The 57,671-nt window shown below is 40.8% G+C and carries 57 protein-coding genes (1 of these 57 running past the window's edge); 21 read left to right on the top strand and 36 right to left on the bottom strand.

Annotation, left to right across the window (positions count from 1 at the left end):
* Positions 1-457, top strand: the 3' portion of a protein-coding gene (locus ACE1CC_RS31295; protein ID WP_413274345.1) for a response regulator transcription factor. It extends 191 nt beyond the left edge of the window; 457 of the gene's 648 nt are visible here — the last part of the coding sequence; its start codon lies beyond the left edge, outside the window; the stop codon is at positions 455-457.
* Between the two features lie 121 nt (positions 458-578).
* Here ACE1CC_RS31295 and cysW read toward each other — a convergent pair whose 3' ends face one another.
* The 6 genes from cysW to ACE1CC_RS31265 form a co-directional block, all read right to left on the bottom strand.
* Positions 579-1,406, bottom strand: a complete 828-nt coding sequence (gene cysW / locus ACE1CC_RS31290) for a sulfate ABC transporter permease subunit CysW (protein WP_413274344.1) — start codon at positions 1,404-1,406, stop codon at positions 579-581.
* Entirely contained in the window at positions 1,399-2,256 is an 858-nt protein-coding gene (gene cysT / locus ACE1CC_RS31285; RefSeq protein ID WP_459563941.1) for a sulfate ABC transporter permease subunit CysT, read from the bottom strand. Before cysT ends, cysW begins: the two co-directional genes overlap by 8 nt.
* A 95-nt stretch (positions 2,257-2,351) precedes the next feature.
* Positions 2,352-2,702, bottom strand: coding sequence for an NIL domain-containing protein (locus tag ACE1CC_RS31280; protein WP_413274343.1), 351 nt, complete (start codon positions 2,700-2,702; stop codon positions 2,352-2,354).
* 22 nt (positions 2,703-2,724) lie between these two features.
* Positions 2,725-3,015 (bottom strand): NIL domain-containing protein, encoded by a 291-nt coding sequence (locus ACE1CC_RS31275; protein ID WP_413274342.1) that lies wholly within the window; start codon positions 3,013-3,015, stop codon positions 2,725-2,727.
* Positions 3,012-4,178 carry a sulfate ABC transporter substrate-binding protein gene (locus ACE1CC_RS31270; protein ID WP_413274341.1) on the bottom strand — a complete coding sequence of 389 codons (1,167 nt, stop codon included), beginning with the start codon at positions 4,176-4,178 and terminating at the stop codon, positions 3,012-3,014. Before ACE1CC_RS31270 ends, ACE1CC_RS31275 begins: the two co-directional genes overlap by 4 nt.
* A 353-nt stretch (positions 4,179-4,531) precedes the next feature.
* Positions 4,532-6,571 (bottom strand): amylo-alpha-1,6-glucosidase, encoded by a 2,040-nt coding sequence (locus tag ACE1CC_RS31265; protein WP_413274340.1) that lies wholly within the window; start codon positions 6,569-6,571, stop codon positions 4,532-4,534.
* Positions 6,572-6,766: 195 nt separating this feature from the next.
* Here ACE1CC_RS31265 and ACE1CC_RS31260 point away from each other — a divergent pair, with 195 nt between their 5' ends.
* The 3 genes from ACE1CC_RS31260 to ACE1CC_RS31250 all read left to right on the top strand — a co-directional run bounded on the left by ACE1CC_RS31260 (position 6,767) and on the right by ACE1CC_RS31250 (position 8,751).
* The gene (locus tag ACE1CC_RS31260) at positions 6,767-7,378 is read left to right on the top strand and encodes a peroxiredoxin (RefSeq protein WP_413274339.1); all 612 of its coding nucleotides are present in this window, start codon (positions 6,767-6,769) and stop codon (positions 7,376-7,378) included.
* Positions 7,379-7,578: 200 nt separating this feature from the next.
* Positions 7,579-8,112, top strand: a complete 534-nt coding sequence (locus ACE1CC_RS31255) for a peroxiredoxin family protein (RefSeq protein WP_413274338.1) — start codon at positions 7,579-7,581, stop codon at positions 8,110-8,112.
* 15 nt (positions 8,113-8,127) lie between these two features.
* A complete protein-coding gene (locus ACE1CC_RS31250; RefSeq protein WP_413274337.1) occupies positions 8,128-8,751 on the top strand; it encodes a LysE family translocator in 624 nt (207 codons plus the stop codon).
* Positions 8,752-8,827: 76 nt separating this feature from the next.
* Here ACE1CC_RS31250 and ACE1CC_RS31245 read toward each other — a convergent pair whose 3' ends face one another.
* The 3 genes from ACE1CC_RS31245 to ACE1CC_RS31235 all read right to left on the bottom strand — a co-directional run bounded on the left by ACE1CC_RS31245 (position 8,828) and on the right by ACE1CC_RS31235 (position 12,047).
* Positions 8,828-9,871, bottom strand: a complete 1,044-nt coding sequence (locus ACE1CC_RS31245; RefSeq protein ID WP_413274336.1) for a DnaJ C-terminal domain-containing protein — start codon at positions 9,869-9,871, stop codon at positions 8,828-8,830.
* A gap of 223 nt (positions 9,872-10,094) precedes the next feature.
* Complete coding sequence (locus ACE1CC_RS31240) at positions 10,095-10,592, bottom strand: AAA family ATPase (protein WP_413274335.1); 498 nt, start codon at positions 10,590-10,592, stop codon at positions 10,095-10,097.
* Between the two features lie 165 nt (positions 10,593-10,757).
* Positions 10,758-12,047: a glucose-1-phosphate adenylyltransferase gene (locus ACE1CC_RS31235; RefSeq protein WP_413274334.1), complete on the bottom strand. Its 1,290-nt coding sequence runs from the start codon at positions 12,045-12,047 to the stop codon at positions 10,758-10,760.
* Positions 12,048-12,256: 209 nt separating this feature from the next.
* On the opposite strand from ACE1CC_RS31235, the gene ACE1CC_RS31230 reads away from it, so the two are divergent.
* Positions 12,257-12,940: a Uma2 family endonuclease gene (locus tag ACE1CC_RS31230; RefSeq protein ID WP_413274333.1), complete on the top strand. Its 684-nt coding sequence runs from the start codon at positions 12,257-12,259 to the stop codon at positions 12,938-12,940.
* An 87-nt stretch (positions 12,941-13,027) separates the two neighbouring features.
* Here the strand turns inward: ACE1CC_RS31230 and ACE1CC_RS31225 are convergent, their stop codons facing one another.
* The 5 genes from ACE1CC_RS31225 to ACE1CC_RS31205 form a co-directional block, all read right to left on the bottom strand.
* Positions 13,028-13,273, bottom strand: a complete 246-nt coding sequence (locus ACE1CC_RS31225; protein ID WP_413274332.1) for a DUF6887 family protein — start codon at positions 13,271-13,273, stop codon at positions 13,028-13,030.
* Positions 13,257-13,454 carry a DUF6888 family protein gene (locus ACE1CC_RS31220; RefSeq protein WP_413274373.1) on the bottom strand — a complete coding sequence of 66 codons (198 nt, stop codon included), beginning with the start codon at positions 13,452-13,454 and terminating at the stop codon, positions 13,257-13,259. The genes ACE1CC_RS31225 and ACE1CC_RS31220 overlap by 17 nt, the downstream gene beginning before the upstream one ends.
* 105 nt (positions 13,455-13,559) lie before the next feature.
* Positions 13,560-13,805: a DUF6887 family protein gene (locus ACE1CC_RS31215; RefSeq protein ID WP_413274331.1), complete on the bottom strand. Its 246-nt coding sequence runs from the start codon at positions 13,803-13,805 to the stop codon at positions 13,560-13,562.
* Entirely contained in the window at positions 13,789-13,959 is a 171-nt protein-coding gene (locus ACE1CC_RS31210) for a DUF6888 family protein (RefSeq protein ID WP_413274330.1), read from the bottom strand. The genes ACE1CC_RS31215 and ACE1CC_RS31210 overlap by 17 nt, the downstream gene beginning before the upstream one ends.
* Entirely contained in the window at positions 13,959-14,102 is a 144-nt protein-coding gene (locus ACE1CC_RS31205) for a hypothetical protein (protein ID WP_413274329.1), read from the bottom strand. Before ACE1CC_RS31205 ends, ACE1CC_RS31210 begins: the two co-directional genes overlap by 1 nt.
* 400 nt (positions 14,103-14,502) lie before the next feature.
* Here ACE1CC_RS31205 and ACE1CC_RS31200 point away from each other — a divergent pair, with 400 nt between their 5' ends.
* The 7 genes from ACE1CC_RS31200 to ACE1CC_RS31170 all read left to right on the top strand — a co-directional run bounded on the left by ACE1CC_RS31200 (position 14,503) and on the right by ACE1CC_RS31170 (position 21,424).
* Positions 14,503-14,772 (top strand): hypothetical protein, encoded by a 270-nt coding sequence (locus ACE1CC_RS31200; RefSeq protein ID WP_413274328.1) that lies wholly within the window; start codon positions 14,503-14,505, stop codon positions 14,770-14,772.
* The gene (locus ACE1CC_RS31195) at positions 14,769-15,197 is read left to right on the top strand and encodes a type II toxin-antitoxin system VapC family toxin (RefSeq protein WP_413274327.1); all 429 of its coding nucleotides are present in this window, start codon (positions 14,769-14,771) and stop codon (positions 15,195-15,197) included. The genes ACE1CC_RS31200 and ACE1CC_RS31195 overlap by 4 nt, the downstream gene beginning before the upstream one ends.
* A gap of 57 nt (positions 15,198-15,254) precedes the next feature.
* Entirely contained in the window at positions 15,255-18,605 is a 3,351-nt protein-coding gene (locus ACE1CC_RS31190; RefSeq protein ID WP_413274326.1) for a CHAT domain-containing protein, read from the top strand.
* A 3-nt stretch (positions 18,606-18,608) separates the two neighbouring features.
* A complete protein-coding gene (locus ACE1CC_RS31185; RefSeq protein ID WP_413274325.1) occupies positions 18,609-18,974 on the top strand; it encodes a hypothetical protein in 366 nt (121 codons plus the stop codon).
* A gap of 17 nt (positions 18,975-18,991) precedes the next feature.
* Complete coding sequence (locus ACE1CC_RS31180; protein ID WP_413274324.1) at positions 18,992-19,438, top strand: DUF29 family protein; 447 nt, start codon at positions 18,992-18,994, stop codon at positions 19,436-19,438.
* A 7-nt stretch (positions 19,439-19,445) separates the two neighbouring features.
* A complete protein-coding gene (locus tag ACE1CC_RS31175) occupies positions 19,446-20,891 on the top strand; it encodes a hypothetical protein (protein ID WP_413274323.1) in 1,446 nt (481 codons plus the stop codon).
* Between the two features lie 107 nt (positions 20,892-20,998).
* Positions 20,999-21,424, top strand: coding sequence for a hypothetical protein (locus ACE1CC_RS31170; RefSeq protein WP_413274322.1), 426 nt, complete (start codon positions 20,999-21,001; stop codon positions 21,422-21,424).
* Between the two features lie 85 nt (positions 21,425-21,509).
* Here the strand turns inward: ACE1CC_RS31170 and ACE1CC_RS31165 are convergent, their stop codons facing one another.
* A complete protein-coding gene (locus tag ACE1CC_RS31165) occupies positions 21,510-25,133 on the bottom strand; it encodes a helicase-related protein (RefSeq protein WP_413274321.1) in 3,624 nt (1,207 codons plus the stop codon).
* Between the two features lie 12 nt (positions 25,134-25,145).
* Positions 25,146-28,136, bottom strand: coding sequence for a hypothetical protein (locus ACE1CC_RS31160; protein ID WP_413274320.1), 2,991 nt, complete (start codon positions 28,134-28,136; stop codon positions 25,146-25,148).
* A 272-nt stretch (positions 28,137-28,408) separates the two neighbouring features.
* Here ACE1CC_RS31160 and ACE1CC_RS31155 point away from each other — a divergent pair, with 272 nt between their 5' ends.
* Positions 28,409-29,878, top strand: a complete 1,470-nt coding sequence (locus ACE1CC_RS31155) for a glycoside hydrolase family 13 protein (RefSeq protein WP_413274319.1) — start codon at positions 28,409-28,411, stop codon at positions 29,876-29,878.
* A 174-nt stretch (positions 29,879-30,052) separates the two neighbouring features.
* Here ACE1CC_RS31155 and ACE1CC_RS31150 read toward each other — a convergent pair whose 3' ends face one another.
* The 5 genes from ACE1CC_RS31150 to ACE1CC_RS31130 all read right to left on the bottom strand — a co-directional run bounded on the left by ACE1CC_RS31150 (position 30,053) and on the right by ACE1CC_RS31130 (position 33,377).
* Entirely contained in the window at positions 30,053-30,457 is a 405-nt protein-coding gene (locus tag ACE1CC_RS31150) for a fasciclin domain-containing protein (RefSeq protein WP_413274318.1), read from the bottom strand.
* A 33-nt stretch (positions 30,458-30,490) separates the two neighbouring features.
* On the bottom strand, positions 30,491-30,907 hold the full coding sequence (locus ACE1CC_RS31145; RefSeq protein WP_413274317.1) for a fasciclin domain-containing protein: 417 nt from the start codon (positions 30,905-30,907) through the stop codon (positions 30,491-30,493).
* A 156-nt stretch (positions 30,908-31,063) separates the two neighbouring features.
* Positions 31,064-32,065: an ABC transporter ATP-binding protein gene (locus ACE1CC_RS31140; protein WP_413274316.1), complete on the bottom strand. Its 1,002-nt coding sequence runs from the start codon at positions 32,063-32,065 to the stop codon at positions 31,064-31,066.
* Positions 32,066-32,208: 143 nt separating this feature from the next.
* Positions 32,209-32,430 carry a hypothetical protein gene (locus tag ACE1CC_RS31135; protein WP_413274376.1) on the bottom strand — a complete coding sequence of 74 codons (222 nt, stop codon included), beginning with the start codon at positions 32,428-32,430 and terminating at the stop codon, positions 32,209-32,211.
* 2 nt (positions 32,431-32,432) lie between these two features.
* A complete protein-coding gene (locus ACE1CC_RS31130; protein WP_413274315.1) occupies positions 32,433-33,377 on the bottom strand; it encodes a phosphoribulokinase in 945 nt (314 codons plus the stop codon).
* A 63-nt stretch (positions 33,378-33,440) separates the two neighbouring features.
* Between ACE1CC_RS31130 and ACE1CC_RS31125 the strand changes: the two genes are divergently transcribed.
* Positions 33,441-34,403: a putative 2-dehydropantoate 2-reductase gene (locus ACE1CC_RS31125; protein WP_413274314.1), complete on the top strand. Its 963-nt coding sequence runs from the start codon at positions 33,441-33,443 to the stop codon at positions 34,401-34,403.
* A gap of 64 nt (positions 34,404-34,467) precedes the next feature.
* Positions 34,468-35,034: a Uma2 family endonuclease gene (locus tag ACE1CC_RS31120; protein WP_413274313.1), complete on the top strand. Its 567-nt coding sequence runs from the start codon at positions 34,468-34,470 to the stop codon at positions 35,032-35,034.
* Here ACE1CC_RS31120 and ACE1CC_RS31115 read toward each other — a convergent pair whose 3' ends face one another.
* Together ACE1CC_RS31115 and ACE1CC_RS31110 are read right to left on the bottom strand one after the other, a co-directional pair.
* On the bottom strand, positions 35,035-35,742 hold the full coding sequence (locus tag ACE1CC_RS31115; RefSeq protein WP_413274312.1) for a TraX family protein: 708 nt from the start codon (positions 35,740-35,742) through the stop codon (positions 35,035-35,037).
* A gap of 164 nt (positions 35,743-35,906) precedes the next feature.
* Positions 35,907-37,550 (bottom strand): YcjF family protein, encoded by a 1,644-nt coding sequence (locus ACE1CC_RS31110; RefSeq protein ID WP_413274311.1) that lies wholly within the window; start codon positions 37,548-37,550, stop codon positions 35,907-35,909.
* A 139-nt stretch (positions 37,551-37,689) separates the two neighbouring features.
* Between ACE1CC_RS31110 and ACE1CC_RS31105 the strand changes: the two genes are divergently transcribed.
* Positions 37,690-38,223 carry a Uma2 family endonuclease gene (locus ACE1CC_RS31105; RefSeq protein ID WP_413274310.1) on the top strand — a complete coding sequence of 178 codons (534 nt, stop codon included), beginning with the start codon at positions 37,690-37,692 and terminating at the stop codon, positions 38,221-38,223.
* Positions 38,224-38,246: 23 nt separating this feature from the next.
* Entirely contained in the window at positions 38,247-38,351 is a 105-nt protein-coding gene (locus tag ACE1CC_RS31100) for a DUF6887 family protein (protein ID WP_413274309.1), read from the top strand.
* A 141-nt stretch (positions 38,352-38,492) separates the two neighbouring features.
* On the opposite strand, the gene ACE1CC_RS31095 is transcribed toward ACE1CC_RS31100, so the two are convergent.
* The 12 genes from ACE1CC_RS31095 to petH form a co-directional block, all read right to left on the bottom strand.
* Complete coding sequence (locus ACE1CC_RS31095) at positions 38,493-39,221, bottom strand: hypothetical protein (protein ID WP_413274308.1); 729 nt, start codon at positions 39,219-39,221, stop codon at positions 38,493-38,495.
* Positions 39,222-39,236: 15 nt separating this feature from the next.
* The gene (locus ACE1CC_RS31090) at positions 39,237-41,225 is read right to left on the bottom strand and encodes an eCIS core domain-containing protein (RefSeq protein ID WP_413274307.1); all 1,989 of its coding nucleotides are present in this window, start codon (positions 41,223-41,225) and stop codon (positions 39,237-39,239) included.
* A gap of 332 nt (positions 41,226-41,557) precedes the next feature.
* Positions 41,558-42,661 (bottom strand): S-layer homology domain-containing protein, encoded by a 1,104-nt coding sequence (locus ACE1CC_RS31085; RefSeq protein WP_413274306.1) that lies wholly within the window; start codon positions 42,659-42,661, stop codon positions 41,558-41,560.
* A gap of 35 nt (positions 42,662-42,696) precedes the next feature.
* Positions 42,697-43,305 carry a (2Fe-2S) ferredoxin domain-containing protein gene (locus tag ACE1CC_RS31080; RefSeq protein ID WP_413274305.1) on the bottom strand — a complete coding sequence of 203 codons (609 nt, stop codon included), beginning with the start codon at positions 43,303-43,305 and terminating at the stop codon, positions 42,697-42,699.
* Positions 43,306-43,365: 60 nt separating this feature from the next.
* Positions 43,366-43,614 carry an Asr1405/Asl0597 family protein gene (locus tag ACE1CC_RS31075; RefSeq protein WP_413274304.1) on the bottom strand — a complete coding sequence of 83 codons (249 nt, stop codon included), beginning with the start codon at positions 43,612-43,614 and terminating at the stop codon, positions 43,366-43,368.
* 193 nt (positions 43,615-43,807) lie between these two features.
* Positions 43,808-45,139, bottom strand: a complete 1,332-nt coding sequence (locus ACE1CC_RS31070; RefSeq protein ID WP_413274303.1) for a homoserine dehydrogenase — start codon at positions 45,137-45,139, stop codon at positions 43,808-43,810.
* Positions 45,140-45,506: 367 nt separating this feature from the next.
* A complete protein-coding gene (locus tag ACE1CC_RS31065; protein WP_413274302.1) occupies positions 45,507-45,773 on the bottom strand; it encodes a type II toxin-antitoxin system VapC family toxin in 267 nt (88 codons plus the stop codon).
* Between the two features lie 39 nt (positions 45,774-45,812).
* The gene (locus tag ACE1CC_RS31060) at positions 45,813-45,950 is read right to left on the bottom strand and encodes a hypothetical protein (RefSeq protein ID WP_413274301.1); all 138 of its coding nucleotides are present in this window, start codon (positions 45,948-45,950) and stop codon (positions 45,813-45,815) included.
* Positions 45,950-46,168 (bottom strand): hypothetical protein, encoded by a 219-nt coding sequence (locus tag ACE1CC_RS31055; protein WP_413274300.1) that lies wholly within the window; start codon positions 46,166-46,168, stop codon positions 45,950-45,952. Before ACE1CC_RS31055 ends, ACE1CC_RS31060 begins: the two co-directional genes overlap by 1 nt.
* A gap of 47 nt (positions 46,169-46,215) precedes the next feature.
* Positions 46,216-47,214 (bottom strand): coiled-coil domain-containing protein, encoded by a 999-nt coding sequence (locus tag ACE1CC_RS31050; protein WP_413274299.1) that lies wholly within the window; start codon positions 47,212-47,214, stop codon positions 46,216-46,218.
* A 24-nt stretch (positions 47,215-47,238) separates the two neighbouring features.
* Positions 47,239-49,557 (bottom strand): hypothetical protein, encoded by a 2,319-nt coding sequence (locus ACE1CC_RS31045; RefSeq protein ID WP_413274298.1) that lies wholly within the window; start codon positions 49,555-49,557, stop codon positions 47,239-47,241.
* Between the two features lie 378 nt (positions 49,558-49,935).
* A complete protein-coding gene (gene petH, locus ACE1CC_RS31040) occupies positions 49,936-51,147 on the bottom strand; it encodes a ferredoxin--NADP reductase (protein ID WP_413274297.1) in 1,212 nt (403 codons plus the stop codon).
* Positions 51,148-51,697: 550 nt separating this feature from the next.
* On the opposite strand from petH, the gene ACE1CC_RS31035 reads away from it, so the two are divergent.
* Entirely contained in the window at positions 51,698-52,708 is a 1,011-nt protein-coding gene (locus ACE1CC_RS31035; protein ID WP_413274296.1) for a phosphoribulokinase, read from the top strand.
* Between the two features lie 253 nt (positions 52,709-52,961).
* Here ACE1CC_RS31035 and ACE1CC_RS31030 read toward each other — a convergent pair whose 3' ends face one another.
* The gene (locus ACE1CC_RS31030; protein WP_413274295.1) at positions 52,962-53,111 is read right to left on the bottom strand and encodes a hypothetical protein; all 150 of its coding nucleotides are present in this window, start codon (positions 53,109-53,111) and stop codon (positions 52,962-52,964) included.
* A 184-nt stretch (positions 53,112-53,295) separates the two neighbouring features.
* On the opposite strand from ACE1CC_RS31030, the gene ACE1CC_RS31025 reads away from it, so the two are divergent.
* The 3 genes from ACE1CC_RS31025 (at position 53,296) to ACE1CC_RS31015 (ending at position 57,530) form a co-directional block, all read left to right on the top strand.
* Positions 53,296-55,818: a CHASE2 domain-containing protein gene (locus tag ACE1CC_RS31025; protein ID WP_413274294.1), complete on the top strand. Its 2,523-nt coding sequence runs from the start codon at positions 53,296-53,298 to the stop codon at positions 55,816-55,818.
* Between the two features lie 178 nt (positions 55,819-55,996).
* Positions 55,997-57,124, top strand: a complete 1,128-nt coding sequence (gene bchI / locus ACE1CC_RS31020; RefSeq protein WP_413274293.1) for a magnesium chelatase ATPase subunit I — start codon at positions 55,997-55,999, stop codon at positions 57,122-57,124.
* 109 nt (positions 57,125-57,233) lie between these two features.
* Complete coding sequence (locus tag ACE1CC_RS31015; protein ID WP_413274292.1) at positions 57,234-57,530, top strand: hypothetical protein; 297 nt, start codon at positions 57,234-57,236, stop codon at positions 57,528-57,530.
* The last annotated feature ends 141 nt before the right edge of the window (positions 57,531-57,671 follow it).

Raw genomic sequence — 57,671 nt, 5'->3', positions numbered from 1 at the left:
GCCGGAAATGGACGGATATACCTTTGTCAAGCACGTAAGGGAAGATCCTTTAACCAATTGGATTCCGGTGTTGTTCCTTTCTGCTAAAGGTCAAAGCCAAGATAAAGTCAAAGGCTTAAACACAGGGGCAGATGTATATATGGTAAAACCATTTGAGCCAGAAGAACTAGTGGCTCAGGTGGAGTCTTCGCTGAAGCATACCGATCGACTACGCAACCGCGCAGTTAATGGAGATAGCAATCAGAGAATTACTGTTCCTTTTGATGTGCAGTTAACTCCCACAGAACTGAAGGTGGTACAGCACGTAGCGCGAGGTTTAGCTAATCGAGAAATAGCAGAGGAACTAAATGTCAGTCAACGTACAGTAGAGAGTCATGTGTCGAATATGCTGGGCAAAACTGGACTGCATAATCGCACAGAACTGGCACGTTGGTCAATTGAAAACAATATGGCTTGAGCAAATACTAGATGCTAATTGCTATTCGGGGGTGGTAATTTCAGATTAAATTTTTCAAATTGCAGAATCAAGCTAAAGTTATTACTGAGAATTTGAATTTTTCTAATCTGAAATTACCTGATTATTCTTCTACATCTTGAATCCGAGTTTTGCGCTCTAGGATTTCTTTTAGTAACAGGGTTACTACTGCTAAAAATGCTAGTAACACGGCTGCGGAAAAGGCGGCTTGTGTCTGGTATTGTTTATAAGCTTCTTCGACAAATAAGGGTAATGTTTGAGTTTTACCGACAATATTACCGGAAACAACTGAGACTGCACCAAATTCTCCCATAGCTCTGGCATTGGTTAAAATCAAGCCATAAAGTAAACCCCATCGAATACTAGGTAAGGTGACGCGCCAAAAGATTTGCCAGTCTTTTGCACCTAGTGTTCTGGCGGCTTCTTCTTGGTCTAAACCTACTTCTTCGAGGACGGGAATTACTTCTCTGGCGACGAATGGTAGGGTAACAAATGCTGTGGCGATAATCATTCCGGGAAGGGCGAAGATAATTTTGATGTCTGCTGCTTGTAGCCAAGGCCCAAACCAACCATTACGTCCGTAAAGCAAGACTATCATTAAACCTGCGACTACTGGTGAGATGGCAAAGGGGAGGTCAATGATACTTAATAGTAGGGTACGACCGGGGAAGTTTTTGTTGCGTGCGATCGCCCAAGCAGTACACAAGCCAAAAATCGCATTAACTGGTACTACGATTGCGGCAATTAAAATCGTTAACCAAACTGCATTTAAAAAGTCATGTTGGGTGAGGTTGTTAAAAAATGGGCCTACGCCATCTTTAAAAGCTTGGTAAAAGACATTAGCTGCGGGAATTAATATTAGTAAGCCTAAGTAGCTTAGGGCGATCGTAATTAAAACTGGTTTCACCCATTTAGCTTCTTTTTTATTCATAACGCCGCCCCCAAGCTTGCAAAATGTTAATTGCTAACAACATAATCAAAGAAATCAGCAACAAAACTGTGCCAATCACAGTTGCACCCGCATAATCAAATTGTTCCAATCTTTGGAAAACTAACACGGAAGCAATTAAATCTTTAAACGGAATACTCGAAGAAATAATTACAATTGAACCATATTCTCCAACTGCACGGGAAAAGCCCAAGGCGACTCCGGTTAAAATTGCCGGAATTAAAGGCGGTAAAATAACTTTCCAAAATGTTTGAGCATGGGAAGCACCTAAACTCCAAGCTGCTTCTTCTATTTCCTTTTCCATTTCTTGTAAAACTGGTTGCAATGTTCGCACGACAAAAGGTAAGGAAATAAATAACATTGCCACTCCAACACCAAGGCGAGTAAATGCTATTTTGATGCCGAAAGGTGCGAATAAAGAACCAATCCAACCATTCTCGCTGTAAACTGTGGCTAAAGTTAAGCCTGCGACGGCAGTGGGTAAGGCAAAAGGTAAGTCAATGGCGGCATCGATTAAGCGTTTTAAGGGAAAGTCATATCTAACTAAAACCCAGGCAATTAATACGCCAAATACGCCATTAATTAAGGCGGCAATTAAGGCAGTGGTAAAGGTGACATCATAAGCAGAAAGGGCTACGGGACTGGTAGCAATTCTCCAGAATTCCGCAGGGCCAACTGTGCTCGCTTTTAAAAACAAAGCTGCCATTGGTAACAATAACATTAGGGTAAGATACCCAAACATGATTCGCCAAGGCCAAGAGAGATTAAATAGCTGACTCAGGGGGTTTTTCCCCGCACGAGTCAGCCGTCCAGGAGTAGAAGATACAGCCATAGAATGAGATTTTCCTGCGAGTTTGTCTTTGTTGCTTTCTTAGCAATTTAATAAGCAAATTATCCCATTTTTGACTGGGATTTTTGCTATTTTTATCACCAAATTTCTTCTTCGGGATCGGTGGATTTACTCCAAATTTCGATATCCATTTCTGCCAAGTAAATCATGGCACTTTGAATTTGACGAGTTGAACCTTGTAAATCTAAATCAAACCAACCATCATTGCTGGCATTTGCTCCTAGTAAAGCTTGATTTAAATTTACTGTTAGTTTATGGTCAGAAATCAACCGAGAAATTACTGGTTCTTGATGATATTTTTGGGGAATTTTAATGCGAATCCTGGTTTGGGTTGGTCGATCGTCCGGGACAGTTTTAGATGTTTCTGCTACATCTTTGCTGGGATGAATTGGTTGAAATGTGGGTTCGATTTGGTTAGAGGTTGCCATTTGATTATCCTCGTAAATGAATTTACCAAGCATCACCATCGGGATTAGGTTTTCCCCAAATTTTCACTTGGAGTTTTTGTAAGTATGCGATCGCGCTTTCAATTTGCTCAGGTTTACCAATTAATTCTAAATCCAGCCAATACTCTTGATGTTTTCCTCCTAAAATCGCTTTAGTAATGTTGAAAATCAAGCCATGCTCTGAAGTTAACCGAGAAAGCACAGGTTCATTTTGGTAGGTTTGAGGAATTTGGATTTTTATCCTCACCTTAGTCACACTATCTAATTCTGAGAACCTGTGTTTCAGCTTGTTCATGATTTACCAATTTGCGCCTGTATTTTGTCAAATATCGCCCCATCATCAAAGAATTTTTTCTGAACTTCACCCCATCCGCCTAAATCTTGGACAGTAAACAGATTTTTTACAGTCGCATATTGCTTAGTAAATTCTTTGGCTACAGTAGAATTGACAGGTCGAAAACCAACTTTAGCAAACTCTCTTTGGGCTTCTGGTGTGTACAAAAACTGGACAAACGCTTCGGCAACTTCTCGCGTACCATGTTTATCTACGTTTTTGTCTACCACAGCTATAGGGTTATCAATTGAGATGTTCACATCAGGAACCACATAAGGTAATTTTTGACCATTTAATCCTGCCAAAATTACCTCGTTTTCGTAGTTAATTAACGCATCTGCTTGACCTTGTTTGAAGAATACGTCGCTAGCTTCTCTGGCATCTCTAGGCAATACAGGAACATTTTTGAAAACTTTGCTAGTGAAATCTAATGCTTTAGCATCATCACCTCCTGTTTCAGCAACAGCGCCCCATAATGCTAAGAAATTCCATCTAGCACCACCAGAAGTTTTGGGGTTGGCTGTAATTACTTGTACGCCGTCTTTTGCTAAATCTGACCAAGTTTTAATTCCTTTCGGATTACCTTCACGAGTTACTAAAGCGGCGACAGATTTTGTGAGAATTGCATTGTTTGGTGCTTCTTTTTGCCAGCCTGGTTGAATTAACCCTGCTTGCTCAATTTTCTGCGTATCAAGTTCTAAGGCTAATGCTACAACGTCAGCTTCTAAACCATCGATTACTGCACGACTTTGGGAACCAGAACCGCCATAACTTTGGGTAAAAGTAACATTTTGATTACGTTCTTGTTTCCATTTGGCAGTGAATTGGGGAATAATTTTTTCGTAAGCGGCGCGGGTTACGGCGTATGAAACTAAAGTTATTTGTGCGTCTTTAGTTTTAGCTCCAGGGGTAGAACTACCGGGAGTGTTTGTACTTTCGCCACCACAGGAGGCGATCGCCACACTTAAACTCACCCCCACTAAAAACAAACTCACAAATCTTTTCCACCCACCTCCCAGACTCTTCAAGTTCAGGCGCTTTTGCCACCACTGTCTTACCGCATCAGTTACATTCGCAACTCTCGGCAATCTCCTTCGTTTTGTGGCGCTATCCCACTTAATCATTCCCTTTTCCCTCTATAATCTACGGTTACTCGCTCGGAATAGTGTATTTAATTAGCACAATATATCATCATATAGAAGGAAAGGCAAAAATGCAATCAGTATTTTCAAGTTTTAACAATGGGAAGGCAGGGGCTCTCGGAGATGGGGAGATGGGGACAACTCAAAACTCCCCAAACTAACTCAAAACTCAAAAATCAAAACTTTCCCTCCTCCCCATTTGCTATACTCCGCACGGGCAAAAACTGTTCTTTTTGATTTGTAAGGGCGAAGCATTCCGGTCATAATTTGTTGGTTGAATCCAAAGATATGTGCCGGAATGCTTCGCCCCTACTCTATGACCGTGAACAGTATAATTAATGGGGAAAATAACGGAGAATTTCTGCGACAGACCAAGCTTGGGCAAATGCACCTTGGGGTGTGTGGGGAGGGTCGCCATCAAAGATTTCTGAAACTGAACCTAAACAAGCTTGATTTTGAAAATGGTCTAACATTGGTTGCCAATCAAAAGGTAATGGTTCATGCTCATAAAAGCGTTGCCAAGCATTAATAAAACAGCCAATTAACCAACTCCAAACTGTGCCTTGATGATAGGCGCTATCTCGGTGAATTGAATCTCCAGTATAGGAACCAATATAATCTGGATCGTCTGGTGCGAGACTGCGTAAACCGTAGGGTGTTAAGAGTTTGTCTTTGGCTATTTGTAATACTTGACGGGCTTGTTCTGGGGGAAATCCGCAATGATGTAAAGATAAAGCTAAGACTGCATTGGGGCGAATTTTGGGGTCGGGTTGGTCGTTTGGGGAAATTGTATCGTAGAAGTATTGTTGGTTAGGATTCCAGTATTTTTGCAGGGATTTTTTGACTTGTTCTGCTTGTTGGAAATAGCGATCGCGCTGACTGTGCAATTGCTCAACCTTGGCAGATGGATTAGTTGACAGTTTTTCTGCCCATTTGGTTGCCCAACATAAAGCCGAATACCACAAAGCATTAATTTCTACTGGTTTACCACAACGAGGAGTAATTGGTTTTCCACTAATTACTACATCCATCCAGGTAATCGCTACATTAGGCGCATCCCAAGTTAGTAAACCATCTGTGGCATCAATATGAATATTGAACATTGTCCCAGTAGAGAAAGCTTTATAAATTTGGCGAAAAACGAGATATTGGGTGACTAAAAAATCCCAATCTTCGGTTGCTTCTAAGTAAAGCCCTAATGTTTCAATCCACCACAAAGAAGCATCTATACTGTTATAAAATGGTTCGTTTCCTTGGTCAGGGAATGTGTTAGGGATTAAACCATATTTACAATAGGAACCGAAAGTTTCTAATAAGCCTTTGGCGATTTCAAACTGACCTGTTGTCAGTGCTAAACCGGGTAAGGCAATTAATGTGTCTCGACCCCAATCATTAAACCAAGGATAACCAGCAATTACAGTTGGCCCGGAAATTGAATTGCGATAAACAATAAATTGATCGGCGGCGCGAAGAAGTTGGTTGGGGATTGGGGACTGGAAAGAAGAGGTGGAGGGGTGGGGAGGTAGGGGGGTGGGGGGAGTAGAAGAGGTAGTTGGATTATTTTGCCCCATTTTCCCTAATCGAACCCATCTCCCCATCTCCCCTGCACCCCTGCTCTCCTGCTCCTCCGACCAGCCTAGTTTAGCTTCTAGGGTAAGACGATCGCCTGGTTGCAAGGTAACAGTTAATTCACCGGGACACCAGAGGTCTTCGCGATCGCCTAATCCGCGCAATTTCTCTTCGGGATAGTAATAATTCCAATACCAATAACCGACTATTTGATAAGTTCCTTTACTCCAAGTTAACTGCCAAGGTGTGCCTTGCCAGTCTTGATTAATTGCTTGGAAAAGGACAAGGTTTCCGTTAAGTTTTTGCGAGAATCTTAATTCTGCTGTTGCTGTTTGTTGATGGTGAAAATTGCGATCGGCAATTAACGGTTTTAACCTTAAAATTGCTGTTTCTTTCCCTTGATAAACATATTCAATCAAAGTTCTCTGCTCAAATTGATTGGGTAATAATTCTTCTCCTATTTTGGGAAAGTTATGAGGCATTTCTATTTGTCGAGTTAGTTGCCAATTTTCTTCTCGCCAAACCCAAGTGGGAATCGGTTCAATTGAGAACGATCGCAACAGTCGATAACCCAAAGGGGCAACTTTACCACCTGACCAGAAATTTGTGCCTAATTCCCAAGTTTTCCCGCCAATTTCTAGGGTTGCTTCTAAGTGAGATAGCAGCAACGTGCGTTCACTAGGCGGGTTTAATGCCGCAATTAACCAACCGTGATAAGTGCGGGTACGGGCATCGCACACTGTACCACAAGCAAAACTACCTAGCCCATTGGTCAATAACCATTCTCGCCGATCTAGACTTTCCATTGTTTACTCAAAATCGTTATGAGTATGATATAGTTGTTACAGTTCGTAAATAAACAGTAGTTGCCCCAAGGGTAAGACGAGGCGGGTTTAACGAAAATGTTCGTCAACCGAAAAAACTTCAGGTAAACCCCGTCTTTACTACATTACCTACAAGAAGAGCACAAGTTGAAGCATAATTTGTAAGGAGAAAAGTTCATGCCCCTAAGTTACGCATCAGAAGGATGTCTGCGTGTTGGTCAAACTGCGCCTGACTTTACTGCAACAGCTGTAGTCGATCAAGAATTCAAGACAATCAAGCTGTCAGACTATCGTGGTAAGTATGTAGTGTTGTTCTTCTATCCGTTGGACTTTACTTTTGTTTGCCCAACTGAGATTACAGCATTTAGCGATCGAGAAGAAGAATTCAAATCCATCAACACAGAAATTCTGGGCGTTTCGGTAGACAGCGAATTTTCCCACTTAGCTTGGATTCAGACCGATCGCAAATCTGGTGGTTTAGGCGATCTGACTTATCCTTTAGTTTCCGACATCAAAAAAGACATCAGCGCTGCTTACAACGTCCTCGATCCAGAAGCAGGCGTAGCTTTGCGCGGTCTGTTCATCATCGACAAAGACGGTGTAATTCAACACGCCACCATCAACAACCTGTCTTTTGGTCGCAGCGTTGACGAAACTTTGCGGACTCTCAAGGCAATTCAATACGTCCAAACTCACCCTGATGAAGTTTGTCCCGCTGGTTGGCAACCAGGTGAAAAAACCATGACTCCCGATCCTGTCAAGTCCAAAGTTTACTTTTCCGCTGTTTAATTTAGAGCAAATAGCTTTTTGTCCTGTGAGTCAGAAAAACTAAAACCTCGATTAATTTAAAGATTTTAGCTCTGACGCACAGGACGATTGTGCCAGCTACGTAAGTCCTAAAATTGTTAACCCCAACGCTGCAACTGCAATTGTCAGCTTGTAATGTTGGGGTTATATTAATTTGAAGGTAGTGAGTTTACAATTTAATTATGCTGACTTCGACTGATTTTAGCGGTTTAATAAATGAGCGTTTCTTCCGTAACTTTTTGCCCATTCCAGCGCATAATGAACTACGATTAGGTGTAGTTACTAAAGATTTTGAACTGCTAGATATCACCAATAGTCAGCCAGTAAAATTATCAATTTTTAGAGGTAAACAGCCTGTTATTTTAGATTTCACTCGAATTTTCACCGAAAAACAATACTGTCCGCTGTGCTATCCCCACATTTTGGCAATGAATGAAAATTACGAACTGTTTTCTAGCAAAGGGGTAGAAGTTTTAATGATTACCAGTACAGACAAACAACAAAGTGAAAAAGTTGTTACAGATTTGGGTTTAAAAATGCCGTTATTGAGCGATCCGAGTTGTTGGGTGTTTCGAGAATATCAGGTTGGTCAAGCGTTAGGTGCGCCTTTGCCAGCGCAATTTGTGTTAGATAAGCAAGGTAAGTTGGTTTACAAACATCTGTTTTCTTTTTTATCGCCTAATGCTTCAGTTGAGCAATTATTAGCAGCAATTTAAACAATTGGTACGGTTATGCAAACCAGTATGACATTAAGCAGCATTGTGGCACTATTCGGTGGGATGGTGGTTCTGGCTGCTATTCCCAGTGTGAGTGTTCTGGCTGTCTCGACAAGATCGGCTACATCTGGGTTTATTCATGGTGTTTTCACCACTCTCGGAATAGTACTGGGTGACATAATTTTCATAATCATAGCTATTTTGGGTTTGTCGTTTCTTGCGGAAACGATGGGTAGCTTCTTTGTACTCATAAAATACCTGGGTGGCGTGTATCTTATATTATTGGGAATCGCGCTATTTAAGTCAAAAGCAAAGAATATGGAGACAGAGGAGGTGGTTAAATCCTCTTTGCTGTCGAGTTTTTTGACTGGGTTGTTTATTACATTGGGCGATCAAAAGGCGACGTTATTTTATTTAGGCTTTTTTCCGGCTTTTGTCGATCTTTCTCAGGTTTCTTGGTTTGATACTGGTATTATTATTGCGATCGCCACTCTAGCCGTAGGCGGTGTAAAACTTGTTTATGCTTTCATGGCGAATAGAGCTAGATTGCTGATTAGTGGCAAAATAACCAAATTATTAAACATTATTGCTGGCTGTGTCATGATTGCTGTTGGAGTATTTTTAATCATAAAAACCTAATCCGGGTTCGTTGTGAGGACTTTAGTCCTTTTAGGTGAGAATATACGACTAAAGTCGCTACTACGAACTTACTTAATTACAATTTGATTTGTTTGAGGTTATTGCGGGGATTGAAAGTGCGATCGGCCCGAATTTTTTCATAATATTCCCGTTCAGTTTGACTAAGTTCCTTGGGTGGAACTATGGAGATTTTCACCATTAAATCGCTGCGTCCACCTTTAGGATTAGGCCAACCTTTTCCCTTGAGTCGCAGGGATTGACCGGAACGGATACCAGCGGGAACATTAACTGTAACCGAACCATCTGGAGTCGGTACTTCTATTTGTGCTCCTAAAACAGCTTCATCGGGAGTAATGGGCACTTCACAAACTAAATTATCGCCATCAAATTGGAAGAAATTGTGCGGTTGCAGTTCTACATTCAGGTACAAATCACCACGTTGTTGATTTAAAGAATTGAAAGAACCTTTACCTTTCAAACGAATTCGAGTGCCTTTTTTAGCACCTGCGGGAATTCGCGCATCTACTACTTCTGTACCTAAATCTAAACGCTTTTGTACGCCGTGAAATGCTTCGGAAAAAGTGAGACTGAGGTTAGCTTCTCTATCAGCAGCGCCTGCATTTGATGTTTGATTATCAAAGCCATCAAAGCCGCTAAAACCGCCGCCACCAAAGCCACTTGGCCCACCTGGGCTGGTGCGATAGCCGTAACCGCGATTAGTGGAACGTCTAGCACCAGTACCTGTTCCTGTTCCTGTTCCTGTGTTGTAGCGACCTAATAATTCGTTAATGAATTCGTCAAAACTACCGTACTGACTGAAGTCAAAGCCGTTAAAATCGACTCCGGGTGCGCCTGCGCCACCAGCACCAGACCATGCTTGGTCAGCTTGTTTCCAGTATTGACCGAATTGGTCGTATTTTTTGCGTTTATCGGGGTCGGAAAGGACTTCGTAGGCTTCGGTAACTTCTTTGAAACTGGCTTCGGCTTGTTTGTTGCCAGGGTTCATGTCTGGGTGATATTTACGTGCTAGGCGACGATAAACTTTTTTGATTTCGTCGGCGCTAGCGGTTTTAGTCACTCCCAGGACGGCATAATAGTCTTTAAAGTCAGTAGTAGCCATTTAGTTTGTCTCCTATAAAGTAAATATTAGTGGTAATTTTGTCTTGATTTATTATGTGCTGAAGATGATTTTTTGCGGGAGAGTTTTTTAATTTTAGACTTTCCGGTTAAGTATTGTTCGAGCATTCAGTGATAATAAAAAATGGTCAGGAATAGGTGTATACATCGACTCATTTTCATTGTGCATTTAAATAGATTATGACTGCAAGTTCGGTTTGGTACGGTTATTCCACAATTATGAACTCGTCGAGATGGTAGCGAATTAGGCGATCGAATCCATCGACCAAAGCTGGGGGCGCATCGCGTAGTTGACGAGACATTCGGAAAATGACTTCTTCGGGGACTCGACGCTGACGACGACGGTTACGGGAAAGGCAAAGCCAAATGGGGGTATCGAACCATAATCCGGTAATCTGAGTAAAGCCTGTTTCGCGACAAAGGGCGATCGCTTCTTTGCGTTGGCGACGGGCGGCATTGGTAGCATCGTAAATGGCAAGGGTGGCTTGTCCTTGGGCAATGGCTCTTGCGGCTTGTTGCAGCTGTCGTTCTAACTCTCGCCAAACGAGTAACCAAGGGCCCTGGATAGCTTCATCTCCAAACAGTTGACCCCGAATAGTGTCTGTTGAAATTAACAAACTTTGGGGTGTTTCCGCGATTAGCTTTTGGGCTAGGGTGGATTTACCGCTACCAGGAAGCCCGATCAAAAGAATTAGTTTAGTCATTGGTCAATTGTCAATTGTCATTGGTTATTTGTCATTAGACCTCTCCAAAAAAGAATATATAAGGCAGGCAGGATGCCTACCCCACAAGAGTTATTGGAGAGGTCTAAATGTTTAACCTCTTCACCAATGACCAATGACCAATGACCAATGACCAATGACTAATCACTAAATGATTGTGCCATCGGGAATAACGGCATTTTTCAAGACAACGACGATGCCGCTACGGATGTAGAATCCGAGGTTTTCGCGTTCGGCTTCTTGTACATTATCTTTGTTAATAATTTGAACATCACAACCGATGCGGGCATTTTTGTCAACGATCGCACGCCGAATTGTCGTATTTGCACCAATGCCTAATGGGACTTCACGGTGATCGCAACTAGTTGACCTTTCGCTAAAGGGTTGATAGAAGTCTGCCCCCATCAATAGGGAGTCTTCTACTAAACAACCTGCTTCTACACGGCTTCGCACTCCCAACACTGAATGATTGATCCGGCAATTTTTAATAATGCAGCCTTCTCCAATCATTGATTCTGTCACTTGGCAATCTAATAATTTTGTTGGTGGTAAGTAACGGGCGCGAGTGTAAATGGGGGCAGTTTCATCGTAGAAGCTAAAGGGCGGACGGGGTTGCCTTGTCAAAGCTAAATTAGCATCGTAGAAGGCTTCAATTGTTCCAATATCTTCCCAGTAACCGTCAAATAGGTAGGCTTGAATGTTGTGGTTTTTCGACGATGCGGGGATGATTTCTTTACCGAAGTCTGTACTATCCGGGTATGAGTTGAGCAGATCCAACAGGACATCTTTTTTGAAGACATAAATGCCCATAGAAGCAATGTAAGGCATTTTCTGGGCTTCTTCTCCTGTCAGTCCCAAAATGGTGGTGTCTACCTGCATTTGTTTGAGGGCTTCACCTTTGGGTTTTTCGCTAAAGTCAACTACCCTACCGTTATCGTTAATTTTCATTAACCCGAAGTCCGAGGCGCGTTTCTCGTCCATCGGCACAACGGAGATGGTGATATCGGCGTTGGTTTCTCGGTGACGTTGCACGAACAAACGATAGTCCATCCGGTAGAGGTGATCTCCCGAAAGGATTAAATATTCATCAATGTCCCACTCTTTGAACAGCCACATATATTGGCGAACTGCGTCAGCAGTACCTTGGAACCAGTTGGGGTTTTCGGGTGTTTGCTGGGCAGCTAGTACTTCCACAAACCCATCAGTGAAGCCAGCAAAGTTGTATGCGCGGGCAATATGACGGTTGAGTGATGCAGAGTTAAATTGAGTCAGGACGTAAATTTTGTAAAGTTCTGAGTTGATGCAGTTACTCACGGGAATATCAATCAGGCGATATTTCCCTGCTAAGGGTACTGCTGGCTTGGCGCGTAGTTTGGTTAGGGGGTAAAGGCGAGTACCTGCGCCACCACCGAGAATGATCGATAAAACTCTTTTCACAAAAAAACCTCTCACTGCCGAACGTTCCCAAGTCCAGTGTCCGACTGTGGGGAACAGTTGGCAAGAGGGAAAAGGAGGAACTGTCGATTTTTTGGTTCTACCCACAGGCGGAAAGGGGGCAGGGGGGCAGAAATATGTTCTATTTTAGTGATTGATATGTCGATCGCAATATTTATCGCACTTTTGCCAAAGATTAATTTGAGGTAATTATGTTGAAGTACAATCGGTTAGATTGCTTGCCATCTTCGGAAGAGTTACCCAGTTCGGATGATACGCCTGTGGATAATGAATTGCAAGTTTTGATTCCCAGTTTGTTGTCTGCGGTTTTGGCTTTGATTTGGCAAAATCGCGAGGATTGGTTTTTTGGGATTAATATGGGAGTTTATTATGATTTGGCTAAACCTGCGATCGTCCCTGATGGTTTTTTAAGTTTGGGGGTAGAACGTTTCGTTGGGGAACAGGGAAGGTTGTGCTATGTGCTTTGGGATGAAGATGGTGTAGTTCCTTCTTTGGTATTGGAAATTGTTTCTAAAACTTACAATGCTGAATACGAACAGAAAAAATTTGATTATGCCCAAATGGGTGTTTTGTATTACATTGTTTATGCGCCAACCCGCCAACGTCGCCGTCGTCAACGTTTAGAAGTTCACCGCTTAGTTAATGGTGAATATGTTTTACAATCTGGCGATATAATTTGGATGCCGGAAATTGGTTTGGGAATTGGTAGGGAAAGGGGAACTTATCAAGCTTTTACGCGGGAGTGGTTGTATTGGTATGACGAGAATGGGAATAGATATAAAACGCCGGAAGAAATAGCCAGAGAAAGTCAACAACAACTTCAGGATCTTTTAGCTAAGTTAGAGGAGAGGGGAATCGATCCGAATACGTTGTAAAGAGGTAGTTGTGGAGATGGCGATCGCACAATGAGTAAAACTGTGGGATTATTAGTGCGATGCGTAGCATTATCGCACTTTTTCTCTTCAACTATGACTATCTTTTTTCCTATTATTTTCTGCCTCCACTCGCTGACGAATTGCTTCTTCTGCTATGCGAATATTTTCTTCAATTGGCAAACCTTCTTCGGTAAACATACATGGGTAAATTGTTGCTTCTGAGTCGGGAGTGCGGCGACTAACTAGCGTATCTAAAGCTTCCAAATCGTCTCGATGTGCGAGAAGATATGCTCTTAGATCTTTTGTGGACATTTCTTTAAAGTTCGGTTTCATTTATAAACCTCCAATTGCCATCGCCAAATACAAGAATTTGCAGTTCTTCGCCTGCCATAATAAATACATATCCTTTTTCTGGTTCTGGGTTAAACCGAAAGATTTGGATATCTCGCTGTAAGTTAGAAAATGACTGGCAAAGGATTAAGCACATCAGTGCTTGTTTGGTTGTTGGGTAGATGGTTGTTTCCTCAATTGTGGCATAGAATTTAGACTACTACAAATTAGGTACGATCGCACAACTTAAAACATACCAAAAATTAGGCAGGTTTGCACTTTTTTCTCCTCAACTATGACTATCTTTCTTCCGATTATTTTCTGCTTCCACTCGCTGCCGAATTGCTTCTTTTCCTATGCGGATATTTTCTTCAATTGGCAAACCTTCTTCCGTAAACATACATGGGTAAATTGTTGCTTCTGAGTCAGGAGTGCGGCGACTAAACAAAGCATGAATTGCTTCATTATCATTGCGATGTGCGAGAATATATGCTTTTAGTTCTGCTTTACTCATATTTTCAAAGTTGGGTTTCATCTAAAAACCTCCAAGCTCCATTTTGGGGTACGATAATTTCAATCTCATCATTTGCGCCTGCCAAAATATATACTTCTCCTATTTCTACATTAAACCGAAATAGGTGGATATCTTGGTGCAAGTCGGATAATGATTGGCAAAGTATGAAGCACATCAGTGCTTGTCTGGTTGTTGGGTAAATAGCTGTTTCCTCAATTGTGGCATAGAATTTAGACTACTACAAATTAGGTACGATCGCACAACTGAAAACCTACCAAAAATTAGGTGCGATCGCGTAGCGATGCGTAGCATTATCATACTTTTTTATCCTCAATTATGACTATCTTTATTCCTATTATTTTCTGCTTCGGGGCGGGGGGGATGACCACCCCCCACAAAAAAATTAAAATTTTTTGGGGGGGGATACATCCCCCCAATTTTTTTAATTATTTTTATTCTTATTTTTTTTTGCTTGGGGGGGGGCTGGTTGCCCACCCAAAATTAATTTTGTAATTTTTGGGGGGGGGGATTCCTGCCCGCCTTTGTTTTACTTTATTTAGATCTACCTACTTACCAGACTCTCCTGTGCCAGCAGAGATCGTGTAAAATGTATTACGTATGTATTTTGTTCGATCGGGTATAGGCATCTTCTTATGAAAAAGACTGAGTATGAGTTTGCGGAAATTTGGTAGAACATAGACATTAATCGGAGGTTTTCATGCTGAGTATAGAAGTGGATCAAGAAACAGAAGCGTATTTAGTGGAAATTTTGGGAAGGGAAAAAACTACTAGCGATGAATTGATTAAACGCTTGGTTAAAGAACGTTGGTTGAGTTTGCAACCGCGCCAAACTATTGTCGAAAGATTGGGCGGACATCCCGAACATCTGTTAGAAGATGCGCCACCTGATTTATCAGAACGGGCAAATCGAAAAAAGGCAATTGCTAATTATTTACAGAAAAAATATCCTCAATTCGATCGGCAATGACTTATCATCCCGTAATTATTGTAGATAGCGGGATTCTAGTAGCTTACTACAGTGTAAAAGATCGCTATCATCAACAGGTGCGAGTCTTCTTTGAGAGATGTACAAGTAACCTAGTAACTACCACTGCTTGCGTTACTGAAGTGGTATGGCTTTTAAGTCCTAATTGGCGAATCCAAAATCGGTTTTTACAGGGAGTTGCCAGGGGAGTTTTTGAACCTATTCCATTGCTTTCTGAAGATTTTTCGCGGATTGCTGAACTTAATCAACAGTATGCAGATTTGCCGGGTGATTTTGCTGATTTGTCTCTAATTGCTATTTCTGAACGGCTGAATATTCCGGCTATTGCTACTTTGGATAGTGATTTTGATGTTTATCGACGTTATCGAAAGCAAGCTTTTGAACGGGTGTTTAGACCTGAAGATTGAAGCTGTTTTTATTTATCGTAAAACTGACATATATAAGGATATTGAAGGTGACAACTAATGGATGAAAATCGTATTCAAAATTATCTCAATTTGATTCAACAACTGCTGAGTTGTCCTAACGGTGAGGAACGGCAGATTTTACAGGATAATTCGGAATTGGTAGATTTGGGGTTTGTGCAAGTTTGCGAGGCAGTATCGGGACAGTTGGTAGAGTCAGGAAATCAAAATGAAGCAGATTTTTTGCGAAATCTTGCTAGTCAGTTAGGGGAATTATTGGGGATGAATGATGAGGAAGATGGCGATAATTCTGAAGATGAAAATCCCCGAAAGTATGTAGAGTTTATTCGAGAATTATGGCAGGCAGAAGCAAGCAATAGCGGTGTGGCGGTAGTTTACCCGATTCTAGACAGAGGAAATAATCTCCTCAATGACCGTTTTGCGGAAATTTTACAGCAAGTGGCTGCGAATTTTATTGCCGAACATCCAGAAGCAACTAGAGGGATTGTTGGCTTTATTGAAAATTTGAGTATTCATATTAGTGACTTTCCGCGTGGTAACAGAGCGAATAATATTGAAATTGCGATCGCTGGTTATCAAATAGTTTTAAGCTATTGGGAACTGGAAAGTGAAGACTGGGCGGGAACGCAAAATAATCTGGCAACTGCCTACTTATACAGAATCATCGGAGAGAGGGCAGAAAATCTCGAACGTGCGATCGAATATTACGCTGCCGCCCTCACCGTTCGCACCCGCGATGCTTTTCCCCAAGATTGGGCAATGGCGCAACATAATCTGGCAACTGCCTACTTATACAGAACCAGGGGAGAGAGGGCAGAAAATCTCGAACAAGCGATCGAATATTACACCGCCGCCCTCACCGTTCTCACCCGCGATGCTTTTCCCGAAAATTGGGCAGGTACGCAAAATAATCTGGCAAATGCCTACAGTGTCAGAATCAGGGGAGAGAGGGCAGAAAATCTGGAACGTGCGATCGCATCATACACCGCCGCCCTCACCGTTTACACCCGCGAAGCTTTTCCCAAAAATTGGGCAATGACGCAAAATAATCTGGCAACTGCCTACTTATACAGAATCAGGGGAGAGAGGGCAGAGAATCTCGAACAAGCGATCGAATATTGCACCGCCGCCCTCACCGTTCGCACCCGCGATGCTTTTCCCGAATATTGGGCAGGTACGCAAAATAATCTGGGACTTGCCTACTCAGACAGAATTAGGGGAGACAGGGCAGAGAATATCGAACAAGCGATCAAATTTTACACTGCCGCCCTCGAAGTTTACACTCGCGAAGCTTTTCCTCAAGATTGGGCAACGACGCAAAATAATCTGGGAAATGCTTACCTTGACAGAATCAGGGGAGAGAGGGCAGAGAATATCGAAAGTGCGATCGCATCATACACCGCCGCCCTCACCATTCGCACCCGCGAAGCTTTTCCCGAATATTGGGCAGATACGCAAAATAATCTGGGACTTGCCTACTATTCCAGAATCAGGGGAGAGAGGGCAGAGAATATCGAGAGGGCGATCGAATATTATGAAAATGCTTTAACTATTAGAACTCGTGAGGCTTTCCCGCAAAATTATACAGAAACTTTATTTAATTTAGGTAATCTTTATCAAAGCAACCAGCAATGGCAACTTGCTTATGATACATTTTCCCCAGCGATTGAGACAGTGGAATTTTTACGAGGTGAAATTCAATCTGGGGATGAAAGCAAACAGAAATTAGCCGAAGAATGGAATAAACTCTATCTGCGTATGGTAGAAGTTTGCATCCAAATGGAACGCTACACCGAAGCAGTGGAATATGCCGAACGTTCCAAAGCGCAAAACTTAATCGAGTTGTTATCGGTGAAAGATTTGTATCCCAAAGGAGAAATCCCCCCGCAAGTGCGCCAAGAGTTGCAACAGTTAAGACTGAGAATTGCCCAAGAAAATCAACGGTTAAAACAAGCTGAATCAAAAAATTACGACTTAATCAACCAACTACGCCAAGATTTAGCCGCAAAATATCCCTATACCCCCCTGAATTTTGGTGAAATTAAGCAGTTAACCGATGAAAAAACAGCAATTATAGAATGGTACATTTTGGGCAGTAGCTTTTGTGTTTTCATCATCACGAAAGATCCCCCCCAACCCCCCTTAATAAGGGGGGAGCAAGAGGACTCAGAATTACTCTTAAAAATGGGAGATAATGAATTAGAACTTGCACAGTCATCTCTCAATGAAGAACAGCAAACCTCAGAACCCCCCTTGTTAAGGGGGGCAGGGGGGATCGCAGTTTGGCAATCATCACCACAAGATTTACAAAGACTGGCAAAATGGGCTGTTACCTATTTAACCAAATATTACGAAGACAGCAACAAATGGCGCGAACAGTTAGCTCAAGGTTTACGCATTTTAGCGAAAATTCTCCACATTGATGAAATACTCAAATCAATCCCCAAAACCTGCGATAAACTAATCCTGATTCCCCACCGCTACCTACACCTTTTCCCAATTCACGCTTTACCTGTCAGCAGGGAAAATTGGCAACGCTTTCACCCCAATCACCCAAATTGTCCCCCAAATCCCTATCTGATTGACTGCTTCGATGATGGAGTTCGGTATACTCCTAGTTGTCAACTACTCCACAAAGTCCAACAACAACCAGAGCGATTATTCGATAGCTTACTAGCTATTCAAACTCCTACTAAAGACTTGTATGACAAAGATTATGGAGTTGTTGAGGCAATCAAACAACAATTTAAGACTCCGGTAGTTATCAAAAAAAATCAAGCGAAAAAATCAGCCCTCCTAAAACTAAATGAATCGGGAAAAACAGATGCAAATCCCCAACTGCAAACAACCAACAGTTTATTTTTCTACTGTCATGGTTACTTCGATCCTACTTTACCCTTAAATTCCTACTTACAGTTAGCCGATGACAATCTCACCCTCGCTGATATTATCGCTCACTTTGACCTAAGAAATTGCCGACTTGTCACCATGTCCGCCTGCGAAACAGGTTTTACCGACTTCACCAATAATAGTGACGAATACATCGGTTTACCCAGTGGTTTCATGTTAGCAGGAAGTCATAATATTATTGGTAGTTTATGGAAAGTAATCGACCTCCCAACTTCCCTACTAATGACAAAATTCCACGAAGAACTTCAACAATCTAATAACATCGCTCTCGCCCTCAACAAGTCACAGAAATGGCTCCGAGATGTTACAATCAAAGGACTGCGAGATTGGCTCCCCAACTCTCAACTAGAAGATGTTTGGAAAGACGAACTAGCAGCCACTCTCAAAGAATGGGAAAATAATCCTATTGGCGTTAATTATCAGCCACTCAATTCGCCTTTTTATTGGTCAGCTTTTTGTGCCATTGGCAAAGGATTTTAAATTATGCCTTATCAAAAAAGAGTTAATTGTTTTATCGAAGTTATAAAAACTCAACCCGATCTTTTTACGGCGACAGACTGGATTGAGTTAGCAGAAATAGTCAATCAACTGTCAGAAGATAGTGCAGAAATTTGGCAAGCAATCTCCCATTGGATCGAAACTCATCCTGAGATTAAAGCAACCTATAAAACCAAATTAGAGACTACATCAACTCCCGCAACATCCCTGGATAAACATCTCGGTCCTGGTGGTTCCCAACCCAAAGAAAGTCCAGATCAACCCACTGGCGATCCTGCACTCCTAGAAAAATTGAAAAACGAAATTCATCTACACAAACCCCTCGATCTACCGAAACAATCACCCTCCTAATTTCCCTTTTTTAACCAATGGAAGAAATCTTAGAACTGAAACAGCTTTTACTCCAAGGCGATATCAAAGGCGCTCTAGTTATTGCCGAAGAAATTGCAGAAATGAGCAAAAAAGATATTATTAATAACATTTACAGTTTTGCGGTAGTTCTGCTATTGCACCTAATCAAACAAAAGGTAGAAAATCGGACAACTCGCTCTTGGGATACTTCAATTAGAAACTCAGTTAGAAACATCAGACGACTTAATAAACGTCTCAAATCTAATGGATTCTATCTGAATTTGGAAGAATTACAAGAAACTCTCGTAGAAGCCTATTCTGCTGCTCTTGATGATGCTGCTTTAGAAGTTTGTGAAGGAATTTATGAAGTGCGGGAATTAAAAACAATGGTCAAAGAAGATGAGATTATAGCTAGTGCTTTAGCTTTGATTACTTTTACTGAATCTACTGAAAACTCTCAATAAATTAGCTATGAAAAATGGTACAATTAGTCTTTACACTTTTCACCTCGCTCGTACTTTCAACGATCCACTCGATCGAGTTAGTGAAGAGAAAGCTAAAATTTTTGGGGAAGAACTCCAAACCAGATTAACTCAACAAATTAGCCTAAACAATGAACTAATAACTCGACTACTTCACGATACCTATTTTACCGATTTAACTTTCTCTTCACCAGACAAAATAGATTTGATACCGGACGAAATCGATCGATTTAATCCCAGTCAATTTTTACCTCAAAATATTCAAAATATTAATGCTGCGATCGGTGAAACTACTTCGATCGGTCAAACCATCTTTATTTATGTCAAAGTTGCCTATAAAATGGAGGCTAACCAAGCTTTAGCAGATAGTTATGTGAGAAATTTCTTAAAAGACACCCCATATAAAAATGACAAAATCACAGCATCTAATGAGAGCAATTTGTTAGGCATTCCTCTATTTGAATATTTTTGTCAGACTACTGCGATTTCAAATACCCAAGAGCCAGTCTGTCATATTCTAGTTTTGCTAAATTATCACGATCGAAATGGTCTAAAAAAATTAGGAGATTGCTATCAAGATATAGTTGAACTACTCTGTAGCTACCACAAAGTAAAATTTGTTTATCAACAAGCCCAACTTAGCTATCAAGCTGCTCTGAAAGTTTCTCAGGAAATAGAAAAGGAAATCGACAACTTTGTACTTTATGTTGCAGATAAAAATAAGAGCTTAAATAACCTTAGTGAAATGCTAGAAAAATTGCCATTGTTAGCCTTGAAGCATTCTAATTACTGCGGGGAATTAGAATTTTCTCTTACTACTATTGAAATCAATCACCAAATTTATAAAAACTACCTCCAAAAACTATTAAGTGAAGGTTCTCAACTAGATTCATGGCAAAAATTTAGCGACCATACAAGAGACATTTTTATCAAACAAATCCAGTTTTGGCTCAACTACATGAGTCCCCGTAAAGAACTAGGACAACAACTTACTGCATCCATCCAAGGTATAGTAGAAATCGAACAGGTAAAAAGCGATCGCGCTTTAGAACTTGCAGAAAAAGAACGCGATCGCCAACTACAACAAACGTTACAAGAGAATGAAAGAAAAGAAAAAGAAAAAGAACGCAACCTACAAACTACAATAGCAGTCGTCGCTGTCGGAATAGGATTTGCTGGAGTTGCTGCAACTGCGTCACCCTATTTAATTAAACAAGTTCCAGACCAAAAACTTACCCTAATTCCGGTTCACTTCCAACCATCTTTCGGTTTAAATCCACCACATAATTTAACACTTTCGGTGCTATTTAGCTTAGGCGCTGGTATAGTGGGAGTTGCGATCGCAGCCAGAACAATGCGATATATTCAGAAACATCAAAAAAGTCCAATTGCTCGGATTGTTAATTTCATTTTAGGCAATTCCCAGGCGCAATAAACTAGCCTGTAGGGTGCGTCAGATCGGAAAATTTGGGAGTAAATTACTAATTTTATTAGTCTGACGCACCCTACTTTATATCACTAAAGTTACTTATGGAGTTAACGATGACTGAATCAAAGATTAATTCTCGAAAGACTGAAATCACAAGGAATTACATTAGTCATCTATTAGAACAGTTAACGGTGGATTATCAAAACACTAAGCCAGAACGAAAACAAATTGCTGACCGATTTCCTGTTTCAGAAGAAGAATTTAGCGTTTGGGAAGAAATTGAATTATTAACGGTAGATATTCGAGGTTATGCTAGTCAAATTCAAGCGCGAGGCTGGATAGAGAAAGAACAGGAAGCAATTAATAGATTGCAAAATATAGGGGTTTTTGATGTACCTGCGATCGCAGAATTTTATTTTACAACCAAGGTTGATTACCAACAAATTAAAGCTTATCTTCGGATGTTGGATTACTTGCGGTTAGTGATGATTGAATATTTGCGATCGCGTAGCGTGCCGTTAGGCGGATCGCGCTGTTAAAATAGCTTATGCAAAGATTGATATCTGGCTATTTATCCCGATAGAATAAAAATTTTGCAGATTATAAAGTAGGGTAAAAGGTATTTTATTCTGCTTTAGATAAAATCAAATTCAACACATTTAACTCATTGGAAGTTAACAAATATTTATCGGTAAAAATCTTTTCTCTCATTTCTTCTAAACTGTAACTGCTAAAAACTACAAAGGGAAACTCTTTGTATTTGTAACCAATTGGTAAGGTTTTATCGGTTGGGTAAAGATGATGAATGTAGGTTGCTAAAATATCCCGAAATCTTTCGTCTTCTGCTTCTTCAGGTTCTTCGGCAAAATATTCACTCATTGCTTCGGCGCTAATAAAGCTAAATAATGGTAAGGCATAATATCGATCGAGGCGTTGACTATTTTGCTGGAAAAACTGCGTTCTGTCGCTGGAGTCGCGCACTTTATCTACTAATTCTATGGCGTTTTTGATTGCCGATCGCAGTCTTCCCGGATAATCTGAACTATGATGAATTGCTAACATTTTATTTATTAGTTCTTCGGTGGCGTGAGTTGCTATTTCCATTAACCGCATTTCATAAGTTTCTTCTAATTTTTTATCTGCGATAGGAACGACTAACAAGCTACCATTAATTAGTCCAGTTTCTAGGTTGCCAAGTTTGAGTAAACTATCAAATCCATTGTTAACTGAATCAGTGAATTTGCTAGAGAAAACTTCTCGTAATTGTAAATAGGAATAACTGTCAGAATTTTGAGAATCTGAGTTTCGGGGATTTAAGGTAAATTTTGCTCGACTTAGCAGCTGTTCTAAACTGGTATAAACTTCTTTTAAAACTTTGTGATTGGGATATCTATGATATTCATTTTTTAAGTCTTTGATTAGATTTGCTAGTTGTCCGCTAAATGTTTTACCTGCGGTAGATACGGATTTTCCACCTATAGGAATCATCAGGAATTTTTCTCTACCTATTTGTCCGTAACCTTGAATTCTAGTTAATACACAAGATTTGATAATTAGCAAGATATTTAATAAATTGATGGTGCTTTCTCTCAGGGAAAGTTGTTTGTCGTCGTTGTAGTAAATGGCGCGATCGCTTAAATAAAACATCAATTCTTTTTCTCGATCGTCCAAGGTTTTCTTAATTCCATCTTCGTAATAATCACCCCGTCCTCTGTAAATAACTTGGATGATTTCCATCAAGTTACTTTCCACCCGAAAATGGGGAATTTCTACTAAAATATGCTTCGCTTTAGGAAAGGATAAACCGCGACTGGCGGAGGAAGTCATAAAGATGATTTTGACTTGATTTTTGTGTTCGTGAATCGCTGTTTTATCATTATCAGAAAGGTTGGCGTGGATCTCTAAATAATCCTGGTTTTTGACAAACTCTCCCCGCTGTTGTTTAATTTTTTCGATTAATTCTTGTAATTTTCGTTTATCTTGAATGTATACAATAATTTGTCCAGCGTCGGGACGGTTCCAGAGTGTGTTAATATCTTGAACAATTTGATTTTGAACTCTTTTTTTTAGGTGATCTCTTGTCGCTGCAAAAGTGTCTTCGTCAAAGAGAAGTGATTCGACGAATAGTTTATAAGTAATAGTTAAACTGCTGGCGGGATAGGAGTTAGCGTTGATGGCGACTGCTGGCGATCGCTTAAACTCAAATTCCTGAAATGAAAGTGGTTGAATAGCTTGGGAAGATGCACGTCTAAAGAATATTTTATCTGGTTCCGGTGAGGTTTCGGATAAATGTTGTTTGATTACGTCGCGATCGACAATTGAAGCATCTGCTACAATAACTTTAGTATTAAATCCATGCTGGGAATCAGTCAATTTATAACGTTTCAAAATCTTGCTGATTTCATTTAAAAACTCAACGCCGCTATCATCTCCAGTGATTTCATCTATCATAATGAATAAATGTTTAATCCGCGCCGATATTTTTCTCATTTCTGCGGGAATAACTTTGTTTTCTCGCTGAATGTAAGCACTTTTGAAGATGTTGGTAAAATGTTCTAAGGTGTTTTTTCCGTTTTCAGTGATCCTTAAAGATTGAATGCAAGCTGTAGCGACAATATTATGAGAGATTTCGCTTTTAATTGTGGTATTTATTGCTTCGCAAAGACAAGATAAAACTCCTTTGCTGCGGCGATTTGTCGCTACAATTTCGTCTTCATTTTTTCTCTTAAGTGCTTTCTGGCGTGAGGTTTTCCGTTCAATTTCTAGACTAGAATCGAAGAAATAAACGCCATTTCCTGTAAAATCACCTTGGCGTTTCTCGGAGTTGTAATTGACGACACAACGCCAAGAGTTTTCTTCAATAAGTTGGGAATTAGTGTTAATACAAAAGGTTTCTTCATCTAACTTCCCTGTTACTGAGTCTTTGAATTTTTCAATAATGTCTAAGTTGACTTGTTTGCGGGGACTAACATAAAAGAAGAGAAAACCTTCGTTGACATGAGCTTTGAGAAAGTCTACAATTGCTGTAGTTTTACCAATTCCCGGATTACCAGTTAAAAATAGATAGGTTTTGTCAGAGTCTAGGGATTTTTTAATTAATTCGGCGTGTTCGTTTCGCAATTCTAATGTAGAACTAAAGTTATTAATTGTTTCAGTATGAGATATAATAGTTGTGGTGTCAGTGGGGATTTCTAATACTTGCTTGATAAAGGGTTTCCCGTTGGCGAAACTCCGACTTGCATTGAGTTGAATTAGATGTAAAATTTCCTTTCTTGCTTGGGTGATTTCTTGTTCTCTGAGTTCGTTTTGGTAAATCTCAGAACAGGTGTTTAAGACTTCTAAATTTTCGGGACGAAGTGACATGGCGCTGATTCCGCGATCGCTATATCCCACCACATTAAACACTACCGATGTGCGATCGTTGAGAATGTCTATTTCCCGGAGAAATTGATAAAAGCTTCCAGCATAAGAACCTGCTTGAATTAATTTAGCACTTTCTTTGTCTTGGCGTTTAAAAGCAGTAAAATATCGCCGCAAATCGGGGGGTAAACTCAAACCTAAATCATCGTTGTTTCCGGTGTCTATCCGCAGTTTAGCAAAAACACTTTTGGAACGTAAATAAGCAATTTCGCGCTGCAATAAACGCCGCTGATTCTGCATATCTTTATCTTCAAAGTCTAAGATATCTTTTGCTGATTTAACGGAAAATATCGATAAGTCTACGGAAAGAATCCGAAACTCTTGGCGATGACGCAATAACATCAAGGTGTCTGCTTTCAAAAATTCACCTTTTTGTTTGTAGCGACTCCAAAAAAGACGATTTTTTAACAGATCTGGTTTGTGAAACTGCGATAATAGATCGATATATTCTTGTTCTTCACTTTTCGGATAGGTTTTGATGCTGTTAGCATCGCCAAAACTGCATTGATAGTACAAGATTTCGAGGTTTGATTTTTGGCGATCGGTCCATCCGGTAGACTTAATATACTCGCCAAAAAAATTCAATCCCGAAAGAAAACCTTTCTGCAATAAATACAAACACCACTTTTCAATTCTTTGGATATCTTTGTCACTGATTGTGCGATCGTCACTAACGATCCGTTCTAGCATTTTGGGAAATTTAAAATGCTGCAAATCCCGCTGATACAAATCACCAAAGTTGTGCTTAATTTTGTGCTGTTCAATATAAGCAAGAATCCCGATATTAAATCCAACTTCAAACAATCGACCCAAATTTTCCGCAATCATTTTGCACTCCTCTTATACATTTAAAACTCTCCTAACTTCGGTCAAAAATGCCAAGGAATTAAAATCAACTTCGCCTCTAATATGGTTAAACACAGACAATTTATTAAATGATTCTTCACCCATGATATTTTCATAAGGATCGAGTTTTAAACTAAGATCGCTGGTTTTTTCAAATCGGGAAAAGTGAAATAGTGTCAGATATTGCAGTAAGTCATTTTTCCGAGTGCTATCATCATCAATTAAACCTTGTCTGATGTATTTGTCATCTAAGATTCCGGGGTAAATGTTGATTAGGGTAGAGTAGGAAATCACGCCATTGTAAAAACGTTCTTCCTCATTACCTACACTAAGTCCATTAAACAAATTGAAAAAGACGATCGCTTGCTGCGCCGAATCTTCTGCAACATTCAACAGTTGATTTGTATCTTGAATATATAAAGAAGTTGCTTTCAAATCTTTGAATTTGCGAACATAGTATTTATCGAAAAATACCGGATAAATTTTGATGTCGTCGCGGTTTCCTTTCAAGTTATTTATGAGTTTGGGTGACATGAAATATAGGCGATCGTCATCTTCAGTTTGAGTAATATTCAAATTACTGGTAAAAGGTGCTTGTGCAACATACAAAAAGTCTCGAAATCCTTGCTGATAAAGGTTGTTTACTGTGTCGAGGAGAATCGGGGGATCTTCATACAAACGCTGATAACTGTAGTTATCAGAAAAAGTTTTGATGATATACAGGCGAATAGAGTTATCATTTTTTTGGTGGGTGATGGCGATCGCTTCTCCTACCAAATTAGATATCCTATTTTTGCGGTTTTTGTTCCCTGTTCTCGCATCACTTTCCAAACTGGAAACAACAATAATCGCTAGTTTATCCAAAGTTGGAGTATCTGCGCTATTGTTGAAGCGAAACTTTCTTGGTAATACCGAATATAAAGATTTAAGTCCGTTTTTCACTTTGAAAGATTTCGGATCTCGCACCCGGAAACCTTGAGAACTACAACGGTGTTTCTCGTTCAGTAAATGACACAATGCTTTAGAAAGATGCGCCATAAACTTTTCCGAAGGTGCGGGATTATTGTGATCGCCTTCGTGCAATCTTACCATCGGAATAAACAACCGTTTACTTGCAGCATCTAGCAAAATTTTCAGAACAATATACGCTAGCAAAGAGACAGTAAAGCGATAAATAAAACCTTGGGTAGAATCAAAATTTTTCGGATCTAATCGTCGATTGTTGTAGCGAAACAGTAACAACTTTTTGTCTCGCATGAAATGTTCTTGATAGGTATTCATGCAGCTTTCAGGAACCCACATTACTGGCAAAGCATTCACACCTGTAATGTCATATTCCATCTGAAATTGTTGGCGTTCTTCTGTGGGAAAATAGCGGATATCTTCAATAGAAATACTTGCAGGTAGCTGACAGACGGCATTTTCGCCTACCTGTGCTTCCCCGATCGAAATATATCTCAAACATTCTTTGGGATTTCTTCTTACAACTTCTTTAAAGAAAATGCCATATAAAATTTGATTTTCGTCACTTTCGAGGATACCTCTTCTCACATTAATCTGAATCGGATAATTTCGAGTTGGCAAAATTGTTTGATACCCAATAAAGGTTCTCAAAAAATCCCGGAGTACCTTGATTTTTACTTTGGCATTATACTGAGTGAATCCGGTAATAATAAGTCGCAAAATGTTCTGTTTTGCTAGTTCATCAGAACCGCGTAATATAGGCATAACTCTGGCATCAAAGCTGGCGATCGGAGCGTATTCTAAATCAGTAGAAGGGTTGTAATCTGGTGCTTCGGGATTGCTGCGAGAAGCAAATATAAAAAAGTACAAAAGTGCGAGTTTTAAGATTTTTGTGCCGAAGTTGGGATTTGTTTGAAGTTCCTGTTTATGTTCGTCACTATTGGGATTAAGGAGATTAAGATTGTAATCAAATACTTCTTTGCCGTCAAGTGCTTGAACTGCATTACCAAACTTCATTTTGAAACCGAAAATAAATTGGCGTTCTCCGGCGTTTTTGTCGGTACTTTCTCCTAAGTTTCCGGTGACAATGGGAATGATCGGAAGGGAGTCTAATACTTCCGATCGCGAAAACAAATCCTTATAATTAATCCTCGCGCCTCCATAGTTTACCTCATAATAATCATCCGGTCTTTCTTGATTAATAAATTCTTCAATTAGTCGGAGACGACGAATCAAATCTCGCAGATAAATAAACCCAACGTGATCTTGATTATCAATCTGATCTCGGAGATATTCTAAATACCTAATTTTCGCTTCTTTTTTCAGTTTTCCCAGTGTTTCTGTGTCTACAACTCGCTGCAAACGGTTAAAGTCAGAAGTTTCTTCGGCAATCTGATCTTGAATCCTATCTTGTAGTTCTTCTCTATCAGCTTCGCTGTCAAAAGTAACTAGATCGTCGATGTGATTTAGCAATCCTTCTTGCAAATATTCGGGAAAGCGATCGATCTCCCGCACCTTAATCGTTAATTTATGAAATTTTAGCAGAGAAGCACTACCAGGACGATTGCTAGAAAGACAAAGTTTTTGCTTTTGTAAATTAGGAGAAGGTTGGTTAAAAGTATAAGTAAAACCCAACTTACCCGCATTCCCCTGGAAAGATTGCAACGGGGAAACTAAACTGTTAACAAATTCCTCGATCGATTGATTTTCTCTTAAATTAGATGCTAACTTTTGTTGTAAAATATCTCTAATTTCGCGGATTTTCTGCGGAAAACTTGCTTGAAATCCTGGAGAGAAATTAATAGTTGCGGCACGAACTCCGTTAGGGGATGCTAGCGGATTGGCGACTTGCAGAGTTGCGACTTGACTCGCTACTTCGTCAATGTCAATCAGTAGGCGATCGCCATTTCCCGACAATTGAAATATATTTTTCGTTCCTAATACTTGGGAGATTTTTTGCAATAAATCGCTATAATCTAGCGGAACTAACTCGTCGTCACCCTGATTTAATACGTTAACCATTGATGGTCTTCTTCTACACTTACTCTTATTTAACCATTAGCGATCGACCCCAGTCAATCACTTAAAATCGATGAATTACAGGACTTACGCAACTGGCACAATTAGTAGGGTGCGTCAGAAATTCAAACCTTGATGCTGTCGAGCAGATTTATGGTAGTAGAACACCCTACAACTTCTTGAACATTGATGAATGGTAAAAATTTTCTATCAAAAGTAGTAATCAGACAAGTGCAAATAGCTGTAATTTAAAATAGAGAGCTAGCAGGTTAATTATGCAGATTACAACTCCAGATTGGGTTAAACACGCTGTTTTTTACCAAATTTTTCCAGATCGATTTGCTCGCAGCAAACAACCTCGCAAACGCCTATTAAAAAATGCCTCCTGGGAAGCGTGGGACGATATGCCAACACTCCAAGGATACAAAGGCGGCGATTTGTGGGGTGTGATGGAACAGTTGGATTACTTGCAAGATTTGGGAATTAATGCTGTATATTTTACCCCAATTTTTCAATCTGCCAGTAATCACCGATACCATACTCATGATTATTACCAAGTCGATCCAATGTTGGGGGGCAATCCCGCTTTTCAAGAATTATTAGATGCTGCCCACAAACGAAATATTAAAGTAGTTTTGGATGGAGTATTTAATCATTCTAGTCGAGGGTTTTTCTTCTTTAATGATGTGTTAGAAAATGGCCCCCATTCTCCTTGGGTGGATTGGTTTAAAATTGAACGTTGGCCTGTATCTCCTTATAATGGAGAGTATCCAGCAAATTATGTTGGTTGGGCAGGAAATCGCGCTTTACCAGTGTTTAATCATGACAATCCAGAGGTGCGAGAATACATCATGGAAATTGCCGAATTTTGGATTAAATTTGGCATTGATGGCTGGCGATTGGATGTACCTTTTGAAATAAAAACTCCGGGTTTTTGGCAAGAATTTCGCGATCGCGTGAAAGCCATCAACCCCGAAGCTTATATAGTTGGCGAAGTTTGGAGAGACTCCCGTGAATGGTTAGATGGTACACAATTTGACGGAGTAATGAATTACTTATTTGCTGCGCCAACTATTGCTTTTACTACTGGCGATCGCGTAGACATCACACAAGTAGAAGACCGTTCATACGATCCTTACCCACCTTTATTCGCCAAAGAATACGGCGAAAAAATTGAATATTTGCTGCAACTTTACCCTTGGGAAATTCAACTAACCCAACTTAATTTATTAGCCAGTCACGACACAGCCCGATTAATTTCCATCGCCCAAGGTGACAAAGCCAGTGTCGAACTAGCCACCGTTTTACTATTAACATTTCCCGGTGCGCCCAGCATTTATTACGGCGATGAAGTTGGTTTACCTGGAAAATTAGACCCCGACTCACGGCGCGGTTTTCCAATGGAAGCTCACTGGGATGTTTACGTACTCAAATATCACCAAAAACTCATTGCTTTACGGAATAAATATCCTGCACTTCGCACAGGTTCCTATCACATTTTATATGCAGAAGGAACAGTTTACGTATTTGCGAGAATTTTGGGAAATGAGGAATTAATTGTTGCCGTAAATGTAGGTACTTCTGATGCAAATACCAGCTTTGAAGTAACAGCTTTGCAATCTCAACCGAGTCAATTATTATATGGTGAAACTGAGATTTTTTGGAGTGAAGAAGCAGGGAAATCTAAGCAATTAAGCTTGAGTTTACCTGCGCGATCGGCTTCTATTTTAGGCCCAATTGACTAACCGTAAATTAATCGTAGGGTGCGTTAGGCGCGAGCCGTAACGCACCATCTCCGGTATTTTTTACCTTTTACAACTAACGCAGCCTACGAATAGTGGAATGGTGCGTTACGTTAGAACTAACGCACCCTACGAATAGAACTGGGATAAGAGCGAAGACAGCGCAACAACGTACCGTTAATATTGCGGAATTAAAACGGTATCAATTACATGAATGACACCGTTATCAGCTTCCACATCCGACTGAACGATCGCAGCATCACCCACCATCAAACTACCATTGTTATGAATTTTCAAATCTGAACCTTCAAACGTGGTAGTTTTATCTAGTTTCACCACATCTTCCGACATTACTTTGCCTGCAACTATATGATATGTGAGAATCTTGGTTAACTGCGGAATATCGCTCAACAATTTCTCGATAGTTCCGGTTGGCAATTTCTCAAAAGCTTCATCAGTTGGGGCAAAAATAGTAAAAGGGCCTGAACCCTGCAAAGTATCAGTTAAACCAGTAACTTTCACAGCTTCTACTAAAGTCTTGAAAGAGCCAGATTTAGCAGCTGTGTCTAAAATGTTTGCCATTTGTTTTACCTTTTTTTGATTTGATAATGCAACTTATTCAACAGCTACTAATGCTGGCATCAATACTGTATCAATTACATGAATAACGCCGTTGTCTGTGAGAATATCTTGTTTTAAAACATTGGCATCATTCACTTTTACGCCATCGGAAGAATCAATAGCTAATACTGACCCTTCAAAAGTAGGCGCTTCATTTATTTGGATGAGATCATCTGACCTAACATCTCCAGAAACAACATGATACAAGAGAATTCGCTTCAGTTTGGCAGTGTCCTCCATCAAAGAAGCTATAGTAGTAGCGGGAATTTTGGCAAATGCCTCATCAGTAGGAGCAAAAACTGTCTTGATTTCAGGATTTTTGAGTACATCTACTAATCCCGCTGCTTCCACTAAAGTTAGTAAAGTTTTGAAAGATTCAGCTTGAGTCGCAGTTTCTACAAGGTCAGCCATAATTTTTCCTTAGTTGTTAACTTTTCCTGTTTCAATTAATACAAACTGACAAGCTAAAGTTCATCTTTCAAGAGTCGCAGATATTCAAGAATCAGGTACGTTGTTGCGCTTTAGCGCTAAAATCTTGCGCTGAAGCGCAACAACGTACCTAATTATTTAACTGCTGGCAGTTATACCTCTTTTTTGCAATTGTTCCATAAAAAATTCCTCTAAAGTAGGACGCGCTAAGTTTAAGCTGATTATTTGAGCTTGCATGAGACGCAAACTGGCGAGAAAATCTTGTAAATCGCCTTTGAGATGACCTTGCCAAGCTTCATCTGTGCTACCTATTCCTTCCGATACAAATTCTAAATCTGGTAGCCATTTTTTTAAGATTTCTTGCTTACCGCCTTTGCCTTTAATGTAGTAGGTGTCGGCGGTTCCCAAAAGTTCATCCAAAGAGCCGATGCAAATCATTTCACCTTGGGCTAATATGGCGATGCGATCGCAAATCTTCTCCACATCCGACAGCACATGACTATTAAAAAATATGGTTTTCCCTGCCTGTTTTAAAGATAAAATAATCTCTCGAATTTGGTAGCGCCCCATCGGATCTAAACCCGACATTGGCTCATCTAAAAATACCACTTCTGGGTCATTAATTAACGCTTGCGCCATGCCAATTCGTTGCAACATTCCTTTAGAATATTGTCGCAGTTGCTTTTTTTTCGCTGCTGACTGGGCAAGTCCCACCATTTCTAAAAGTTGGGGAATGCGTACTCGCTGAATTTCTTGGGGAATTTGGAAAAGTCCCGCAATCATTTGCAAAAATTCCCAACCTGTTAAAAAATCATAATAATAGGCATTTTCGGGTAGATAGCCAATGCGTTGCTTGACAGTGCGATCGCCCAAAGGTTTTCCTAATATTAACCCTCTGCCAGAAGTAGGACGGGCAATGCCAAGTAAAGTTTTTAACAGCGTAGTTTTCCCTGCGCCATTCTGCCCCAACAAACCAAAAGTTTCCCCTTCATAAACCGTCAGGGTACAACTTTTTAAGGACTCAATTTTCTGATTCAGCCAAAAGCCTGTGCGGTAAACTTTTCCTAATTCGTAGGTTTGCACAACTGGCTGGCGTGCAATTGTAATTGCTCCTAAGAGAGAATCAGTAGCAGAATTCATATTAGTTGAGTTATGGACGACAACTAAGACTAATTATTACCTATATTAAATAAATAACATCATTTAGCAGCAGGGAAACTCATGGATCGAGGGAAAATTGTGGCAATTATTACCGGGGTAATTTCTCTAATTCTAGCGATCGGCTATTTACTCTTAGTGCAACTGCTAGATTTTCGCGGCGAAATGATACCTGCACCCGTATCAATGTTCAATTTAGGAATTTGGTAGTAAATTGTGGGTAATGGATGGTTGATGATTTGTGCGATCGATTCATTACACATCTCCAAAAACTCTTGTGGGGCAGGCATCCTGCCAGCCGAAAGAGATTCTTTGTTGGAGATGTCTATTACCCACAACTTTGACATTTTTAAAAATGATGCACATGAGTCGCTTTCAGCGTATGAAAAGAAATTAATAACTGAGTCAAAGCGAGAGGATAACTTTGCAAAACCTCATCAGTTGTTCCTGTAATTTTGCCCAATTCTAAATTTCCTCCTAAACTGCAATGCGGGAATAAATCAGGCATTTCATGACACAAAACCTTTTCTAATTTACTCACTTGTTCAGCAGTTGCATGACTATCAATTTCTAGCACATCAACTGGTTTACCCATATCCCGATCTAATCCTAAACGAACAGCTGATTTAGCACCGCTGTCGGTGAGTTCGATAATTTTAATAAAATCAGGATGGGGGATCGTAGGTCTGAGTACCAAACGTACATTTAACCGGGAATTATCCTCTTCAATCTCTTCATTTGGCGGGTAAAAAGTTACAACCAAATCTGCCCATTTGCGCTGAGGACGGATAAAATTTTCCGAGTCAGGTTCGCGTTTTTCCAATTCTGCTAAAACTTGTTCTGGCGAGTAACCCCGCTTCATTGTATCCCGCTTAATCTTCCATTTAGCACGCAAAGATTCTGGCGGTGCTAAATAAACTTTTACATCAAAAGAATCTCGGCAACTACGAGTAGAATAACCCAGCAATCCTTCGACAATTACAAATTTATTTGGTTTAATATATTGTGGTGGTTCAAAAGTTCCTGTTTTGTGGCTGTACACTGGTTTGAGGATCGGTTGACCTGTTCGCAACAGCGATAAATGCTGCTGCATAATATCCAAATAATTGCAGTCAGGATGCAAAGCTGTAATACCTAATTCTGCTCGCTGAGTGCGATCGTAGCGGTGATAATCGTCAGTACAGATAATTGTAACATTATCTTCTCCCAAAACTTGGGCAATTCCTCTAGTTAAAGTTGTTTTTCCCGCTGCACTATCACCAACAATGCCAAGAATAATCGGACGATTGCTCATAGTTTTTGATATATTAAAACTTCTGAATAGGTTTAATTTTAGGAGGTAATGGAGATCGAATCAATGGCTGAGCAATTTATTTACAATTCTTTTCAACTTAGTTATGCCATCTTGGGAACAGGGGCGCTTGGTGGGTATTACGGTGCTTGTTTGCAAAAAGCTGGTTTAAATGTTCACTTTTTGTTACACAGCGATTACGAATATGTCAGTAAGCATGGTTTAGTAGTTGAATCAAAATATGGTGATTTCACTTTACCCAATGTTCAAGCTTACCAAGAAGCTAGCAAAATGCCACCTTGCGATGTAGTAATTATCGCATTGAAAACCACCCAAAATCATTTATTACCATCAATGTTACCTCATGTACTAAAAGATAATGGTGTGGTTTTAGTGTTACAAAACGGACTCGGTGTAGAAGATGAAGTTGCTAAAATTGTTGGTAGCGAAAGGGTAATGGGTGGGTTATGTTTTCTCTGTTCTAATAAAGTAGCCCCTGGACATATTCGCCACTTAGATTACGGTCAAATTAAAATCGGGGAATATGCTACTAATTATCAACCTGCTGGAATTACTAATAGAATGCAGCAAATTGGTGATGATTTTGAACGTGCAGGAATTAAGATGGAATTAGCAGAAGATTTGTTATTAGCACGTTGGCAAAAATTAGTTTGGAATATTCCTTACAATGGACTTTCTGTAGTTCTAGATGCCAGAACCGATGAATTAATGAGTAATCTTCATACTCGGAAATTAGTTGAAGAATTAATGTGGGAAGTGGTAGCGGGGGCGAAAAGTTGCGATCGCACAATTCCCCAAACTTTCGTAGAAACTATGCTAAACTACACCGACAAAATGAAACCTTACCGCACCAGCATGAAAATTGACTACGATGAAAAACGCCCTTTAGAAGTAGAAACCATGTTTGGAAATCCCTTAAATTTTGCCCAAGCAAGAGGCGCAAATTTACCCAAAATCACCATGCTTTACCAACAATTAAAATTTTTGGATAGCCGAAATTGTAGTTAACATCATGGTAAATTCATCGCAGCTAATCTAAAATAGTTACATCCCTCTTTCACAAGCTTTAGTTATGAGCCAAATTACAAATAAGCGAGTACGCTGGACTATAGCTGACTTAGAATTATTTCCAGATAACGGCAATCGCTATGAAATAATTGATGGAGAGTTGTTTGTGACAAAAGCACCAAATTGGAAACACCAAGAAACTAGTGGTAGATTCTTTGCCGTACTTGATAATTGGTCACAGTCTACTGGTTTGGGGCGAGTGGCGATCGCACCCGGTATAATATTTTCCGATGCTGATAATGTCATCCCCGATGTAGTTTGGGCTAGCAACGAAAGATTAGCTGCTTTATTAGATGAAGCCGGACATTTAACTGATGCGCCAGAATTAATTATAGAAGTACTTTCCCCAGGTACAGAAAATCAACGACGCGACAGAGAATTAAAACTAAAACTCTACTCAACAAGAGGAGTTCAAGAATATTGGATTGCTGATTGGCAAAAGCAAGAAATCCAAATTTATCGCCGGGAACAAACTACTTTAGAACTAGTTGCCACTTTGTTCGTTAATGATGACTTGAATTCCCCACTTTTACCAGGTTTTACTTGTTCCGTATCCCGAATATTTGCTTAATCAATTCATCTGTGAATTTAACCAAAATTTAATTAAAAGTAAAACTCCTAAATGTAGCGGATACAAAGGATAAAACCACTTATAAAACGGTTTACTCCTTCCCCCTTGTTCACCGTTATATAAAGCTAGTATTCCTACAGAAGCTATGCCAAACAACTCGACATAACTCCATTGATTAAGATAGATAAACAATAACCGATAGCCGATAAAAAAGAACCACCATTTGGCACTTTGTAAGTCAATAATTGACATCAAATAAATTATAATTAATCCCGAAATCCTCCCCTCAACCCGCAACAATTCTGCAACTACCATGAAAGCAATAACAATTAGAAACTTGAAAAACTTTGATTCAACTAATTTCGTGCAACGAATAGTTATTACTCCCAAAGCAAGTGTAAATAATATATTGAGTTCGCCATGTACAGAAAAAACTAAGTAGTAGAACTTCCCATAAATAGGTTGAGCAATAGCGCCCCATACTAATAGCCGAAAAATATATTTTTTGATATCAGATGTATATTTCTCTCCTTGCGCTGCTAACCATGCAAACAACGGAAAACTCAGCCTTCCTATGATAACAAAGATAGCCGCTTGGGGGAAAAACAATCTCCCCACATGATCGATAATCATTAGGGCAAAGGCTATCACTTTAATATCAAAGGAAGTGAGTTTTTTTAGATTTAAATTTACATCAGTTTCAGACATATATCGCAATCCTACATAATTTTTTAAACCGCAGAGACGCAGAGGACACAGAGAGAAGAGAGGAGGAGATGTAGGGTGCGTCAGAGCCTTAAATTTAGTATTCTTCGCCCAAAGCTTTAGTATCTGACGCACCCTACAAAGTTGAGTTAGTAGGATTGTTATAATTACCAATCTTCTCGCTTTGGCGATGAGTTAGTCCAATCATCTACATATTCGTAAGGAGGGATTTTCGGTTCTTCTACTTCTTCCTCTTCCGCTGCTGCTTCTTGATATTCTATTTCTGTTTCTGGTGGTGGATTTTGTGTTAAAGGTTGGACGACTTTCGCAATAGCATCTTGGACAAAAGCTTTGACAAATTCATCTTTTTTATTCAACTCAAATTGCCGTTGCACAACTTCCGAAATTCCTCCATCACCCCAATCTTGATTCTGACGAAAATACTCAATAAAACTCTTTCCGGCGATGCGGGTTAAATAAGCAGCACTTACACCTTGAATTGCTTTACCAACTAAATAAGTAGCAATATTTAATTGTAATGCTCTAGAAACTAATTCGATCGCACCTTTAACTATTCCCAAACTGGCGAGAGTTTTACCTAAAGAAAGCGCCAACTCTCTCCCCCGTTCCATATTCAAATCACAGCCATAAATCTTGCCAATTTCTACTACCATTTGGGCGTTTACTGCCGCAGCTGCTAACAAATCTACTACTGGCAAAGGTGTGACTGCAATTACTCCCGCGCTTATCCATTGATACCGTTCTACAACTTTATCAGCTTGACGGTGACGTTGAGCATCAATTATTTTTCTGGCTTCTTCTCCTAAACGTTGAGATTGTAATAAAATATTATCTGCCATTAAATCATCGCCTTCTGCCCGCAAAATGTTTGCTAAACGGCGAATTAATGGCATAACATCAGGTTCAGGTTGCATAATTTCCCCTGTTTCTAACTTGACTGTGCGGGGATTTGCTGACACAGTAATCACATCAGAAGTAGAAATAAAACTTCTGACTCTTTCCCGAAGTCGCGCCAAAATTCTTTCTTTATCTTCGTCGGTGTAAAGGTCGATTTTGTTCAAAATTAAAATATTGCGTTTACCAATTTCTGCCAAGGCTTTTAAGGGTACAAATTCTGATTGCAGCAGATCGTTTTCGACTACAAATAATAGTAAATCTGCCTCGGTTGCTAATTGACGGGCTAATTGTTCTCGTTCTGTTCCTGCAACTCCCGCTTCTAAAATTCCAGGGGTATCAGTAATTAAAATTTCCCGTTCTAAACCTTTTAATTTTAATTCGTAAGTTTCGCCAACTTCTGTGGTTCCCATTGGCGCACTAACTTTACCTACCATTCTGCCCATTAAGGCATTTATTAAGGAAGTTTTGCCCGATGAACCTGTACCAAAAATAACGACTTGTAGATTCCCTCTAGATAAATTAGTTTCAATTTCACGCGAACGAGAAAGTAAAGCTTGTCGGGAAACTTCATCTTCAATTTGTTTGACTTGCTTTTTGACGGCGCGGAGATTTTCTGCTGCTGCTTCGGTTTTTGCTTCGGGAATTTTAATTTGTGGTTTGCGGCGCTTTGGCTGATTTTGCGATCGCCAAAACATCACCCCATAATAAATAAAAACCGTAATCAGCAACGCCAGCAGCAATATCAGCAGCAACACTACCACATTAGCCAACAAAGGCGGCGCAGACCAAGCAATATTAATATAAAGCTGATAAATTGAGTTAACTAACCAAATCATCAGCCCCAAGACTACAGTAAGGGCAGCTACTAAAGCGAGAAGTTTAGGCAGTGACATGACAGAAACGGATATTTGCTTCTAAACACTAGCCTACACCGACAATGTTTATCTGTGTCTTTTAAAAAGGTAGAAAGAATTCCCGTAAATCGATCGATACAATAAAATCAATCAGTAATCCAAAGGCGAAAATATAAATATGTCGATCGCTACTGTAACAGAAACTTTCACTCTAGAAGATTTTCTCGCTAATCCACCCGATCGTCAAGAATGGGTAAACGGACAACTTGTGGAGACAACTGCGACAGTCAAACATAGCCGGATTCAGTCTAGGTTATCTTGTTATTGGGCAAATTACATCATTCAATCTTCACAAAGAGGAGAAACTTTAATTGCACTTCCTTGTCGAACTGTCAACCAAGGTCGTCGTCCCGATGTTTCCTATCTTACAGCGGAATTGCTAGCACAATTTGGCGAAGCTTCTGCCTTACCCCAAAGTCCACCGCTAATAGCTGAAATTGCAACTCCCACAGATTCAGCTGAAGATTTATTTGCCAAAGCTAACGAGTATTTAGAGTCAGGTTGTCAAGAAGTTTGGTTACTATTTCCTGAAAGTATTCGGGTTTTAATTATTACTCAAAATCAGACATTAGCGTTTAAATCCGGTGATGTAGTTAGTACTCAAATTGTGATGTTAGGATTTAGTGTTGCGATCGATGAATTGTTGAGGTGAAAGCAAAATGATAGCGGGTTTCTATGATGTCTAATTTTCAAGAGATGACGGTTGTTCAATTAAAAGAATTTCTTTCTGCCCATAGAAATGATGATGAAATGTTTAGTGCAGCTTTGGAGAACTTTTGAGTCGTAATCCCGATCGCCAACGTTATCCAGCCGATATGTCTACCGAAGAAATTGGGCAAGTTATTAGCGAAAAAATTGAGCAAATTAGAAAGAAATAAGCTCATATTCTGGTTTCATGCTTTTATGCTCGATTGGGCGATCTTACTTAGGGAAATGTTTCCATCCCTGATGTTCTAAATAGTTGATAGTAGTCTGTAAAAGCGCCATATTTGCCTGCTGCCAAGCGGTTACAGACGCTCCCTCCACCAGATGATTGGGTGAACGTGCATCATTTTCTGGATTAAAAAAACTAATCCCGATGCTTGCAAGAATCCCAATTTCGCCAGTCATTTCAACGGTAAGAGAAAAATGGCTGGCGGCATTAGCATCTTGAATATGTATCCAGATCGTTTCCTGCCCAGCAAATGGTGGGGCTGGGTGCCAGATATATGAACTGCGTATAATCCCATCCGGGTCAACAATACCCCACGAATCCGAAGCGGTTACACCCAATGGCAGTGCCAGCCGATTCCATCCCTTGTGGGAGGTTTGAATAGATTTTAAAGACCAAGGCTCCTCAGAATCAGTATGCTGCTCAAGCAGATGTTTAATGGTTTCGGTAGCTTTGTCGAAATTACTTGCTGATATATCTGAAGATACCTGAAAGCTTTCCGTTTCAGTGTCTGGATGCTCAAAAACGAAAGGGGAGATTTCCACCATCCAATATTCTGGTAGCCAGAGTTGGGTCAGGTATGAAAATCCCTGTATGGATTGTTGAAGTGTATCATCTAGTGTTGCATCCTCATCGCTCCAGTAAAATGTATCCAGACAATTATTATCTCTAAAAATAATATCAATCCCCTGGTCGTGAATATCAATCATGCGCTTCATTAACCGACCTCCTATTTAGGATCTTTGCCATTGGTTATAGTTATCACGAACTAGACGGTGCGATGTCCCATTTTCAACGATTAGATCGATCGCATGGGTTGTAGATGCACCAGCCCAGTTTTGCGTGTTTAAATTTTCCAGCAGTCTGTTGAGTTGATTTTCTGTCTTACGATTCAACGGCTGCCCATCACTTTGACGGGTGATAGTTGTGATTTTATCAAGGGTTGCTGGGTTAATTGTTGTATGTGTCATGGTGCCTTTCTTATTAGTTGTTGTCCCGCTGATGAGATTTTGATCAATGGAACAGTAGATGGTTGCATTGTAAGTATTGCCATCCGCTGGATTAACGTTAGCAAATTTTGCCAGTGCTGCTGTTACCTGTCCCGTAAAGTCCGTATAACTTTTAATAGGCTGACGTATCGTTTTTACCTCTGTTTGTGAAGTTCCATGCTGCAAATCGGCTGTCTGAGGGGTACCTGGAATTTGGGTTTCATCTACGTTGACGACTCCAGCAATATTTTGTGCAGATCTCAACTCATTGATTTTATCCACAACATTAAGTGCATTCTGATTCACGTTTACACTTGCCAGCCACTCTTTAAACCCTGGTAAATTTCCTGCGTCGTGGCGAGCTTTCATCTCCCTCAATATAACTGGAAAATCGACTCCTACAGGGATATTGCGATTTGCTTTCTCAGCGGCAACTGGTGGTGTACTTAGGAAGTTATGGAGAGACTGAAATTCTTGGGTATAAAGAGAAGCAGACCTTGCCTGGAGATTAACTCTATCATCTGCTTCAAAAATTACTCCTCCTGGATCTGGATCTGGATCTGGTCTTTTCAGGTAGTCTAATACTCGGAAAAAACTCAAAGAGTTAATGTCTACAGGAGAGTTATCTGATTTATAGCGTAGCATTTGGATCATCTTTGCCTGTATCGGTTGCACAGCCCCACCATTCTGCTGCACCACATGAGTCAACTCATGGGCAATCAACTCCTGCCCCCCGCGACTCCCAGGATTATATTCCCCCTGCCGAAAGAACACATCTTGCCCCGTCGTAAATGCCCTTGCTTGAACCGATCGATTCAACTGATCCGCCTGTGCATCCGTGTGAACCTTCACTCCACTAAAATCTGCCCCCATCGCCTGCCCCATTGACCTTTGCAGACCTGCCTCCAACGGCTGTCCCCCACCTCTAGCACTATTAATCGCAGTGTCCAAATCCGTCGAAGCTTCCCCTCCCCCAATCGCGTCCCCTTGCTTTTGGATTAACTTAGCTTGGATGTCTTCCTCTTTTGGTTCTTCCATCCGTTGCAGTGCGGAAATCTCTGGTTTTGCCTGCACTTCCTCTTCTTTATCTTCTTCCTGACGCTGTACCGACTGTCCTTGAGTTGACTGACCAGAAGCAGGTGCATTGATCTGTTCTACCACCTTCGCTGCTACCGAATCTGCCTCCTGTTCATATTTATCCCCAGGCTGCCCAATGGTCAACTTTGCCTGAATGGGTGACACTGGATGACTTTGGGGATTTGTTTCCTGAAACGTTCTCTGTACTAAATCCATCCCCTCGTTACTTGCTGTTTCTGACGACTCTTGCGGGGATTGCTGCTGTTCACCTTCTCGATCGCTCTTTTGCTCCAGCTTAGTTTGTATCGGTGCATTTCCCTTTGCATCAGCGCTATGAATCGGAATACCAATAAGGTTGAACCCGTTCCGCGAAGTCCTTTCCTGTCTCTGCACCAAGAGATCGTTCATTTTGGCTTGCAACACACCCAATCTTTCCTGTTCTTCAGGTGCGATCGTGCCACTCTTTTCCTTTAGCTGAAGTCCATTGGCTTCAAATTTGTTTTGATTGAAAGCTTCGTTCTCGATTTCCTCTTGGGTGGCAGGTTTTTGAGTTTCCGGTTGTGCTTGAATCGCAAAGGGGCGGGGAGCAAACTGAGAGCTTTGTTGCTGAGTTTGAGGATGACTGGCGGAGGATTTCTGGGTTCTCTGATGCAGCATATTAAACTTCGGTTGGCTGGTGGGTTACTATTCTGGCTCTTCGGTTGTTACTGTGCTTTCCCAAGTGAGCTAAAAAATGTTCTTTAGCTGTCTTTAGTGGATTTTTCTATATTAACCAATAAGTTTATCTCCACTAAGAGGATGTTTGAAAAGCAGGACTTACGCATTGGTAGTGGGTGTGGTGGAATGGTGCGTTACGTTAGTACTAACGCACCCTACACATAGAGGCTGACTTCCTAAATTTATAACCAAAATCCACTAAACCAGACTTAAAAATGTTTTTTAGCCGTCTTTAGTGGATTTTTTCCTATTAATCAATAACTTTAAATGAACTAAGGCTTCACCACATTCTTTCCATTAACATTCTGCGCTTTACCTTGCTTCACTCTTGCTTGATAAACTAAAGCAGCTATGTCTGCACGAGTGGCATTTCGATTTGGATTTAATACATTTGTATTGGGATAATTCACCACAATTCCTGCTTGGGTAGCCGCTGCAACTTTTCTCCTCGCATAGTTCGGAATTTGGGCGGCATCTTTATATTTTTGTTTTAAAATTTGATCGGCATTAGCGGGTTCTGGTAAATTCAAACCGCTAGCTAAAGCGACGATCGCTTGCACTCTCGGAATTTGTAATTTTGGTCGGAAACTTTGGTCTGGAAAACCTGCGATAAACTCGCTTCCACTTGCTTTTTTAATCGCTGGAGCCGCCCAAAAACTATTAGTAACATCTTTAAAGTTTATAGTTTCGCTAGTAATTTTCGTCCCCAAACCTTTCTCTAAAATTGCGGCGAACTCTGCACGAGTTACTGGTTGATCTGGGCGAAAATATCCAGCAGGAAAACCACTAATTACTCCTTGTCTTTGTAACCCTAAAATATAAGGAGCGGCCCAATAGTTACCGGGAATATCTACAAATTTAATCGGTTGTGGTGCTTTCGCTATTGGTTTTGCTGGTGTTGGTACGTCTGGTACAGCTTTCGGTTGCAGTGGAATAGCTGGAGTTCTTGGTGCAGCTGGTGTTTCCACTACTTGAGGTGCAGGTATCGGAACGATCGCAACTCCCCCTGGTACATCAGGTTGAACAACTTCAGGAACTACACCTAACCTATTTACATTTCTTCGTGGATCGACAACTACGACTCTGTTTTCAGTTGTCCCATCAGTGCCTTCTCTAACCGCTCTCCTTTCCCGATCGACTGCACGATTCGCCAACCAAGGTAAAATTAATCTTGGTGTCAACAAAGAACTTCTTGGGCTAGGAGAAACTTGAGCAGGCGTTGTACTTGTTAAACTCCAATTAATTGGCTTTCTACTTATACTCCAAAAGAAAATACTGCCGATCGATAGCAAGGCAACCAAAACTGCAACAAATTCATCAAACCCTAAAGGCTCTTTTTTCGCTGATTTAGGTTCTGGGCGCTGTGATTCTGTCATCTTGATTACCCTCTACACGGCAACTTTGATTTAAATTAAACCACAGTTGCGAAAACTGGAACCGCATCTTTAGATTGATTTTCGGTATCAAAATGTTTATCTAAAATTTCCGGCACAACACTTGCATCAATGCGACGATAAGGAGTTTTATCTGGCATCACAATATTTGGCCCTGCCTTACATTGTTTCATACAGCCTGTGCCTTTGACAATTACTTCTTGTTCCAAATTGCGATCGCGCAACCCTTCCGCTAACGCCTGAGTAACTTCCATCGCCCCCCGCTTGCAGCAATCAGACTTCTGACACACTAAAATACAAGCTGGCTTTTTCTTTGACTGGGAAACTTTTGCCTCTAACGACACTATTTGCGTTTGTACCCCCGCCTTCAGCCTAATTCTATAAGCTTTCAGCTTCACTGCCCCCGTCTGTGTATCCAGTTTCCGTTCTCCACAAACTTCGATCCAATCTCCAGGTAGTAAAACTTGTCCTAACCCAGCCCTTGCCTCTTTAGACAGTTTAATCCAAGATTCCCCCTCTACTGTCTCCAGTCGCAACAACTTAATCTGATAACCATCCTCCAGCACAAAGCCGACAAACCGTCCTTGGAGGCAAAACTCGGTTACTTGACAATTTTTCTTACCCATTTTTTCCCTTAACCTCTAATGTCAACAACAACACAATTGCCAAAAAATATCAGTTTTTAATTATGATTTTAGCTCCCAGCAACGGTTCAACTGCACGACTAACTCGCTGCGAGGTGCTGTCAATTGCTTGATGACGCACCACAATTGAATCGCCGCTAAGGGGCTATTTATTTCGACTTCTAAGCTGCCATTGCCATTACAACAGCAGGGAATCTCTAAACTTTGTAGTCGGCGGTAGACTTGCCATCGATCGCAACGGCACACCGCCACTACCTGTGAATCTGTGGGATTTATACTCGATTGCTCCATCCGAGCTTCCAACCTAAATGAAATAAATTCTCAATATTCAAACCTGATTCTACTTATACCCTGTTTCGGCCTTTTTGTCACCTAATTGACAGAAATTTTCAAATAATTTTTAAATTAGCTATTGGGAATAGGAAACAGGGAATAGGAAACAGGGAACAGAGAACAGGCTTGAGTTGGTAGCTTCACACAGCCTTTACAAAACTCTTAGTAAGCTGGCAATACTATCTACAGCATCAAGCGATCGAATTTCTGCCAAAGCTTGACGGAAATTGCCTTCGCGGACATCGTGAGTCACAACCACAATTTCGGCTAACTCTCCTTGAAAACCTGTTTGCACAACCGATTCCAAACTAACACCATGATTGCCGAAAGAAGTTCCCAGGTGTCCTATAACACCTGGGTTGTCATTTGTCAAGAAACGAGCGTAAAAACGGGTAACGAGTTCTTCCATCGGCGCAATTTGGCAATAATGCTGATGGGTGCAAGCTAAGAGAGGATGGAGGTTAGGGGTTGGGGGTTGGGGGTTGGGGGTTGGGGGTTGGGAAACTGTTTTCAGGATAGAGGCTATGTTTAGAATATCGGAAACTACGGCGCTAGCGGTTGGGCCTGCACCTGCACCTCTACCGTAGAACATGACTTGACCGATCGGATCGCCTTCGACGAAAATAGCATTGTAAACACCGCTGACACTAGCTAAAGGATGCTGTTTCGGCACTAAAGTCGGATGAACTCGCACTTGTAAAAGTTCTGGTTCTGATGGTGCAACAGTCATTTGTTTAGCAACAGCGAGTAACTTAATCACAAAACCCAACTTTTCGGCATAAGAAATATCTGCCGCACCAACTTTGGTAATTCCTTCGTGATAAACTTCATCCAGTTTGATGCGTCCGCCATAAGCCAAAGAAGCGAGAATAGCAATTTTATCAGCGGCATCAAATCCTTCTACATCAGCTGTAGGATCGGCTTCAGCGTAACCTAACTTTTGAGCATCGGCTAAAACATCAGCAAAATCAGCACCTTCATTTTGCATCCGGGTGAGGATGTAGTTAGTCGTACCGTTGACAATGCCTGTAATTGCTTGAATGCGGTTAACGCCTAAAGTTTGCTTTAAAGGTTGAATGATGGGGATACCGCCGCCGACTGCTGCTTCCAACATCACGTAAACGCCTTTTTCGTTAGCAGCATCGTAGATTTCTTCAGCGAAACGGGAAATTACGGCTTTGTTAGCGGTAACGACGTGCTTCCCGTGAGCAATAGCTTTGAGGATTAGCGATCGCGCAGGTTCCAGGCCACCCAAAAGTTCTACCACAATATCAACTTCTGGGTCTGTAGCGATCGCTTCCAAATCAGTAGTCAGAATGTCCTTAGATATTTGTACATCACGGGGTTTCGAGATGTCGCGCACTCCCACCCGATAGATTTCCAATTCTTGCACCAACGGGTGACGACCTTCTGGAGAGAGCAAAATTTCCGCCGTTCCCGTTCCCACCGTACCTAGTCCCAGTAAACCAATTTTAAAACTCACGCTTTCTAACCTGTTCTGACTAAACCTTTCCACAACCATTGTGACATTTGTCGCGTTAACCGAGACACTTTGAGAAAAAATTGTCTATAGCAATTCTCAATCAATCATCAAGTAACTTCTCTGTGTTTCTCCCCTTTGTGTCCTTCGTGTCCTTCGCGTCTAATTCGCTATCACGAATCGCTGCGCTAACGTGGTTCAAAAAAAATATTTTTCAACAATCAAATAGAACTACTAACGCAAGTTGCTAGTTATTTACATAAAGGTACGTTGTTGGGCTTTAGCCCTCTTATGCCACGTTTCCTAAGAGAGCTAAAGCCCAACAACGTACAAAGAATCAGACTAATCTTATAACTAGCAACTTGGGTTACTATATTCTTGGCTCACCGGGCGAAAAATCAGTAATAGGTTTAATAATTACACTGTTAGCTATTGCGGCATTTAGTTGGCGATCGTCCACAGTAATTAAAGGACAATTTAAGTTTAATGCTAAAGCGATATACAGAGAATCATAAATTGCTAATTGGTGAGCCAGACCAATTTCAAATGCGCGAGGTAGCAACTCTTTAATAGGTACAATTTGCAACGGTAAATCTAACAGATCAATAATAAATTGTTCAGCATCCTCCTGTGACAACCCTTGAAACCGGACTTTCTTCCAAAAAACATTAACAGATTATATCAAGCAAAATTCCGGGACATATAACTCATCACCTCGATCCATCTGAGCCAACAAAACTCCTACTTCTGCTGTGTAAGGCTCGGTAATAAAATACTGAATTAGTACACTAGTGTCAATTACATAAATTGTCATTAGCTGTCTCTATCTTCACGTAACATTTCCCAAGTTGATTTAGCTCCTGGTGGAGGTGTCCAACGATGGCGATCGATCGAGTCAAGAATCTCCTTTAAAGAGCGCTTTTTCACTGGTTTTTGGGTTGGCTGCCAGTGCTGCAACCGCTCATCTACTAAATCATAAACTAAAGTCTTAAATTCCTCGATCGTCAAATCAGAAACTCGTTTTTCCCCCATTTTCCCTAACTCCTTTTTTCTAGAGATAATTTACCAATTGAATTTCCTCATTCTAGCAATACAATTAGCTTGCCAACAACTACGCCAATCAAAATAGCAATCATCCCTAAAACCACCAAAATTCCCCAGATTCCGCGCTTGAGCAACTTACTTTGGCGTTGTTGCTCTTTCTCCATATTTTCTAACTTTAACTTCAGGAGTTCTTGTTGGCGAATAGTCTCTCCCAGAGATGCTAATTGATCTAAAACTTGCGCTTCTTGAACTTGCACTCCCTGGAGGACTTTTTCAACTTCTGACATTGCCTGTTCAACTAATTTTGATTGAATTTTAGCGATTAATTCCTGAGATTCTGCAAGTTGCTGTTTGGTGATTTTCTGTGTTTCTTCAATGCGGGATGCTTCATTTTGCAAAATTTGGCACTTTTCTTGAGCATTCTGATTAAAATGATCGGTGATTTGACTTAAGTGATCGCTAACATTATAATACTCTTGTCGCAACCTTTCTAAACCCTCCCTTCCGCCTACTTCTTTAATCACAGAAACCACATCTTCCCGCAATTCTCCTATTTCTAATTTAACCTGCCTAACTTCTTGCAATATAGCTTCATTTTTGATAGTTATTCCAGAGACATTTCCCCTAGCTGCTTCCACTTCCCGCCTAATTTCTTGCAGCTGAGTTTTAGATTCAACTAAATCCCTACGAGCATTTTGAATATCTTGATTTAAAGTTGCCAATATTTCAGGATCGCCTACTTCATCTACCGCAGACTTAACTTTCTCTTCCATCCGCTCTAAATCTTTGATTCGGATTTCTACATTAGCACCCAATTTCTGAATTCGCCTTACCTGTTTCTGAGCATCCCGAAGCAATTGTTCTACTTCTAACTTATTATCTAAAGCACTAGAAATTTCCCCCTGTACTTCTCTAACTTGGTTGAGAATTTCATCAGCTTTAGTCACACCTTCACTAGCTTTAGTGATTCCCTCAGTGATTTTTTGCCAGAGTTTTTCCAAATTTTTAATAGTATCCAAATCAGTTTCAGCCACAATAGCACCTCTGTATTTATTTAACTAAAGGTTGGGAAAAGGTCGATCGATAAAAGCCTGACACAATAAAGATAACAAAGAGCCTGACTTTTCTGCTATTTCGGGAAAAGGATAATCATTCTGCCAAGGTTTTCCTAATTTTATCCGCACTCTTGCTGCTTCATAAATCAGATTTTTATTTTCTAAATTTTGAGCAATACTAGTAAGTAAACGTTGATATTCTTCCGGGTTATTTTCTTGTAATTCAAACGCCAAATCAACCGCTTCCCAAGAACGGTGCATCGCCCTAAGCAGCAAACAACGTAGGGAAATATTATTATTCGGAATTTGCTCTAATTCTCTGGGCAAACTAGCAGAATGATTGCTCAATTCAGCAATAGCTTTTTGTTCCCATCGGGAAAGTTCTTCACCCGCAACACCAGCTAAGTCTAAAACTAAGTAAGTGTCAAAAAAAGGCTTGCCTTTGGCACAGCTTGCCAGTAATTCCTGTTTTTTATTTTCCGCATTATTGCGAATTTCACTGATATCATTATCACTGGCGATTTCGGCTATCCAAGTAGCAGCAGATTGAGCATCAATCCTTCGGCAACATTGAAAATAATCATCACCAATTCGTTCTAATTCTTGGCTAGTTGCAACTATTAATAAACGCGATCGAGGGCGAGTAAGTAGGGTATACCATTGTAAACTTTCTTGCAATGAAGGTTTACCAGTACCAGCGAAGATTCCAAAAGCTACACAAGCTTCAAATTCTCGCCCTTTTGCTTGTGCGGCGGGGAAAATTTCTAGGTTATTAAACTTGGGAAAAATGCGATCGCAACAAAGCACCTTCACCCGATTAGCTGACAACCGCAAAAAATACCTTTCTCTCCCCTCCTCTTGCACCGAAGAATTCAATAAATGTAAAAACTCTAAAGCTTGTTCTTGGGAAGAAAACTTAACTAAACTAACTGATTCCCCCAACTCAAAAGCATTATTTGGATCGGAAGTTTCGGGAATTTCTTGATGTCGATTGCGAAACGGTTCGGCAAATTTCAAAAATTGATTAGCAAACTCTAAAATGCGTCGAGAATTTCGGTAGTTGTACAAAAGTTTAACCGAATCACCCAGTTCTAAATGACCCCAAATATATAAATCTGTCGGTTTAATCTTTTGATTTAAATCTCCCAAAAACCAGAGATAAGTCGGATATCCCTGTTTTTCCCAAGCTTCCCGTACAGCTAGCAAAGCTTGCAACTCAGCTAAGAGAAAATCTTGCGCTTCATCAACAATCAAAATTGTAGGTTTATCAGTTAAAAGTGGTAATGGTGGTTTTCTTTTAAGCTCTCTAGCAGCATCCAAGCGACAAAGGCTATTACCTAATTTTTCTTTCCACTTGTTTGGTTTTATCCTCTCCTCAAGCTCTTTAATACGTTGTTGGTTGGCTTTATAAATTGGACTGCGATTTCTCAGGGTATTTTCCTGATTTAAAATGAAAGCTTGATACAATAAAACATCATCTGAATATGAGATAACTTCTCTAGAACTAATCAGTTGTGAATCTGGAATATGAGGATTGTCTAATCTCCATAAAACCTCTGATTCTTGCTCTGGTGTAGCGAGACGAGAATGCAATTTAGGATCTACCTTTGCCAAAAAATCGCGAAATGTTCCCAGCCAAAAACCTTCGGGATTTAGCTCTAATATCTGCTTAATTTCCGCAAATTTTGCTACGTCTTGGCAGAGTGCTTCTGGTACAATTAACATAGTGTTACACTCATGTTCCCAGTACATTTCACAAGCTTTTAAAGCAGCGCAAACTGTTTTACCTGTTCCGGGCGCACTTTGAACGATCCATGCTTTATTATTTGTCGAATGAGGCGTTAATCCAGAGAGTACTTCTTGCTGGTAAGATGTTAGTAAAGGGGAGTATCGATAGCCGCCGCCATAGACAAAGTTATACCAAGTGTCTTCTGCTTCTTGTTTCCAATCAGAATCAGAAATATTGGTTAGTGGAACTTGATAAGTAGGATTATTTTTGAGGGGAGTTCCATCAGGATTGAGAAGTTGTTCTACTGCTAAAGGTTCATCGCAGTTGGGATTGTCAAATAAATTATCATAAATATCTTTCCGCAACCCCGCCTTAATTACTAAAATATTATCTCGATCGACTCGTTCCCAGATAACGCGCACATCTCCCAAGCGAGTTCGCCGCCAATGGGAAAATCCCTGTAAGCTAATAGTATCTAGGTGGTCGTCTTGACTTACGTTTAAGCGGCTAATGATTTTGCAGACTTTGCGGAAATCCTCATGGGAGAGTTTTTGAATTTCCCGAAACGCCGCCCGAATAATTTTGACTGGCATATACAGAAGAGTTGCATTTATAGATCTGTTCCCTAGCAGAAAAATTAAGTACGTATTTGGTAACAAAAATTTACAAAATTCCCCTAAACTCAGATCTGGCAGCAATGGAGGTTCTACCTCCTTTACCTCGTGACCAGGTTCAATGGAGGTTCTATCTCCTTTACCTCGTGACCAGGTTGAACCTGGTCACGAGAAACAGAGGCTCCGCCTCTTGGTGCTGTGATCTCAGTAACAGAGTTGTAGGGTGCGTCAGATCATAGATTTGAATGGGAGAATCGGGATTGTAGCCTAGCCACGCATCCTACAAAGTCCTGTAGCTAAAAAAATAGGGTAGGCAACGCCCACCCCAAAAAAAGCTGAGAGTTAAAAAACTAAAAATTAGTAGGTTTCTACGTGCCAGCGGTGTTCTTTTTTGAGTTTCTTTTGGTAATCGGCCCAATTTACATCGAACTTACCAGCTGCACCGGACATACCTTCGTCGATACCGCCTTCCATACCTTTCAAACCGCAAATGTAGGTGTGGGTGTTGGGTTTTTGCACCAAATTCCAAAGTTCATCAGCGTTTTCCGCAATCCGGTCTTGGATGTACATTTTGCCACCTTTGGCGTTCTTTTGTTCGCGGCTGATGGCGTAGGTGAGACGGAAGTTATCTGGGAACTGAGCTTGTAATTCTTCCAATTCCTGCTTGTACAGGATGTTGGGAGTATAAGCGCAACCAAAGAACAGCCAAGCTAGACCCTCGAATTTATAATCTTCGTGCTGTTCCTTAAACATCCGCCACAGGAAAGCACGGAAAGGAGCAATACCTGTACCAGTAGCCATCATGATCACATTGGCTTTTGGGTCTTCAGGTAAAAGCATTTCCTTACCCACTGGCCCTGTAATTTTCACCTCATCACCCACATTCAGTTGAGTGAGGTAGGTGGAGCAAACGCCGAAAACTTGTTCTCCGGTTTCTGGGTGCTTGTAAACTAGTTGGCGCACGCAGAGGGAGACAGTCTGATCATCTAAGTCATCGCCGTGACGAGTAGATGCGATCGAATATAGTCTAAGTTTGTGAGGTTTGCCGTCTTTATCGGTTCCCTCTGGGATAATACCGATACTTTGACCTTCGAGATACCGCAAATCGCCCCCTGACAGGTCGAACTTCAGGTGACGGACAGTTCCTTCTCCACCCTCGCGGACTAACTCTTCATTTGACAGACATTTGCCGACAAAAGGAGCATTGGGACGGTAAATATTAACCGGAATGTCCTTTTTCTCTTTTTCCTTCGCTTGAGTCATTGGCTTGGTTTCTTTCTTCTCTTGCTGGAGTCCATTGCTTGTCTCCGGCGCGGAAGTTCCATTCCCTTGGTCAAGAGCGCTTAGAGGTCGAATGCTGACAATTTGACCGCCCAGGCGTGTGATCCGCCGCATTTCTTCATTCATGCGGTTGTAGGGCACAGTGATAAACACGCTGCCACTGCGACGAATGGGGTAGTTCATTTGGTCAGTTGCTTCGTTCTGCTTTAAACCCACCACTTCGTAAACAAAGACGCGGCTACCAGATTGTGTGTTGGCAGCACCACCAGCTGCGCTTGGATTGTACATTGCTTCGATCTCTCCGAACTGAACATAAATTTGCTGCTGCTGCAACGTGCCCTTTGCACCACATGACAGTTCTCACGCCCAATTTTTTGGGTGTTGAACTAGACCTGAGAAATTGCAGTAATTTATAGTTTAAGGCTATGACCACAGTTCTAAAACCAAAGGCATGGAAAAATCCGGCTCCAGATTCTCCTTCACCCTACAAGGTAAGTTTGTTAAAGAATGTTACTAGCGAAGCAGTTTCACATTTTTTTTAGAAAAAATGCACAACAACCCTTAGCATAAATACTGAGCTAGATGATTCCACTTTGTTTATGCCTTGTAGAGGTAATCCCACTCTGGTAAGATATTCCAGTAATAGTAGTATTAAATACTTACTTGAAGGCTTGAGTCTTCCCTTGGGGGCAGATGCCAGACTGCTTCTGTTGGATTGGTAAGGGCTGCTTTTTTTTAAGTAGGCTTTTCCAGTCAACCGGGATGACTTAGTAGGCTGTAATTTAGCTCGAAGTTTTGACCCAGTTAGTAAAGAATCTTAAATCGAAAGAGGGAAGCTATGACCAAAAAGCCGGATCGCGTGGTGCTAATTGGTGTCGCCGGGGACTCCGGGTGTGGAAAGTCAACATTTTTGCGCCGTATCACTGATTTGTTTGGCAAGGAGTTTGTCACGGTAATCTGTCTGGATGATTACCATTGTCTGGATAGAAAGCAGCGCAAGGAAACGGGGATTACTGCACTCGATCCGAGAGCCAATAATTTCGATCTGATGTATGAGCAGATCAAGGCGCTCAAGAGTGGCGAAACAATCAATAAGCCGATTTACAATCACGAAACCGGCTTGATTGATCCACCAGAGTTAGTTGAGCCAAATCATGTTGTGGTGATTGAGGGGCTGCATCCTTTGTTTGATGAACGGGTGCGATCGCTCATCGACTTCAGTGTATACCTCGACATTAGCGAAGAAGTCAAGATTGCTTGGAAAATTCAACGCGATATGTCGGAACGGGGTCACACTTATGAGGACGTACTCGCTGCGATCAATGCTCGTCGCCCTGATTTTAGCGCTTACATCGAGCCGCAAAGAGAGTTTGCTGATGTGGTAATTCAGGTATTGTCTACTCAGTTGCTCAAAGACGATAAGGAAGGCAAGATTCTGCGGGTACGCTTGATTCAGAAAGTTGGTGTAGAAGGTTTTGAGCCTGCTTACCTATTTGATGAAGGTTCAACTATTGATTGGATTCCCTGTGGCAATAAGCTGACTTGCTCCTATCCCGGAATTAAAATGCACTATGGGCCAGATGCTTATTATGGTCATGAGGCAGAAATTCTGGAAGTTGATGGACAATTCGAGAATTTGGAACAGGTAATCTATATCGAAAACCATCTGAGTAAGACTTCCACCAAGTATCACGGTGAGTTAACCCACCTGTTGTTACAACACAAGGAATATCCTGGTTCTAACAATGGAACTGGTTTGTTCCAAGTCTTGACAGGTTTGAAAATGCGTGCTGCTTATGAACGGTTAACTGCTCAAGAAGCAAAAATTGCTGCTACAGCTAATCGGTAAGATGTAGAACTAGTTACAGGTTTTGGGGGGGCAGAAGTGTCCCCATTTTTTTTGGCTATCTTCACATTTTGCACTTGTGCTTTTAGCCCGCCTGCCTTATCAATTCGCTTTTCTTATAGCTTAAGTCCACGCTCAGTGGACTGAAAGCTTTTTAATCAGGACTTACGCAAAGCCTCTATTTGTAGGGTGTGTTAGTGCTAACGTAACCCACCATCCCACCATATTTAGAGTTACTGCGTAAGTCCTGTTAATCCTAAAAACCAGCGCCAAATGCGATAATTTGCTCTACTGTGAGGTCTAAATCTGGAAAGAATTGAGAAGGTTCTGCGATCGGTACTATAATTCCATTGACTAACTCGTATTCTTGTCCGATTAAATTGGTCCGCTCGAGAATCTGTGCCAAAGCAGTTAGACTGCTGTTTAAGGAATTTGTCGCTGAATTTTGCCATTAAGATTTAAGTCCCCTTGTAAATGGGGACTTATTAATTGAGTCAAATAATTGCTAGAGTGAAAGTCCAAAGGTATATTTTGGAGTTAAATTTTCCCGCCTATTCGGTTCGCTCTCACCCTTTTTGCACCAAACCACAGTGCTAGCTAAATTTTCTGGTAAATTAAGTCACTTATTGTCTTATTGGCAACGTCCCAACAATTCGCCAATCAGCTATAGACCCGTAATTTTAGCAAGTATTGGTGTAACAGCATTGATACTTGGGTTACGACAAGGGGTGACTCTTTCGTTACCAGGAATCAGGTTAGCATTAAAAATGGAGGCGTTGGAGTTAGGAACTTACGATCAGTTTGTGCGATTAGCCACGCGATCGACTAATCTAGAATCCGACTCGGCAAAAAAAGCCGATCCACGTTTATTAGTAGTAGCAATCACCGAACAAGATATCCAAAATCTTGGTCAATGGCCGATTCCTGATGGGAAAATGGCTCAGTTACTTAGGGTACTGGAAAAACATAAACCTCGTGTAATTGGTTTAGATATATATCGAGATTTACCAGTAGCACCGGGACACGATAAGTTAGTAAAATATTTGGGAAAAAGCGATCGCTTAGTAGCCATTTGTAAACTAAGTGACTCCAACAGTCCCGGAGTCGCACCTCCTAAAGCATTATCTCCTAAACAAGTAGGCTTCAGCGACTTAATAATTGACACAGATGGAGTAATTCGCAGAGCCTTATTATTTGCGAGAAAAGAACAGGGAAAATGCACCACATTTTCGGCTTTTAGTTACCAATTAGCCAGTAGATATCTTGCCTTTGAAGGTATTGAACCTTTCAAAGCAACATCAGCGGGAGAGTTAGGATTTCGCAGCCGCAAAACAGCGGCAAAGGGAACAAAAATTAAGCCTGTAGTTTTTCTGCCGTTAGATGCTAATGCGGGTGGTTATCAAGGCGTAGATGTGGGTGGTTATCAAATTCTGCTCAAATATGATTCAGCGGAAAATGTGGCGCGACAAGTCACCCTAACACAAGTTTTAAATGAGCAAGTTCCAGAGGAATGGATACGCGATCGCGTCGTGTTGATCGGTGCCGTAGCTGCCAGCATTGACGACGCATTTTATACACCTTATAGCGCTGCCCAAACCCAACAACATAAAATGCCAGGAGTGGTAGTTCATGCTCAAATTGTCAATCAAATTATTAGTGCAGTTTTAGATGGTCGTACTTTACCCTGGTATTGGCCTGATTGGGTAGAAGGTTTATGGATTTGGAGTTGGGCAATAATTGGCGGCGTGGGTGCTTGGAAACTCCGTCATCCCCTGGTTTTAGGATTTTCGGGAATTGCCGCTTTTGGGGTTTTAAGTAGCGTTTGCTATGGTTTTTGGTTGGATTCTGGATGGGTTCCTTTAGTTCCAGCAGCATTAAGTATGGTGACTACTGGCGGAACAGTAGTAGTAATTGCTGCTTACCAAATGCACCAAGAACGAGAAAAAATACTCAATTGGGTAAAAGAACGAGAAGAAACAATTGCCCTTTTATCCACCATGTATAAAGGTAATCTTACCACTAATCAACCAAATTCTCAGACTACTGAAATCGAAAAAACTGCGGCGACTGTCCCGATCTGCTCTGCTAAAAATATTAGTGCATTTTCTGCTCAATTTAGTGAGCGTTATCAAATTATTAAAATTTTGGGACAAGGTGGTTTTGGGAGAACTTATTTAGCCAAAGATTTGCAGAGTCCAGAGGGTTCAATTTGTGTAGTTAAACATTTAATGCCAGCCAGAAGAGATACTAAATTTTTAGAAGTGGCGCGGCGTTTATTTCAAACAGAAGCGAGAATTTTAGAAGTGTTAGGGCAGCACGAGCAAATTCCGGCATTGATGGATTATATCGAAAAAGAAGGTGAGTTCTATTTAGTAGAAGAATATATTCCCGGAAACCCGCTGAGTGAAGAATTGTATGTGGATCGACGGTGGTCAGAAACGAAAGTGTTCGATTTACTAGAAAATATTTTGCCGATTTTAGATTTTATTCATCAACATCATGTAATTCACCGGGATCTGAAACCGGGAAATATTATTAGACGTACTTCAGATGAAAAATTAGTGTTAATTGATTTTGGTGCTGTGAAACAAATGTTACCAACAGAAGGTGGGAAAACGGAAAGTCAAACGGTGGCGATCGGTACGAGAGGATATGCGCCTCCAGAACAATTAGTGGGACATCCGCGCCCAGCAAGCGACCTTTACGCATTGGGAATGATTTGTATTCAAGCACTGACAGGAATTCAACCCCATGATTTATTGTTACTGCAAGATCTGGAAACGGGGAATTTGAATTGGCGACATTTAGCTAGGATTAGCGAGGAGTTGGCCCAAATTTTGGATCGGATGGTGCAGTATCATTTTAGCGATCGCTATCAGTCGGCGTTAGCTGTACTGACCGATCTGCAAAAGATCGATCGTTCTAAGCTGAATCAAACCACGATAGAAGCTAATTTTAACGAAAAAACTGCCGTTCTACCCACCACAGAATCAGATCCCACCTCGATAGTGCCGGGGTGGAATCATTTCCCAGCTAACAACCAATCAAAGAACGCCCAAGAACAACTAGATAATCATCCGACAAAGCTCGATCGAGAAACCAACAAAAGCTGAGGTTTTATGGTCGATACTCTGTGGCACAATGAAAAACGATTGGGTCATTAGTCATTTGTCATTGGTCATTAGTCATTTGTCATTGGTTATAACAAAGGACAAATGATGGAATTTGCCAAAGATTCATCTAAAAAATTATCTCCATCACAAATGACTAATGACCAATGACGCATGACAAATGACCAATGACAAATTGAGCACTTTTGAGGGAACCGCGTTGAGTCCGACTGCTACAGCGAGCACAAATAATATTAAACCAGCCACGAGACGGGTAGTTTTCCCGTTTACGGCTATTGTTGGTCAAGAAGAGATGAAATTGGCACTGCTATTAAATGTAATCGATCCTTACATTGGCGGTGTGATGATTATGGGCGATCGCGGTACTGGTAAATCTACCACGATTCGCGCCCTAGCTGACTTACTCCCAGAAATTGAGGTGGTAGCTGACGATCCTTTCAACAGCCATCCTGAAGATCCTGATTTAATGAGTGATATGGTACGGGAACGCATAGCGCAACAAGCGTCCATTCCCGTAGCTAAGAAAAAGGTAACGATGGTTGATTTGCCTTTAGGGGCAACGGAAGACCGGGTTTGCGGTACGATCGACATTGAAAAAGCACTTTCGGAAGGTGTGAAAGCCTTTGAACCAGGATTATTGGCAAAAGCTAATCGTGGTATCCTCTATGTTGATGAAGTCAACTTGTTGGACGATCACTTAGTAGACGTTTTGCTGGACTCAGCGGCTTCGGGATGGAACACTGTGGAAAGGGAAGGTATTTCCATTCGTCACCCAGCACGTTTTGTTTTGGTAGGTTCAGGAAACCCCGAAGAAGGGGAGTTGCGTCCGCAGTTGCTCGATCGTTTTGGAATGCACGCGGAAATTCGCACAGTGAAAGAACCTGCACTGCGAGTTCAAATTGTGGAACAAAGATCAGAATTTGACCAAGATCCACCAAAATTTACCGAAAAATACATCCTAGAACAAGAAGCTTTGCAACAAAAATTGCTCAAAGCCAAAGATTTATTACCATCAGTAGAAATTGACTATGATTTGCGGGTAAAAATCTCAGAAGTGTGTTCTGAATTAGATGTTGATGGCTTGCGTGGTGATATTGTAACTAATCGCGCCGCCAAAGCACTAGCAGCTTTTGAAGGAAGAACACAAGTAACGGTTGATGACATTCGCCGAATAATTCGCTTATGTTTGCGTCACCGTTTACGGAAAGATCCTTTAGAATCAATTGATTCAGGTTATAAAGTGGAAAAAGCTTTTAATCGGGTGTTCGGTTTAGAAGTTACTGAATAACTTCGCAGCTTGAATAAAATTAATTGTTAGTGGTTAGTTTTGACTATTTAGCCACAACTAACTACTAACAGATTTTTAGAAAAATCAAAATTTAAAATTAAAAGTCGATATGCGTCTTTGGCAATTTTGGTGTAATAGTTTATTTTCCTCTACTCAATCCGATCCTCCCAGATTTGTAGAGGTAATTATGCTACTTTTAGCAATAGCTTTACTGGGACTTTGGGGAATTACTGAAATCTGGGGTTATTTAGGTTTAAGCTTAAGTTATGTAATTTGCTCATCTGTATCAGTAATAGTTAGGGAGTCGATGGCACCTTCTACTTACCCCCGGTTAACTCAAGTAGTAGCATTTTTGTTGTTAATTATTAGCATTTACAGCTTTGCTAAACTGATTTATCAAACCTAACGGCTCTCCCGGATTTATGGTGATAACAAAATCTTATTTAATCGTAGGGTGTGTTAGGCACGGGCGATAAATTCAGCATTCCAATCCATCAATAAATTCCCGTGCCTAACGCACCGTTCCCTGGTTTGTAACATTTATGAA

Source organism: Floridaenema aerugineum BLCC-F46 (assembly GCF_041929345.1).
GTDB lineage: Bacteria > Cyanobacteriota > Cyanobacteriia > Cyanobacteriales > Aerosakkonemataceae > Floridanema > Floridanema aerugineum.
This window is presented reverse-complemented; position numbering and strand designations above follow the sequence as displayed.

Bases quoted from the DNA above. Each gene is read 5' to 3' on its own strand.
- cysW (WP_413274344.1), bottom strand. From the start codon at position 1,406: ATGAATAAAAAAGAAGCTAAATGGGTGAAACCAGTTTTAATTACGATC.
- cysT (WP_459563941.1), bottom strand. From the start codon at position 2,256: ATGGCTGTATCTTCTACTCCTGGACGGCTGACTCGTGCGGGGAAAAAC.
- ACE1CC_RS31280 (WP_413274343.1), bottom strand. From the start codon at position 2,702: ATGGCAACCTCTAACCAAATCGAACCCACATTTCAACCAATTCATCCC.
- ACE1CC_RS31275 (WP_413274342.1), bottom strand. From the start codon at position 3,015: ATGAACAAGCTGAAACACAGGTTCTCAGAATTAGATAGTGTGACTAAG.
- ACE1CC_RS31270 (WP_413274341.1), bottom strand. From the start codon at position 4,178: ATGATTAAGTGGGATAGCGCCACAAAACGAAGGAGATTGCCGAGAGTT.
- ACE1CC_RS31265 (WP_413274340.1), bottom strand. From the start codon at position 6,571: ATGGAAAGTCTAGATCGGCGAGAATGGTTATTGACCAATGGGCTAGGT.
- ACE1CC_RS31260 (WP_413274339.1), top strand. From the start codon at position 6,767: ATGCCCCTAAGTTACGCATCAGAAGGATGTCTGCGTGTTGGTCAAACT.
- ACE1CC_RS31255 (WP_413274338.1), top strand. From the start codon at position 7,579: ATGCTGACTTCGACTGATTTTAGCGGTTTAATAAATGAGCGTTTCTTC.
- ACE1CC_RS31250 (WP_413274337.1), top strand. From the start codon at position 8,128: ATGCAAACCAGTATGACATTAAGCAGCATTGTGGCACTATTCGGTGGG.
- ACE1CC_RS31245 (WP_413274336.1), bottom strand. From the start codon at position 9,871: ATGGCTACTACTGACTTTAAAGACTATTATGCCGTCCTGGGAGTGACT.
- ACE1CC_RS31240 (WP_413274335.1), bottom strand. From the start codon at position 10,592: ATGACTAAACTAATTCTTTTGATCGGGCTTCCTGGTAGCGGTAAATCC.
- ACE1CC_RS31230 (WP_413274333.1), top strand. From the start codon at position 12,257: ATGTTGAAGTACAATCGGTTAGATTGCTTGCCATCTTCGGAAGAGTTA.
- ACE1CC_RS31225 (WP_413274332.1), bottom strand. From the start codon at position 13,273: ATGAAACCGAACTTTAAAGAAATGTCCACAAAAGATCTAAGAGCATAT.
- ACE1CC_RS31215 (WP_413274331.1), bottom strand. From the start codon at position 13,805: ATGAAACCCAACTTTGAAAATATGAGTAAAGCAGAACTAAAAGCATAT.
- ACE1CC_RS31210 (WP_413274330.1), bottom strand. From the start codon at position 13,959: ATGTGCTTCATACTTTGCCAATCATTATCCGACTTGCACCAAGATATC.
- ACE1CC_RS31205 (WP_413274329.1), bottom strand. From the start codon at position 14,102: ATGATAATGCTACGCATCGCTACGCGATCGCACCTAATTTTTGGTAGG.
- ACE1CC_RS31200 (WP_413274328.1), top strand. From the start codon at position 14,503: ATGCTGAGTATAGAAGTGGATCAAGAAACAGAAGCGTATTTAGTGGAA.
- ACE1CC_RS31195 (WP_413274327.1), top strand. From the start codon at position 14,769: ATGACTTATCATCCCGTAATTATTGTAGATAGCGGGATTCTAGTAGCT.
- ACE1CC_RS31190 (WP_413274326.1), top strand. From the start codon at position 15,255: ATGGATGAAAATCGTATTCAAAATTATCTCAATTTGATTCAACAACTG.
- ACE1CC_RS31185 (WP_413274325.1), top strand. From the start codon at position 18,609: ATGCCTTATCAAAAAAGAGTTAATTGTTTTATCGAAGTTATAAAAACT.
- ACE1CC_RS31180 (WP_413274324.1), top strand. From the start codon at position 18,992: ATGGAAGAAATCTTAGAACTGAAACAGCTTTTACTCCAAGGCGATATC.
- ACE1CC_RS31175 (WP_413274323.1), top strand. From the start codon at position 19,446: ATGAAAAATGGTACAATTAGTCTTTACACTTTTCACCTCGCTCGTACT.
- ACE1CC_RS31170 (WP_413274322.1), top strand. From the start codon at position 20,999: ATGACTGAATCAAAGATTAATTCTCGAAAGACTGAAATCACAAGGAAT.
- ACE1CC_RS31165 (WP_413274321.1), bottom strand. From the start codon at position 25,133: ATGATTGCGGAAAATTTGGGTCGATTGTTTGAAGTTGGATTTAATATC.
- ACE1CC_RS31160 (WP_413274320.1), bottom strand. From the start codon at position 28,136: ATGGTTAACGTATTAAATCAGGGTGACGACGAGTTAGTTCCGCTAGAT.
- ACE1CC_RS31155 (WP_413274319.1), top strand. From the start codon at position 28,409: ATGCAGATTACAACTCCAGATTGGGTTAAACACGCTGTTTTTTACCAA.
- ACE1CC_RS31150 (WP_413274318.1), bottom strand. From the start codon at position 30,457: ATGGCAAACATTTTAGACACAGCTGCTAAATCTGGCTCTTTCAAGACT.
- ACE1CC_RS31145 (WP_413274317.1), bottom strand. From the start codon at position 30,907: ATGGCTGACCTTGTAGAAACTGCGACTCAAGCTGAATCTTTCAAAACT.
- ACE1CC_RS31140 (WP_413274316.1), bottom strand. From the start codon at position 32,065: ATGAATTCTGCTACTGATTCTCTCTTAGGAGCAATTACAATTGCACGC.
- ACE1CC_RS31135 (WP_413274376.1), bottom strand. From the start codon at position 32,430: ATGTCAAAGTTGTGGGTAATAGACATCTCCAACAAAGAATCTCTTTCG.
- ACE1CC_RS31130 (WP_413274315.1), bottom strand. From the start codon at position 33,377: ATGAGCAATCGTCCGATTATTCTTGGCATTGTTGGTGATAGTGCAGCG.
- ACE1CC_RS31125 (WP_413274314.1), top strand. From the start codon at position 33,441: ATGGCTGAGCAATTTATTTACAATTCTTTTCAACTTAGTTATGCCATC.
- ACE1CC_RS31120 (WP_413274313.1), top strand. From the start codon at position 34,468: ATGAGCCAAATTACAAATAAGCGAGTACGCTGGACTATAGCTGACTTA.
- ACE1CC_RS31115 (WP_413274312.1), bottom strand. From the start codon at position 35,742: ATGTCTGAAACTGATGTAAATTTAAATCTAAAAAAACTCACTTCCTTT.
- ACE1CC_RS31110 (WP_413274311.1), bottom strand. From the start codon at position 37,550: ATGTCACTGCCTAAACTTCTCGCTTTAGTAGCTGCCCTTACTGTAGTC.
- ACE1CC_RS31105 (WP_413274310.1), top strand. From the start codon at position 37,690: ATGTCGATCGCTACTGTAACAGAAACTTTCACTCTAGAAGATTTTCTC.
- ACE1CC_RS31100 (WP_413274309.1), top strand. From the start codon at position 38,247: ATGATGTCTAATTTTCAAGAGATGACGGTTGTTCAATTAAAAGAATTT.
- ACE1CC_RS31095 (WP_413274308.1), bottom strand. From the start codon at position 39,221: ATGAAGCGCATGATTGATATTCACGACCAGGGGATTGATATTATTTTT.
- ACE1CC_RS31090 (WP_413274307.1), bottom strand. From the start codon at position 41,225: ATGCTGCATCAGAGAACCCAGAAATCCTCCGCCAGTCATCCTCAAACT.
- ACE1CC_RS31085 (WP_413274306.1), bottom strand. From the start codon at position 42,661: ATGACAGAATCACAGCGCCCAGAACCTAAATCAGCGAAAAAAGAGCCT.
- ACE1CC_RS31080 (WP_413274305.1), bottom strand. From the start codon at position 43,305: ATGGGTAAGAAAAATTGTCAAGTAACCGAGTTTTGCCTCCAAGGACGG.
- ACE1CC_RS31075 (WP_413274304.1), bottom strand. From the start codon at position 43,614: ATGGAGCAATCGAGTATAAATCCCACAGATTCACAGGTAGTGGCGGTG.
- ACE1CC_RS31060 (WP_413274301.1), bottom strand. From the start codon at position 45,950: ATGACAATTTATGTAATTGACACTAGTGTACTAATTCAGTATTTTATT.
- ACE1CC_RS31055 (WP_413274300.1), bottom strand. From the start codon at position 46,168: ATGGGGGAAAAACGAGTTTCTGATTTGACGATCGAGGAATTTAAGACT.
- ACE1CC_RS31045 (WP_413274298.1), bottom strand. From the start codon at position 49,557: ATGCCAGTCAAAATTATTCGGGCGGCGTTTCGGGAAATTCAAAAACTC.
- petH (WP_413274297.1), bottom strand. From the start codon at position 51,147: ATGTACAATCCAAGCGCAGCTGGTGGTGCTGCCAACACACAATCTGGT.
- ACE1CC_RS31035 (WP_413274296.1), top strand. From the start codon at position 51,698: ATGACCAAAAAGCCGGATCGCGTGGTGCTAATTGGTGTCGCCGGGGAC.
- bchI (WP_413274293.1), top strand. From the start codon at position 55,997: ATGACCAATGACAAATTGAGCACTTTTGAGGGAACCGCGTTGAGTCCG.
- ACE1CC_RS31015 (WP_413274292.1), top strand. From the start codon at position 57,234: ATGCGTCTTTGGCAATTTTGGTGTAATAGTTTATTTTCCTCTACTCAA.